Here is a 43882-nt window from a genome sequence, read left to right as displayed (position 1 = left end):
CAACATCCCCGCCCTCGCCGTTCGTATGCACAAACGGACAGCCTCAAACATGCCCAAGGGTGGGGTCAATTTTAGACGCCGATTACCCCTCAAACGGGGTCAATTTTGCACGCCGGTCTACACTCTTGAGCGATGACCGCATCAAGGAGGTTAACAGGCAAGCCATTTTCACAAGCTATGTCGGACATTGCCCCAAAGTACGCTGCACGGCGGCTCTCAATTTCCGGTGGCAGCCACCACGTCGGATAATAGTACCCATCCCCCAGGCATGATGCAGCCGCGGAAGGCCCTGACATTGCCGAGGGTTCCTGTTCAAACGGCCCTGAAGGCGGGTTTTGGCCAATAGCTAGATTTTTCACGCGGATGCCATATGCACTGGCGAGTTGGCCCAAGCCTTGGAAATGGGCGCGCAGCGCAACCCCGACAGCTCCATTCTCGTTTCCGGCGGTGGCAGCGGAAGGCTCAAAACGTGCTAGATCGACTTCTCTTGCCTTTGCGGGCGAGACGAAAATCATCGCCGCGGCTACGATCAATTTTGAGTTGGCTGAAATCACGACACGCCCTTCCAAGTGGCGTGTGGTCTCATGGGGTTTGCGCTAGGCTAGCCAATCAAAAACGTTCCTTGCTGTCAACTCCTGGAAATTGAGCATGCAGCAGCCAAGGATATCTAACCATCGAACCCTCCGGCAGGCTGTCAGCCTAATCTGCCAACTCTACTCACCCGACGAATGCTAGAATATCTCAGACATGCCGGGTATGTTGCAGACCAAAAGCACGATGCTCTAGGATACCAATCGACCTAATCGCGACATCATAACGGCCTCGCGATCATTAGTCCGCCCGGCAGCAGTCCTGATTCTGCCGCCGGGCGCACTTGATCAGTTGGCCTTGGCGATCTTCGTGATCGCTCCAGCCTTGCCGTCCCAGTCGATCTCGAAGTCGACCTGGTCGCCGACCTTTATGCCCGCGAGTTGTTCCAGCTTGGCGGTAAAGCCCATCGTCATGGCGGGCCAGTCGAGACCGCTCATCGCCCCGTGATCGAGTGTGATCGTGCCCTTGGCAGCGTCGATCGCGGTGACCTTGCCGGCCGCCATGCCGTGTTTCATCGCGCCGGCCATCGGCATCTCCGCCATGTTGCCGGACATCATACTGGAACTCGGCGCGGGCGCCGGGGCTTCAGCCTTCTTCTGGCAAGCCGCCAGCGTGGCTGCCAGCGCCAGGCTCGATGCGACAATCAGGGTCTTCTTCACTTCACTTCTCCTTCGGGTTGGACTTGGGATCGGGATCGGCGACGCATCAGCAGATAGGCCGCCGGGATGACGAGCATCGAGAGCAAGGGCGCGGTGAGCATGCCGCCGACCATCGGCGCGGCGATCCGGCTCATCACTTCCAAACCGGCGCCGCTCCCGGCCAGCACCGGGAGCAGACCAGCGAGGATAACCGCGACGGTCATCGCCTTGGGCCGCACCCGCAGCAGCGCGCCCTCGCGCACCGCGGCGGCAACATCGCCGTCGCCCCGCGTCTCAAGCGCCTGCTTGAGGTAGATCAGCATGACCACCCCGAACTCTGCGGCGACGCCGGCGAGCGCGATGAACCCGACCGCAGTTGCGACCGATTGGTTGTAGCCCAGCCACCAGAGCAGCCACAGCCCTCCGGTGAGCGCGAAGGGCAGCGTGCCCATGATCAGCAGCGCCTCGTCCCAGCGGCGGAAGGTGAGATAGAGCAGCGCGAAGATGATCGCGAGCGTCACCGGGATGACGAGCTTCATCCGTTCCTTGGCGCGGACCAGGAACTCGTACTGCCCGGTGTATGAGATGCTGACGCCGGGCGGCAGCGCGATCTTGCCGGTGATCGCCCGGTTGATGTCGCGGACCAGGCCAACCATGTCGCCGCCGCGCCCATCGACGTAGATCCAGGTGACCGGGCGCCCGTTTTCACTCCGCAGCATCGGCGGACCGTCGCTGATGCGCACGGTGGCGACCGTGCCGAGCGTGATTTGCTGGCGCGAAGGGGTCAGCACCGGCAGGTTTGCCAGCTTGTCCACGCTGTCGCGCAGTTCGCGCGGGTAGCGCACGCTGATCGGATAGCGCGCAAGCCCCTCGACGGTCTGGCCGATCGTCTCGCCGCCAATCGCGCCTGAGACCACCGCCTGTACGTCGGCGACATTGAGACCGTAGCGTCCGGCGGCGGCGCGGTTCACATCGACGTCGATATAGCGCCCACCGGTGAGCCGCTCGGCGATGGCCGAGGAAACGCCGGGGACGGCTTTGACCACTTCCTCGATGCGTTTCGCCGTCCGGTCGATCTCCCCAAGATTCGATCCCGCGACCTTGATGCCGATCGGGCTCTTGATCCCGGTCGCCAGCATGTCGATCCGGTTGCGGATCGGCGGAATCCAGAAGTTGGCAAGGCCGGGCACCTTGACCCGAGCATCGAGTTCCTCGACCAGCTTGGCGGGCGTCATTCCGGGCCGCCATTGATCACGGGGCTTGAACCGGATCGTCGTCTCGAACATTTCGAGCGGCGCGGGATCGGTCGCGCTGTCGGCGCGGCCGGCCTTGCCGAACACGCTCTCAACCTCCGGGACGGTCTTGATCATGCGGTCGGTCTGCTGGAGCAGGCGGCCTGCTTCGGCCGCCGACAGGCCCGGCAGCGCCGAGGGCATGTAGAGCAGGTCGCCCTCGTTCATCTGCGGCAGGAACTCGCCGCCGATCCGGCTGACCGGCCACAGGCTGGTGGCGAAGACCAGCAGGGCAACAAGCAATGTCTGTTTCGGGCGCGCCAGCACCCAGTCGATGACCGGGCGGTAGATGCGCGTGAGCCAGCGATTGAGCGGGTTGGCCTCCTCGCTCGGAATACGCCCCCTAATGAGGAGCCCCATCAGCACCGGGATCAGCGTGATCGAGAGGAAGGCGGCGGCCGCCATCGCGTAGGTCTTGGTGAAGGCCAGCGGGGCGAACAGGCGACCTTCCTGCCCTTGCAGCGTGAAGATCGGCAGGAACGAGAAGGTGATGATCAAGAGGCTGAGAAACAGCGCCGGGCCGACCTCTGCGGCAGCGATGGTGACGAGCTTCCAACGGGTGGGCGGATCGGGTTCACCGTCGCCATGATCGTGTCGCCAGCGTTCGAGGTGCTTGTGGGCGTTCTCGATCATGACGACGGCCGCATCGACCATCGCGCCGATGGCGATGGCGATGCCGCCCAATGACAGGATGTTGGCATTAAGCCCCTGCAGACGCATGACGATGAAGGCGATGAGGATGCCGAGCGGCAAGGTCAGGATCGCTACCAATGCCGAGCGCGCGTGCCACAGGAACAGCGCGCAGACGAGCGCGACGATGATGAACTCTTCGAAGAGCTTGCCGGTGAGGTTCTCGACCGCGCGGTCGATCAGGCCCGAACGGTCATAGGTGGTGACCAGTTCGACGCCGGGGGGCAGGCTTTTCCTGAGCTCGTCGAGCTTGCCGCGGACGCCCTCGATCACGGCTCGGGCGTTCTGGCCCTGCCGCATCACGATCACCCCGCCGGCGACTTCGCCCTCGCCGTTGAGCTCGGCGATCCCGCGCCGCATCTCGGGGCCGAGCTGGACCGTTGCGACATCGCCCAAGGTTACCGGCACACCGCCCGCCGCAGCGCGGATCGGCACGGCGCGGAAATCGTCCAGCGATTTGAGATAGCCGCTGGCGCGCACGGTATATTCCGCGCCGGCCATCTCGACGCTCGAACCGCCAGTCTCCTGATTGGCGCGCTTGAGTGCTTCGGCAACGTCTTCTCCGGACACGCCGTAGGCGGCGAGCTTCGCCGGATCGACGACGACCTGGTATTCCTTGACCATGCCGCCGATGCTGGCGACCTCGGCGACACCGGGGACGGTCTTGAGTTCATAACGCAGGAACCAGTCCTGCAAGCTGCGCAACTGGGCGAGGTCGTGCCGCCCGGTCTTGTCGATCAGCGCGTATTCGTAGATCCAGCCGACCCCCGTGGCATCGGGACCGAGCGAAGCGCGTGCCCCTTCGGGCAGGCGGCTCTGCACCTGGCTGAGGTATTCGAGCACCCGGCTGCGCGCCCAGTAGAGATCGGTGCCGTCGTCGAACAGCACATAGACGAAGCTGTCGCCGGTGAACGAATAGCCGCGCACCACGCGCGCGCCGGGGACCGAGAGCATGGTCGAGGCGACCGGGGTGGTGACCTGGTTCTCGACGATCTGCGGCGCCTGCCCTGGCCACGAAGTGCGGATGATGACCTGCACGTCGGAGAGGTCTGGCAAGGCATCGACCGGGGTGGTCCGCACCGCCGCGATACCGATTGCGGTCAACACCAGCGCGGCGGCGATGACCAGTTTACGCCCCTTGATCGAGGCGCGGATGATGCTTGCGATCACTGCCCACCTCCGATCGGGCGAGCGGCAATGCCGGTCAGGCTGGCTTCGGAATCGAGCAGAAACTGGCCCGAGGAAACGACCTTCTCACCCGCCGCCAATCCGGCGAGCACTTCGGTCCTGCCGCCGCCCTCGCGTCCGATGCGGACCTCGGCAGGGCGGTAGCGGCCATCGGGTAGCGCCAGCATGACCAGCGCACGCGCACCGGTGCGGATCACCGCCTCGCTCGGCACGAGCAGCGCAGGCTTGCCGTCTCCGGCAAAGATCACCTGCGCAAACATGCCAGGGCGCAGTCTGCCGCCGCGATTGACGAGCTCGATGCGGACGGTCAGCGTGTGGCTATCGGCCTGCGCGGCGGGCAGGATCGCGGCGACCCGTCCGGCGAAGGTCTCACCCGGGAACGCCGCCAGCGTCGCGCTTGCGCCTTGGCCAGTCCGCACCAGTCCGGCCTGCGCCTCCGGCACCGCGGCATTGAGCCAGACCGTGCCGATCCCGCTGACCTGCGCGAGGCTCTGTCCCGCCGCCAAGGTCATGCCCGGGCGCACGTCGAGCGTCTGGATCACGCCGCCGATGGGCGAACGGATCGTCACCGTGCCATTTGTCCGTCCCGTCCGCTCGACTTCGCCGATCAGCGTGTCGGACATGCCCATCAGCCTGAGGCGCTGGCGCGAGGCCGCGGTGAGGTCCGGTCGTCCGAGCCGCTTGACCGCAAGGAACTCGCCCTGCGCGCCGCCCCATTCGGGCAGTTGCAGGTCGGCAATCGGCGCCCCAGCGCCGATCACGTCGCCCGGTGCGCGAGCATAGACACGGGTGACAAAGCCGCCAGAACGCGCCTGGGCGATTCCCACGTCGCGCTGGTTGAAGTCGATGGTGCCGTTGACCGTAAGGCCCGAGGGCAAGGCGCCCATTTCCGCCGCGACAACCCGCATCCCGAGGTTCTGTTTTGCGGCTGCGTCCACGCTCACGCCCGGTCCGGTGTCCGGAGCAGCGTCGGCGTATTTCGGGATCGTCTTCATCCCCATCGACGAGAGGGAGTTGGGATTGTCGTAGTGCTCGGCCGGCACCATCGGATCGTACCAGTAGAGAATCTTGCGTTCCACTTGTGTCGATCCGGCCTCGGTCGCGGGCGATCCGCCACGTTGTCCCAGCCAGTATCCACCGCCGCCTGCAACCAGGGCCAATGCCATCACTCCCGCGCCCCAGCGCGCGGCATTCTTCCCATTCAGCATCATGGCCGAACCTCCCCGTTGGTAATTGGCCGATAGGTGTAATTGATCCGAACCGCGTCGCGCGCGACGTCTGCTTCACGAGACAGCGCATCGACTTCGGCTTCGGCCAAGGCGAGCGACGACAGCAGCGCGCTGCCGAGGTCGAGCTTGCCCGCCGCGTAGCTCGCCATGTCGAGTTCGGCCCGGCGCCTGGCGAGCGGCACCAGCACCTTCCGGGCATTGTCGAGCCGTTGCATGTGCATTTCGTGATCGGCGAGATCGCCGTCGAGTGTGGCCAGAATTTCGCGCTCGGCGGCGGCACGCAGCAGCCGCGCCTGCGTCTCGCCGCTCAGGCTGGCGGCGATCTTCGGATCCTGCCGCCGCTTGGCGAAGAACGGCAGGTCGATGCTAACGCCCACCGAAACCATGTCGCCATAGGCCGGGTCGCGGCGGCCATAACTGGCGCTCACTCGCCAGTCGGGGCGTTTGTCGGCGCGGGCAAGGCTAGTATCAGCCTCAGCCCCGATGATACCCGCGTCGAGTGCCTTAAGGCGCGGCAGCAGTGGAATGCCCGCGATCAGGCTGGCCCTGTCCACTTCCGGCATTGGCGGGTCGCCAATGACATCCGCATCGGGATCACCGGTGAAGCGAGCCAACCGGGCCTTCGCTCGCACGACCTCGGCAGCAAGTTCGCTGCGGCGGTCGTTGACCGCGCCGCGCAATTGCGTCGGCTCGAGTGCCTGACTCGGCCGCGCCGAGCCAGAGGCCAGTCGCGCCGAGACAGTCGATTGCAGATCATCGAGGCTCTCGATCAGCCGGTCCAGTTGGGCCAGTCGCCGCTTGGCATAGTAGAGATCGATCCAGGCAAGCGCGGTCTCAAGCCGGACATTCTGCGTCTCGACCGCAAGCTCGCCCTCGGCCATGCCGATGTCGGCCTGCGCACGCGTGCGCTGCGCGCTGCGCTTGGCGGGATTGGGGAATGGCTGTTCGACCCCGATCCGCGCCATCGTCATGCTCTCAGCCGTGAAGCTGAAGGCGGGCGGGCCGGAAACAGGGAAATTGTCGATGCCGACGTTGAGGGTGGGATCGGGCAGGCGGCCAGCGGCAACCGCAGCAGACCGTTTGGCTTCCACGCCAGCTGCGCCTGCCTGGATCGAGGGAGCGTCTTGTGACGCGCGCTCGATCGCCGCATCGAAGGGAAGCGGTTCGGCCAAGGCCACGCCCGGCACTGTCGCCAGCATTGGCGCAAGCAGCGGCACGAGAATAATCAATCGCATGGGAATCTCCCGTTCGGAGATCACCGGGCCGATACTGAATGAAGGCTTCCGATTGACGCGGCGCCGGCGAAGGGGGCTACTCCGACGGCGCCACGCGCCCGGCCAGTCAGTCTTGTCGTTATCGGCCAGGCAATCGCCTTAGCCGGCCGACGGCGCCCGGCCCTTGCCGGACATGTCCATCATGCAGCCGGACGCATCCGCCTTCATCATGGCGCAGTCGCAATTGGCCATCGTGGACGCACCGTCACTGACCCAGACACGCGTGCGCGAGGGCACGGTCGACTTGGGTCCGAACGAGGGCTGGGTGCGCCATTCCCAATGGCCGCTAGCGGCGTCATGGGCGGAAGCAACGGATGCGGTGGCGAGGGCCGCCACAGCGGCGGCGAGCGTGAGAATCGTTTTCATGTGCAAAATCCTTGGATGAACGGGAAGGAAGGCGTGCGCCGAACGCGAGCGTTCGGCAGCCGCCGTCAGAGTTCAGCCAAGGCGTGCGGGTGGTTCGGGTTCAGGACCGGTATCGCGGCCGATCAGCGCGGCGACAGGCATTTGCGATGGAGCCGCCGCGCGGAACTGCGGCGAGGCATCAAAGGCGAGCGGCGCCATCAGGGCCAGGGACACCGCGCAGCCCATCTTCGCCATGCAATCGGGGGTCCCGTCACATGGCTTCTCGCGCTGTTGCGGCGCCTGTTTGGTAAGGCCCATCATCTCAGCGCAATCGGGGCTCATCTGTCCGGCAGGCGTGGAGACCTGCTCGACCTTCTGGGCCGGCATCACATGCGCGAACGCGGCCTCCTGGCCGAGAAGGCCAAGCAGTACTCCAGCGAGCAGCAACAGGGAGAGCAAACGCTTCACACGCCCTCTTTCGGCTTGCCGGAAAATTCTGTCAATTGCCGCGCCGGGCGGCGCCGTGGTTCGGCAAGCCCCGCCAGGATCGGGCAATCGGGCCGCGCGTCACCGCTGCAGCCTTCGGCGAGTTCCAGCAGGGTGCGCCGCATGGCTTCCAGTGCTGCCGCCTTGCGGGCCAGATCCTCGGCATGTTCAAGGGCGATGGCCTTGACCTCGCTGCTGGCACGGGTCCGATCGTCCCACAGGCCGAGCAGCACCGATATTTCATCGACCTGAAAGCCGAGATCGCGGGCATTGGCGATGAACCGCAGGCGCTCGATCGATGCGGGTGAATAGTCCCGATAGCCATTATCGCGCCGATCCGGGCGCGGCATCAGGCCGATGCTCTCGTAGTGCCGGATCATCCGCTGCGATACGCCTGTCGCTTTCGACACCTGCCCGCTGTTCATAGCTCTTGTCCCGATGATTGGTGGCGGTGGCCATGGTGATGGCCGCCATGGAAGAAATGCAGCAGCGGGCAGGCGAACAGGAATGCGTAGGGGATCAGACCGAACAGATGCTGCCGGTGCTCCGGATAGACGAGGAAAATGCCGATGAGAGCGGCCGAGAACGCGGCCAACAGCCAGGCTCGCTTGTTGCGCAGATTCATAGCGTGATCCTCCTCAAACGCAGGGAGTTCGTGATGACGCTGACCGAAGACAGTGCCATCGCCGCTGCGGCAAAAATCGGCGAGAGCATCAGGCCAAACAGCGGATAGAGCGCGCCCGCCGCCAACGGGATGCCCGCGACGTTGTAGGCGAAGGCGAAGAACAGGTTCTGCCGAATGTTGGCCATGGTGGCATGGCTGAGGTGCCGGGCGCGGGCGATCCCGGTGAGATCGCCTTTGAGCAGCGTCACCCCCGCGCTCTCGATCGCGACATCGGTGCCGGAGCCCATGGCGATGCCGACGTCAGCGGCGGCCAGCGCAGGCGCGTCGTTCACCCCGTCGCCCGCCATGGCGACGACGCGGCCTTCGGCTCGCAGGCGCTTGACGATCTCGCTCTTGCGGTCGGGCAGGACATCGGCTTCGACATCGGCGATGCCGAGCCGCCGGGCGATGGCCTCGGCAGTCACACGGTTGTCGCCAGTGAGCATGATGACATGGATGCCAGCCGCATCGAGCGCCTTGAGTGCCTCTGGCGTGGTGGCCTTGACCGGGTCGGCGATGCCGATCGTGCCAGCCATGCTGCCGTCCACGCCGACAAAGATCGCGGTCGCGCCCTCGGACCGCAGACGGTCGGCCTGCGCCGCAAGAGATGTCGTCGCGATACCCTGCTCTTCGAGAAAGCGCGCATTTCCGGCAACGATCCGGTGGCCGTCGATTGTGCCGGTGATGCCTTTGCCAACCGGCTGATCGACGACGCCCGGTTGGCTAAGCGAAAGGCCCCTGGCTTCAACTCCCTTGACCATGGCCTGCGCCAAGGGGTGCTCACTGCTACGCTCGAGGCTGGCGGCGAGGCGCAGCACTTCGTCCTGATCGAACCCGTTGGCGGTCTCGACCGCAACTACGGCCGGCTTGCCTTCGGTCAGTGTCCCGGTCTTGTCGACGACCAGCGTATCGACCTTTTCCATGCGTTCGAGCGCTTCTGCATTCTTGATGAGAATGCCCGCCTGCGCGCCGCGCCCGACGCCGACCATGATCGACATCGGCGTGGCGAGGCCCAGCGCGCAGGGGCAGGCGATGATCAGAACCGCGACCGCAGCGATCAGGCCGTAGCCCATCGCGGGCACCGGGCCGACCAGCGACCATGTGACGAAGGCAATCGCGGCCACGGCTATCACAGCTGGCACGAACCAGCCCGACACGGTGTCGGCAAGGCGCTGGATCGGTGCGCGGCTGCGCTGCGCATCGGCGACCATCTGGACGATGCGGGCGAGCATCGTGTCGCGGCCGATCTTCTCGGCGCGCATCACGAGGCCGCCGGTCTGGTTGATCGTGCCGCCGATCAGCTTGGCGGCAGGCTCCTTGGTCACGGGCATGGATTCGCCCGTCACCATCGATTCATCGACCGTGCCGCGCCCTTCGATCACCTCGCCATCGACAGGCACTTTCTCGCCAGGACGTATGCGGAGCGTGTCGCCGACCTGGACGAGATCGAGTGCGACCTCCTCGTCGCTCCCGTCGGAGCGAACCCGGCGGGCAAGCTTGGGCGACAGGTCGAGCAACGCGCGGATTGCTCCGCTCGTCGTCTCTCTGGCACGCAGTTCGAGCAACTGGCCGAGCAGCACCAGCACGGTGATCACCGCTGCCGCCTCGAAATAGGCCGGGACCGCACCATGCATCGTGCGGAACGCCGCCGGGAACGCGCCGGGCGCGAGGGTCGCCACCATGCTGTAAGCCCAGGCCACGCCGGTCCCCATGGCAATCAGCGTGAACATGTTGAGATGGCGCGTCCTCAGCGAGGCCAAGCCACGCTCGAAGAAGGGCCAGCCTGCCCACAGCACCACTGGCGTCGCCAGCAACATCTGCGCCCAGTTCGACATCTGCTGGCCGATCAAGCGGTCGAGCTTGAGCAAGTGACCGCCCATTTCGAGCGCGACCACTGGCAGGCTCAGTATCAGGCCGATGACAAAGCGCCGCTTCATGTCGGCATATTCCGGCGATGGGCCGTCCGCGAGCGTCGGTGTCATCGGTTCGAGCGCCATGCCGCAGATCGGGCAGGAGCCAGGTCCGGGGCGCTGGATCTCCGGATGCATCGGGCAGGTCCAGATCACGCCTTCGGGCGTGGGTTCCGACCTGCGGGGTGCATCTCCCACATAGCGCGCCGGATCGGCCTCGAACTTGGCGAGGCAGCTCGCGCTGCAAAAATAGTGGTGCGTTCCGTCATGCGTCGCAACGTGCGGCGTGGTTTCGGGATCGATGCTCATCCCGCAGACGGGGTCCGTCGCCGTTTTCGCCTGCGACGTAAGACCTTCGCCCGAATGGGCGCATTTGGAATGATCATGATGCGACTCGGTCATGGTCGATGCTCCACTGTCGCTCTCTTCATCGACCTTGACATCATGTCAGGGTCAAGAGGCGATTTCAGACCGCAGTTCCGAGCGGTTCCAGCGTGCCGAGCCATGCGACCAGCGCAAGGATAGCGAGTGCGGCAAGTCCCTCGACAAGCAAGCTCCGCCGCAAGGCGCCGACCGCCGCTCCAGCATCGTCCGCTTGCGCCGCCGCGCCGAGCGTCGGCGTGAGCCGCCAGCGATTTATGGCTGCCAGGATCAGCATCGCCGCGAACAGGGCAAGTTTTGCGAGCAAAAGCTGGCCGTATGTCGAAACAATGAGACGTGCCGGATCGGGCCAGCCCAACAGGATCAGACCGTTGGCGACCCCGGTGGCAACGATCAGTCCGACAGCGAGTGTGCCCACCTGCGAGAACTGGGCTAGCGCGCGGGCGGCCATCGCCAATTGCGCCTCCGTCAGCAGGGCAAAGGGACGAAACAGCAGCAAGGCGAAGGCGGCAATTCCGCCAATCCACACCGCAGCCGCCAACATGTGTACCACATCGGCGCTTCGGTGCAGGGTTCCCTGCCAGCCCTCCGTGGCACCGGCATGTCCGGTCCAGACCAGTGTAGCGATGGCAAGTGCGGCGCACAGCAGGAGGCCCATCCTTGCGAAAAGGCGCCCTCTGTCCAGCATCAGGGCGAAGACCAGCGCCACAAACATCGCCGCCATGCGGACGATCCAGGCGGTACCAATGGCGGTTTCGCCGATGATGCTTCGCGCCGTTTCGCCATCGATCGCCAGCAGGCTCGTACCCGTCATCGACGCGATCAGAGCCGCCATGCCGAAGGCGGACAGCAGCAACCCAAGGAACGATAGCGGGATGGCTAGCCGCGTCAGCGGCAACATGCCGCTGGTACGCTCCTCAGCAGTCTGGCCGTAAAGCGTGAAGGCAACCAGTCCCGTCAGGACCATCAGGTCCGCATAGAGAGCGAACCGGATGACGATGACGGGAAGATCGGTCATTATGCCCTACCGCACGGTGAAGCTGAAATTGCCGCTCATCCGGTGGGTATCCGCACCGGCGGCGGTCCAGGTCACCTGATAGGTTCCGGCGCTGAGCGGGCGCCGAAGCAGCAAGGTCATCGACTTGCGATCCTTGCCGATCTGGGCGGTGAAACCGGTGATCGGCATCGGCGCGTGGCTACCCATTCCGGGCATGCCAGTCATCGCGATCTCGGCGCGTGCGGTGGCACCGATCACGGCTTCGTTGAAGCGCAGCTCGACTTTCGTCGGCGCCGCGACCGAGGCGTTGGCCGTCGGCGTCGAAGCGACAAGTGCGGTATGAGCACTGGCGAGTTGAGGCGCGGTAAGGCCGAGCGCGGTGATGGCGAGCAGGGTACGGGAAAGGCGCATTGCAAGGGGTCCTTCGACGGAAGTGTCATTGTTCAATACGCAGCTGCCGCAGTTGCCCCTCGAAAGTTTCTTGCCGCCTTTTCTTGAGGGATTGCGCGCGCGCCTGCGTATAAAGCGCAAAGACACTGGGAGTAATTTCGTGTTCGACCTTGACCAGACCCTTCGCCGGCTTGGCGATTTACCCGTTCCCACTGGCCTCGCCGGGATCGACGACGCTGTTTTCGTCGGTCTTGCTCAAAGGCGTCAGGAAGCGATGGGCGCAACACGAATGATGAGCCTGGCCGCCGCCTTGGCGCTCCTTCTGGGTGTGGCAGGGGGTGGGCTGTCCGGCGGCGATCCGGCCAGTGCCCGGCCGCTGTCTCCGTTCTCGCCCGATAATCCGCTTGCGCCATCGACCTTGCTGGATGTCCATCCGTGAGCTGGGGCAAGCGCCTCGCTCTTATCGCACTGGTTGCCTTTCTCGCGGCAATGGGCGGTGTCTATGCCGGGCGCGAACTCTTCCAGCAGACGCGACAGAGTGAGACAGAAATCCACGCACTGCTGCACAAGCAGTTGAGTCTCGATGACGCTCAGGAAGTCAAGATCGATGCCATTGAACGGCGCTTAGCCACCCGCCGCCAGGCGCTCGAACTGGAGATGCGCGCGGCCAACGCCCACCTTGCCGCGGCGATCGAGGCCGAGCACGGCTATGGGCCCGAAGTGACAGCAGCGATCGACCATACCCACCAAGTGATGGGCGACATGCAGAAGGTTACGCTCGAGCACCTCTTCGCCATGCGGGCCGTCCTGAAACCCGATCAGGCCGCCGTATTTGACCGGACCGTAGTCAAGGCGCTCACACCCGACGTTGCGGCCCCTGAAGCGCAGTGAGTCTGTCGCTCTCCGAAGCGAGCGACGCCGAACTCGTGGTGCTTGCGCACGGAAACCAGCAGGCTGCCTTTCGTGAACTGCTGGCGCGCTACCGCGAGCCGGTGTTCAGGCTGGTTCGCGCAAATATCGGCGATGCCGATGAGGCGCTCGACCTCACCCAGGAGGCCTTCATAGCTGCCTTCGCGGCATTGAATCGTTACGACCCTGAACGATCGCTTCTCACCTGGCTCAAACGCATCGCGCTCAACAAGTGCCGGGACTGGGCGCGGCGGCGCAGGGTCCGCTCGTTCTTCACACGCGCCGCGCCGCTCGAAGACGCATATTCGGTTTGCGACGGGTCTGCCCCGATCGATGCGCAGGTTGCCAACCGCAAGGAACTCGGCCGGACGGCCGACGCGATCGCCGCACTGCCGTCACGGCTGCGCGAAGTTCTAGTGCTGCGAACCGTCGAAGGCCTTGGTCAGGCAGAGGTGGCCGAAATCCTTGGTGTTAGCCAAAAGACCGTAGAAACCCGGCTGTATCGGTCCCGGACGAGGCTCAGGGAAATTCTGGGGCCAGAGTGAGGGGCGACGGCGCAGGCCGCGTATGGGCATCAGACAGTTCAGGTCAGATTGGTGCCGCATGCAAGCTTTCCCGATAGATCGACGTTCCCTGATCCGCACCGGTTTGTGGGGCGGAGGCGGGCTTGCGCTCGCGGCCGCGCTCCCCGCCTGGGCGCGGAGCGGGACTATGGGCCTTGGCGCACCGATGGCGACGGTGTCGGGCGAGGATATCCAGCTCGACATCGGTCATGTGATGATCAGTGTCGGCGGGCGCGAAGGGCACGCTGTTGGCATCAACGGCACGGTTCCGGGGCCTGTAATCCGGCTGAAGGAGGGGCAGAAGGTCCGCCTCGCGGTGAGCAATTCGCTGGGCGAGGAAAGCTCGATCCACTGGCATGGGCTGCTACTGCCGTTCCAGATGGACGGTGTGCCCGGGGTGAGCTTCCCCGGAATCGGTGCAGGGAAGACCTTCAACTACGAGTTCCCGGTGCGCCAGTCCGGCACATACTGGTATCACAGCCATTCGGGCATGCAGGAAGCGATGGGCATGTACGGTGCGATCGTTATCGATCCCGCCGGTCCCGATCCCGTTGCCTATGACCGCGAGCATGTGATCATTCTGGCCGACTGGAGCTTCCTCCATCCACACATGATCCTGCGCAAGCTGAAGGCGCAGGGCGGCTATTTCAACATGCAGAGGCAGACACTTTCGGGGTTGATTGCAGGCAAGGATCAGTCGGCCGCAGATCGACGGATGTGGGCGAAGATGCGAATGGATCCGACCGACATCTCCGATGTCACCGGATCGACCTATCACTACCTCGTCAACGGCCACGACAGCACTGCAAACTGGACCGGACTGTTCGCGCCGGGCGAGCGCGTGCGTCTCAGGATCATCAATGCCTCGGCGATGACCAATTTCAACGTGCGCATACCCGGCTTGCCGATGACGGTAGTGGCAGCTGACGGGCAGAATGTTCAGCCGGTGGAGATCGACGAATTCCAGATCGCCATCGCCGAGACCTACGACGTGATCGTCGAGCCCAAAGGCGACGAAGCCTATGGCCTGATTGCAGAGGCCATTGATCGCTCGGGCCAGGTGCGCGCAACCCTCGCGCCACGCCTCGGTATGGTCGCGCCAATCCCGCCGATCCGCGAGCGGCCGCTATTGACCATGAAGGACATGGGCATGGGCGACATGGACATGTCGGGCGGCGGCATGGCCGGAATGGACCACAGCAAGATGTCGGGTGGCGACACGGCGGGTATGGATATGTCCGGAAGCGCCATGCCAGCCATGGACATGTCGGGAGGGAGCATGAAGATGCGCGACCCTTCCGTCGCGCCGCAGGTCAAGCTGGGACCGGGGGTTGCGACGCTCTCCCCCATGCCGATCGACCGCACCGGCGAACGCCCGACCGGGCTCGAAAAGGTCGATCACCGGGTGCTGACCTACCATGACCTCAAGTCGCTCACGCCCAATTCGGACGCGAGGGTGCCCTCGCGCGAACTCGACATCCATCTGACCGCGAACATGGAGCGCTACATGTGGTCATTCGACGGCGAGAAGTTCAGCGACAACACCACGCCGATCCCTTTCCGCCTGGGCGAGCGGGTGCGAGTCAACCTGATCAACGACACGATGATGCCGCATCCGATCCACCTGCATGGGCATTTCTTCGAGGTGGTCACCGGCAACCCCGGTCATTATCCGATGAAACACACGGTCAACGTCCTGCCCGGCGGCAAGGTCTCATTTGACCTTACCGCCGACGGGCTCGGCGACTGGGCGTTCCACTGCCACATGCTGCTGCACATGATGGCGGGCATGTTCCGCGTCGTTACGGTGCGGCGCGAAGAGGATGCGGCATGAAAACGATCCTGCTCGCCGCCGTAACTGCTTTCGCGCTGCCGGTCCCGGCGATGGCCCAAAGTGATACCCAGTCCATGCCCGGAATGGACATGGGGCAAAAGCCAGTGCCACCGAAGGAGCAAGCGGCTCCTCCAATTCCAGCACCGACCGGTAAGACGGACGACGCCATGCCGGGCATGGATATGGGCCAGCCTGGTGATACTTCCATAGGGGCCGCGCCTGCTCCCGCACCACCAGACGATCATGCTGCAGATGCCCTATTCGATCCCGCGAAAATGGCCCGCGCCCGCGCAGCGCTGCGCCAGGAGAACGGCGCCTTCAGCGGCTCCATGGTGCGGTTCGACCTCGCCGAGTTGCAGGTCCGGAATGGGAGTGATGGCTATCGCTGGGAAGGCGAAGGCTGGTTCGGCGGCGATATCGACCGGTTGGTCATCCGGTCGAAGGGTGAAGGCTCGTTCGGACAGCGGATCGAGAAAGTCGAGGTCCAGGCGCTGTACTCACGGGCGATCTCACCCTTCTGGAACGTCCAGGTCGGCCTGCGCCATGACATCGTGCCGAACCCTTCGCGGACCTATGCCGTTGTAGGAATCGAAGGAATTGCGCCCTACTGGCTCCATTCCACCGGGCAGGTCTTTCTGTCCAACAAAGGCGAATTGCTGGCACGGATCGAAGGCAGTTACGACGAACGGATTACCCAGCGCTTGATCCTTCAGCCCCGTGCCGAACTCGATTTGTCAGCGCAGGACGTACCCGCAAGCGGCATCGGCTCGGGCCTGTCGAGTTTCGAACTGGGCGCTCGCCTGCGCTACGAAATCCGCAGGGAGTTCGCGCCCTACATCGGGGTCGAATGGTCGAGGAAAGCCAGTGGCACTGCTCGATACTCCCGCTTGCGCGGCGAGGATCCCAGCGCCGTCAATTTTGTCGGGGGCGTGAGATTCTGGTTCTGAGAACTCGATGCATTTATGTAAAAATGGCGATCTTGACTTTCGGTGTCCCGATGCCCTCCAACTATGGATAAAGGAGTAAAATGAGATGCGTAGATTGCTTCTGGCTTTGGCCCTGATCTCGACACCTGCTCTCGCCGCCAGCGACATCCTGATGCACCGCGATCCAGGCTGCGGATGTTGTGAGGAGTGGGCGGCGCGGGTCCGGCAAGCGTTCGGGCGCGACATGCGCATCGTCGATGATGCCAACCGCGCCGCGTTCCAGCGTCGGGTCGGCCTGCCTGAGGCGCTGGCATCGTGTCACACTGCCGTGGTCGATGGATTGGCCTTCGAAGGTCATGTACCCATCGCCGACATGCGCCGTGTTCTGGCGAGCCGCCCCAGGGGCGTGCGCGGACTGGCAGTTGCGGGAATGCCGCTGGGGTCGCCCGGGATGGAGGTTCCGGGCGGACGAACGCAACCTTACGCGGTCATGGCCTTCGGCACGGAGCGCCCAAGCGTGTTCGCTCGGCATTGATCCGGCCGGGCGTGGCGACGCCGTCTGCGCCGCTACGCCGGACTGGCTCGCCCGATCAGAATTTCGCCGTCACGCCAGCCTGGATCAGGCGCGGGCTGCCGGGCAGGATACCGCGCAGGAGATCGACGATATAGACCTTGTTCGCCACGTTCTTGACCGTCGTGAACAGGGTGAACCGGTCCGACACCTCGAAATTCACCGCGGCGTTCCAGATGCCGTAGGCCGGGATGCGGCCGCGCTGGCCATTGGCGGAGATCGCGACCGTGTTCAGGTTGTCGCCGAACTGGGAAGAAACGTGGACGTATTCCACCTCGGCATGGACCGTCCCCGCGGACAGGCCGAGCGTCGCCGAAAGGGTGTGTTCCGGCGCATAGGGCAGGCGACGTCCGCGCACGTTCACTTCGCCGGCATCGCACGGGGCAACCGCGACCGCTCCTGCGAGAGCCTCGCAGCGGTCGGCGGTGAACTTCGCGTCGGCAAGCCAGGTCCAGGCGACACGCCCCTCGATCGCCCAGCCGTCGGTCCATCCCGCGTCGCGGCTGTTGCCGGTCGCGAGAAGTTCGAGACCCTGATGCAGGCTCTTGCCGGCATTGACGGCGCCCGCCGGATTTCCGGCGGCGATGCTTCCCGGGATGACCTGGTTGTCGAAGTCGAGCCTGAAGGCGGTCGCCTCGACGAACAGGCCCCGGGCGGGACGGAAACGCGCGCCGATCTCGAAGTTCCAGCTGCGCTCGGCATCGAGATCGAGCGTGCCGCCGGTCGCGGTGATGATGTCTGCCACGCCCGGCGGTGAGAAACCGCGGTGGACACCGGCGAACAGGATGGCGTCTTCGCCCACTTTCCAGCTTGCACCGATACCCGGAATGACTTCGGTGATGGTTGTCTTGCCGGCCAGTCCGGTCAGACCGTCCTCGCGCTTGTAGCGGATATTCTCGACCCGGACACCGGGCGTAACGCTGACATCGCCCAAATCGACCCGTACCTGGACATAGCCTGACAGCGCCGTGATACGGCGGTCGCTGAGTTCCTTGATGCCGCTATTAGGGCCAGGTCCCGCCGTGCGCCCGCCCGGCGTGTCGGCGTTGAACTGGCGGCGATCCTGCGTTTCGTGCTGGATGCGAAGCCCGGCATCGACCTGACCCCAGGCCGGCGACCAGACCAGACGCGGCTCCAGTCCGTAAACATTGTAAGTGCGCAACCGCCCCTCGGTGCCGCAGCCCGTCGAAAGATTGGGCATGCTCGGTACACCGTTCGGCAGGATCACCGGCGCCCCGCAGGCCGGGTCGCTCGCATCGCTTGGCCGCTGCGACGAGTTCGAGGACTGGCGCCACCAGTTGCGATCGAAATAGCTGTAGAACGCGCTGGTCGACAGCTTGAGATCATCCGTCACCTGCCAGCCATGGGTGGCCGAAATGCCATAACGGCGGGTGTTGAACCGGTCGTTGACGAAGGGGTTGTAGCGTGGATCGAACTGGTACTCGGCCAGAGTCAGGCCGCTGTAGGTCTGCTTGCTGTTCTCGTCGTAAAGGCTCGCGCGGACAGTCAGGGAATGCGCCTCGCCGAGTTGCGCCTGGAACTTCAGATTGGCGTCGGTGACCGCGCTGTGCAGGTTGTCGCGCGCGCCGTCGCTTTCCTTGCGGTTGACGATCAGGTTGATACCCGCATCGGACCCGAGCGGGCCACCGATGCTTCCAGTCAGGTCATAGTAGCCGCGATTGCCGACTGCTGCCTTGAAGTGCCCGCCCAGCGTTTCGGGAACGTCCGGCGTGACATAATTGATGACCGCGCCCACCGTGTGCGGGCCATAGAGGATTTGTCCCGAGCCCTTGATTACCTCGATCGATGCAAAGCGGTCGATCGGCGGGTGGTAGTAGCTCGCGTTGTCGCCATAGGGGCTGTAGGTCAGCGGAATGCCATCCTCGAGCAGCAGAATTTTGGTCGATCGCGTCGGTTGAAGTCCGCGGACGCCGATATTGGGGCGCAGGCCGATGCCTTCCTCGTCGCGCACGACCAGGCCGGGCACCTTGCGCAGCGCCTCGTTGACGTTGAACACGCGCGCGTTCTCAAGTTCAGTCTGGGTGACCACGGCAGTCGATCCCGGTGCCGGATCCTCTTGCCGGCTGGCAATGACCAGAATGTGATCGGCCGAGCCGTCATCGGCGGTTTTGGATGATGCGGCCTCTTCGGCATGAGCCGGAAAAGCCAGGAACGCCGAGCACAGCAGGACGGCCCTGCGAGACAGGTGAAACAACAACGATATACCCCCTGATGCGAATCGCTCGCGCCCTAAGTTGCTAATGAGTTGCAATAACAATAGCGGTCTGTCAACATGGATGCGGGGCAAGACCTTCAGAGCGGGTCATCCAGGCTTTTGCGCCCATAGCGCGATGAATGCGGCTCCCGCGATACCGCGCCGGCCAAGCCAGCCGTCGATCGGTGCCATGAGCCGGGCGGCACGGGCGAACGGCGGATAGAAGATCGCACCTTCGATGCGCCGCAGCTCGAGCCGCTGACTTGCGACGAGCCGCCGCAGTTCGCGCGAAGTCCTGAACCGTGCCGCGCGCCATGTCCGCGAACCCGACCAGCCCTTGATTCTCCTGATCGCGGCCCAGATGCTCCACTTGCCCAGTTCACCAAGGACCAGCCGTCCTCCCGGCCTGAGGACGCGGTTCATCTCCGCCAGCGCGATCTCCGGTCTCTCGACGAAGCACAGGACCGCTATAGCGACGACGCAATCGAACGAGGCATCCGCAAAGGGGAGCGCTTCGGCCCGTCCCGCCAGAACCGTGTAGGAATGACCTTCGGTGTCCGCGCGGCGCCGTGCGGCGGTCACTGCGCGTGCATCGGGGTCCACCCCCGAAACTGTCGCGCCGCGACGAGATAGCTCCGCCATCAACGCGCCGTCGCCGCAACCGACATCAAGGACGTCAAGACCCTTCACGTCCCCCAAGAGGTCAAATATCAGGCCGACTTCCAGCCCATCGGTAATCCGGCCGAGCGTCGACGCACGCCAGCTTGCGTAAGACTCTTCGAATGAGCCGCCACCCATGTCGCGGGTCCGAGCCTCCGGGGCCTCGTCCGGCGTTCGCACCGCGACGGCTACTCCTCGAGAGTCTTGCGCCGTTCCTGGTACTCATCCTTGTCGATTTCGCCGCGTGCGTAGCGCTCCTTGAGGATGTCGAGGGCGTCTGGCCGACGGGGGCCTTGCGAACCCGATCCCAGCCACTTCACCGCCAGAACAACCGCGGCAATGAGCGCCGCAACGACAAGGATCATGAACAGTGGACCAAGTATCACGTGCCCCCAGCCTCCCGTGGTATCCATCATGTGCGGGCCGTATCCGTGGTTACGGTCCCAGGCCGATGATTGTGCCGCAGCGAGTGCCGGCCACAGCGCAAGCGTCGTGCCCGTTATTGCGGCGAATTGAATGGACCGTTTCATCGTAGCCTCCTTCCGCGGAATGCTCGAGCAGCGGTTCGCATGGGACAGTCCAACCCGCTCAATGCCCCGCATCGCTCTTGGGGGCGGCCTCGCCGCCGGGCGCGGCATGATGCTGCTCGCCAGCCTCGGGTTTGCCTTCGGTGCCTTCGTCTTCCTTGCCTTCCTGATGATGCGGCATTCCCGCAGGCATCATCTCTTCGGCGCATTTGTGCATGCGCTGGCTCATGCGCGCGCGTATTGCCTCACGGCCGGTTTCGCCGGTATTTCCTTCCTCGCTCATGCATTGCTGCATTTGCCGCATCATGCCGGCCATGGCCTGACGATGCACCGGTCCCATCGCCTGCGGTACCTGTTGGGCCGCTGGGTGCTCTCCAGCTTCTGCGGCGACCACAAGGCCGCTGATGGTCAGGCTTGCGAACCCAGCGAGAATGGCCAAGCCTGAACGGGACTGGGCAAACTTCGACATGCTTCTTCTCCTGCTTGCTAAATGGGTATGCGACTTACATTACTATTGATGTTGCGAACGACTTGCACATTGATCTGCGTCAGAATTGACGGATGAGGGCGGCAATTCTGCGCGAGGTGTGGTTTCGCGCATCGCGATCGCAGTGATGACGCCTGAAAGGAAAGTCAGTCCGCCGATGGACAAAATTGCGGCGGCAAACCCGAATGCGTCCGCGATCAGCCCGGCTGACAAGGCCCCGATGGCGTAACCCAGATCGCGCCAGAAGCGGTAGACACTGAGCGACCGTGCGCGCCAGCTGGGGTGCGACGCGTCCGAGACGGCGGCGATCAGGCTTGGATAGACCATGGCCGTGCCAATCCCGAGCATCAGGCTGCCAAGAACCCACCAGCCAAAATGGTTGCCCAGGCCGGTGACGACCAAGCCTGCGGCCTGAACCCACATGCCGCTGACAATCAGACCCTTGCGGCCCCATCGGTCGCTCAAGGGGCCGGTCGCCACCTGGAGCAAGCCCCAGCTTGCCGGATAGAGCGCCTTGAGCAGTCCGATGCGTTCGACGCCCAGGCCGAGCGACGCGAAGAACAGGGGAAAGATGCCCCAGCTCATGCCGTCGTTGAGGTTGTTGACGAGACCGGCCTGCGATGCCGCGAACAGATTGCGATTGCGGAACGAGGTCAGCGCGAAGACTTCCGAAAAGCTTACGGTCGATTCCTGGCGGGGATGGGCTTCAGTCTCGACCCGGACGTGTTCGCGCGTGTCCCGCACCAGCAGGATCGAGAACAGCAGACCCAGCGCCGCATAGGCAATACCAAGGTAAATGGGGACCGGGCGCAGGCCATAGCGGGAGGCAAGGTAGCCCGTCAGAAACGCGGTCACTCCGACCGCCAGGTAGCCCGCGAACTCGTTGAGGCCGACCGCAAGTCCGCGCGACTTCGGGCCGACCAGATCGACCTTCATGATCACCGTCATGGACCAGGCCAGCCCCTGATTGATCCCCAACAGCGCATTGGCGGCGACGATCCATTCCCAGCTTGGCGCCTCGATGATCATGAACGGAACCGGCAGGCCGAACAGCCAGCCCAGCACCAGCACGCGCTTGCGGCCCCAGGCGTCGGCAAGCTGGCCAGAGACCAGGTTGGCGAAGGCCTTGACCACGCCGAAGCTGACGATGAACGAGGTGATCAGCGTCGTCGAGGCGAGGTGGAACTGCTCGGCCCCGATCAGTGGCACCACCGTGCGCTCGATCCCGACCATGCCGCCGACGAAGGCGTTGACCAGCACCAGCAGCGCGAATTGCGGCCAGTTTTCCTTTAGGCCGAGCCGGACCGTGCGTCCAACCGTGGGGGCGACCGGCATGGTCACTCGGCCGGCACGGCAAGGCCGCCATTGATAGCCCTCAACCGGGCGGCCTCAGGTGGCGGCGGGGGAATCTCGATGAGCATTTCCCGCACGAATTCGTCTTCATCGGTGATGGCAAAGGCAGCGTTGTGACGCTTCTCGAAGCCGATTGTGGACCAAGGCTTGCCGCTAAGCCGCCGGCCGCAAACCGAGCCGGCATAGGCACCAGCCAGAACCTCGACATGGTCCGGCAATTCTCTGAGCCGTGCGGCGCTGCGGAACAGGTTGCGTGCGCCGTCTTCGGCGCTGGTCGCGAGTTCGGTGCGCCCCATGTCACCGACCATCAGTGTATGGCCGGTCAGCACGAACCAGGGTTCCTCGGTGCGCGTGTGATCGGTGACCAGAAGGCAGATGTGCTCGGGCGTGTGTCCGGGCGTGTGTAGAACCTGGGCTGTCACATTGCCGAGCGGCAGAACTTCTCCATCCGTAACCGCGCGGTGGGGAAAGCCGACATCGGCTTTGTCGCCCAGCACGCAGTCCGCACCTGTCGCTTCGGCGAGAACGCGCCCCGCCGAGACATGGTCGGCATGCACATGCGTGTCGATCACATAGGCAATCCGCATGCCGCCCTCCTCGGCGGCGCGCAGATAGGGCTCGATTGCGCCGACGGGATCGACCACCGCGCAGATTGCCTGTCCCCCGCAACCGAACAGGTAGGAAATGCCGATGGGCTCGCGATGGAGGAACTGGCGCAGGATCACGGGGTGGGACTCCTTGTTTGCTCTTCGCGAGCAATGGGCGGTCAGTATCCGAACTCGACCTGCAGCCAGACCTTGCGGGTGTCCGTGGCCATCTGTTCGGCATGGTAATCGGCATATTTGGCGAGGATCGTGGCTCGGCCGAGCTTGAAGCCGAGGCTCGCGTCCCATTCATCGCCGTAGTGAAGGCCGCCCGTGGCGCTGTCGAAGCGGTGATAGGCAAGGCTGGCATTGAGGCCGGGCAAGGCCTTCACACCGGAAAACCGGTAGGCAAGCGAACCATAATAATCCTTGAGCCCCGTATTGGGCGTCGTCAGGAACATATCGGCCCAACCATTGAAGGGGTGCAGCGAGGCCATCGGCGTCTGTACCGCCCGGCCATTGTCCGATCCCAGTAGTTCCCACCCTCCGGTTACGGTGAGATCCTTTACGACAAGTGCCGCTTGCAGCGCGGCGTAGTCGGCGGAGTAGCTGGCCGGATTGCCGCCATAGTCCGATTGGCGCGCACAGCTGCCAGCCAGGTTCGCCTTCACGATGCGCCCGACCGGCAGGGTGGCGGTGGCGCGCACACCGTAGGTTTGCGAGCTGTTGGCCGCGAACAGGGCATTGTCGTAGTCGAGCAGGTAGGCGAAGCCCTTGACCGCGACCGGCCCCGCCTTGGCTCCGGCGCCCAGCATAATGAAATCGCCGTCAAAGGACTGGCGCGGCCCAGCATCGATGCCGAACACCGTTCGCTGGCTCGAAGCGTAAGCGGCATCGAGGTTCAGCGGACCGATTCGTGCTTCGCCGCGAACGGCATCGAACGTCTGTTCGTTCTGCCGCCAGGCGGCCGCGCCGATCCAGCGCTGGTCGTCGAGCGCGATGCGCTGTCGGCCGACGGTCACCGTCGCCTTGGCGGACCTGTATTGCAATTGCAGCCGGTTGAGTTCGATGTTCATCGGATCGGCCACCGTGGCGAACTGTGGCCGCCGCTGGCTGTTGGCGATGGTAAAGGGAAAGGCGTTGTAATCGTTCACGATGCCGAGCGTGCCTTCGCTTTCGGCAAGGAACGAAAGACCGCTGCTGTGCTTCAGCTCGAAACCAGCGCGCAACCGCAAAGTCATGGCATCCGCTTTCGCCGTGGGCTGATCCACGCCTTCGTATCGCAGACGGCCTTCGACGATCGGATCGATTGTAACCCCGTCGCCGAGAGCGACCGGATCGCCAGGCGCCGCGTTGGCTGGCGCAGACCAAGCCAATGCCGCCAGAAACGTCGCCGGGACCGCTGCGAGTTGAAGGCGGGAGGAAGCGCGCCCAGGCAAGCGGCATCGAATGCGGCTGACGGAGCGAGGACGGCATGGAGCATGATGTTCGATCATCGCATTGCACTCTCGGCTCGACTGCCCTAGACTCATTCAATCATTCTGTGGAATGTTCTCCTGAATTGCGGTGATGTCAAGCATGGGACCAAAACAGGCAATCTATACGCAGCTCGCCGAAGTGGCGCAGGCGCTTGGCCACGCGAACCGCATCGAGTTGCTGGAGCACCTCGCCCAGGGCGAACGCAGCGTCGAGGATCTGTCGAAGCGTGCCGGGCTGACCTTCGCCAACACCTCGCGACATCTGCAGATCCTGCGACGCGCGCGGCTGGTGAGTGCAGAGCGGCGAGGCAAAAGGATCATCTACAGCCTGGCGGGTGAGAGCGAGGTTACCGGTCTTGTTCACGCGCTTGGCCGTGTAGGGGAACGCAATATCGCCGAGATCGACCGGGTGATGACGGACTATTTCCGTGCGCGGGATTCGCTCGAAGCGGTATCGCGCGAGGAGTTGATCGGGCGAATGAAGGACGGCTTGGTGACCGTGCTCGATGTTCGTCCTCGCGACGAGTTCGAAGCCGGGCATTTACCCGGCGCGCTGAATATTCCTCTGTCCGAACTCACCGACCGCCTCGCCGATCTGCCGGACGGACAGGAAGTTGTCGCCTATTGCAGAGGGCCATGGTGCGTCCTCTCGTTCGAAGCTGTCGCGGCATTGCGTGCCCGAGGGCTCCATTCACGCCGCCTCGTGGACGGGTTTCCGGAGTGGAAGGCCGCCGGACTTCAGGTGGAGGTCGCCCGTCGGCAGAGGCCAATGTAGCCGGCGGCAATCCGTTCATCGCTCGATTTGGCGTGGTGCTTGGGGATTGTGCAATTCATCGCCGCACCTACATTTCTTCTGCGCGCAACGGCAATCTGCCCATCTGGTCCGAAGGGAACGCGAACGTGAAATGTCCAGCCTGTGACAATGTCGACTTGGTGATGAGCGAACGGCAGAACGTCGAGATCGACTATTGCCCAAAATGCCGCGGCGTCTGGCTTGATCGCGGCGAACTGGACAAGATCATCGAAAAGAGCGCCGCGCAGCCTGTGCCCGATCAACCGGCACCCGATCCCTACGCTGGCTACGGCAAGCACGAACGCCATGGTGGCCATGGCAAGCACGGCTTCCGTCGCAAGTCTTGGCTCGAGGAAATCTTCGACTAACAGCGGCTGCAAGCCGAAGGGCTGGGAGGGCAGGCGACGCCGTCAGGACCTACCCGGACCCCACAGGATCAAGGCGGCGCCACTCAGGCAGATCGCGCCGCCCACGATGTCCCAGCGATCGGGGCGGACCTGTTCGACCACGCCCAGCCAGACCAGCGAGGCGACGATGTAGATGCCGCCATAGGCGGCAAAGGCGCGCCCCGCCGCTTCGGCTTCCACCCTGGTCAGGGCATAGGCGAAGGCGATCAGGGAGACGATGCCGACTGCCAGCCATGCGGGCGAACGATCGAGCCGCAGCACCGTCCAGAAGGCGAAGCAACCCGCAATCTCGGCCACGGCGGCGACGATGTACCACGCTACTGTTGAGAGCGCCGAGGTCATCGCGCCGGCCATTCGGGATGGAGTTCGTCGATGACGAAGCTGTGCGCGCGCGCGCCGTTCGCATGCATGGTGCTCAGGTGTTCGTGGCCGGGATCGAGATCGTCGTGGCTGTGCGCGAGCGCCTCGGGGTCTTGCCTGGGCCAGAACCGCAGCGCGGCCACGGCGCCCAGCGCCGCCAACACTGCCAGTCCGGCGAATGCCGCGGGCTGCCCGAGCCGCGCCCCCAGTTGCCCCGCGAGCGGATAGGCGATGATCCAGCAGCAATGGCTGAGCGCGAACTGTGCGGCGAAGAGCGCGGGCCGGTCGTCGGGTTGCGACGAGCGGCGAAGCAGGCGGCCCCCCGGCGTCACGGTCAGCGAATAGGCGGCTCCCATCGCCAGCCAGACACCGAGCAGCACGGGCCAGAGCGAACCGGCGGCGAGCAGCCCAGGCATGGCGAGCGCCATTGCGCCGAGCAGAACGGTGAGCACAAACCCGGCGCCGACCATGATACGGCGCTCGCCGAGGCGGTCGATGATCTTCGGCAGGGCGAAGGCCGCCAGCATCGATCCCCCGCCGAAGGCGCCGAGCGCCCAGGCGACGTGGCTCTGGTCGAGCCCGAGCGTATCGCGCACCAGCACGACGGTGTTGACAATCACCATCGCGCTGCCCGCCGCGGCTGCAAGCGTGATCGCCAGCAGGCCGCGCAGCCGTGGCGTCTTGAGGTAGATGCGCGTCCCGCGCGTGGTCCGGTCATAGATGCCGCCGGTCGGGGGCGGCGCCTTGACCACCGGCAGGATCACGCTGACGACCAGCAACGCCGATGCGACAAAGCCGATCGCGGTCCCGGCGAACAGCCAGTGGAAACCGATCACGGTGAGCAGGGCGGCGGCCAGCATCGGGCTGGCAAGGCTTTCCATGTCATAGGCCAGGCGCGAGAGTGAAAGCGCCGCCGTGTAGTCTTCTTCGTCGGGCAGCACATCGGGAATGGTCGCCTGGAAGGTCGGCGTGAAGGCGGCGGAAGCAGCCTGGAGGACGAAGATCAGGACATAGACCTGCCAGGTCGCCGTGACCCACGGCAGCGCCAGGGCTACGGCGGCGCGGATCAGATCGAGCGAAACCAGCATCGCCCGGCGCGGCATGCGGCCCGCGAAGGCGCCGGCGATCGGGGCGATGCCGATATAGGCCGCCATCTTGATCGTCAGCGCCGTGCCCAGCACCGCGCCGGCGTCGGCGCCGGCAAGATCGTAGGCGAGCAGGCCCAGCGCCACGGTAGCCAGACCCGTGCCGACGAGCGCGATGATCTGCGCCAGCAACAGGTGCCGGTAAGTGCGGTTGGCGAGGACGGCGAACATCAGGCTATGGACCTTTCTGGCTGTCGTGAGGCGAGGGTTTCGATGATGCGGCAGTCGGCGACGGTCCCCTTGCGGCAACTGCCTACCATCCGGGCAAGTTCGTCGCGCATCAGTTCGAGGTCGGCGATCTTGCGCTTCACTTCGACCAGATGGCTGCCGGCGATCACATCGACCGCTTCGCACGGGTGCTCGCTATCGCCGGCGAGCGCCATCAGCTCGCGGACATCGTCCAGGCTGAAGCCAAGGTTGCGCGCGCGGCGGATGAACGACAGGCGATCGAGGTGTTTCGTTCCATAACTGCGGTAATTGCCGCTGGTCCGCGCCGGCTCGGGAAGCAGGCCTTCCTTCTCGTACCAGCGAATCGTTTCTACCTTCGTATCGGTTGCTTTTGCCAGATCGCCGATTCTCATCGCTTGACCCTGTAGTTGCCACAGGGTGTATGTAGGCTACCGACTCGCATCCTGTCGAGGGAGTATTCGGATGTCGGACACCTGCTGTCAGAGCGCCTGCGGAAGCGCGACGGCGCAGAACGATAGGCGCTGGCGGCGCGCACTGTGGATCGCGCTCGCGCTCAACGCCGGAATGTTCGTGGTCGAGATGATCGCCGGCTCGGCCGCGGAAAGCCGCGCCCTGCAGGCCGACGCGCTCGATTTCCTGGGTGATGCGGCGAACTACGCCATCAGTCTACTCGTCGCCGGAATACTGCTAGTGTGCCGGGCGCGGACTGCCTTGCTGAAAGGGCTCGCGCTCCTCGGGATCGGCGGGTGGGTCATGGCCACGGCGATCATGGCGGCAGTGGGTGGCGCATCGCCGCAGCCGGTCACGATGGGCGTGGTCGGCTTCCTCGCGCTTGTGGTCAACGCTGGCGTGGCGCTGATGCTTTACCGCTTCCGCACGGGGGACGCCAACATGCGCTCGGTCTGGATCTGCTCGCGCAACGACGCGGTCGGCAACATCGCCGTCATGGCGGCGGCCTGGGGCGTGTTCGGCACAGGCAGTGCCTGGCCCGACCTCATGGTCGCGGCCATCCTCGCCGGGCTGGGCATCAGCGGCGGCGTGCAGATCGTGCGTCACGCGATGCAGGATTTGAAGGTAGCGGCGTGATGACGCGTGCCGACGCCCATGCCTTCGTTCAGGAGGAGATGATGGGGTTTCGTGCTGCCCGCGCGGTCGGCGACAGTGCCGGCGCATGGCGCGCGCTGGAGCGGGTGCATATCGTCTCGCAGCCATATGCACTGCTACATTTGGCAAGCCATTGGTCAATGCTTCGCTTAGCGGTGGGCACTCGCGACCCTGGCGAGGTCGCGGGTCAATTGTTCCGTTTGCTGCTTGTCCCACTTGGCGCGATTTCTGGACGATTGCCGATCGGTAATACCGGTCGGTCAAATGTCAGTGCATTTCGCGTAATGTCCATCCCGCCCGATTTGCTGGCAAAAATAAACGGGGAACGCTCTTGACTGCGTTCTTGTCGAATTTCGGTCAGGCTGCTAGTCGCATTCTCATGCGAGGCTCTCTCCTTTGCCTGATGATGACGCTGTCCATACTGTTGGGCAGCCTTGTCGCGCCGGAGACAGCCCACGCACAGGATCGTCCTGCTGGCCATCTTGTCGAATTTCTGGTTTCGGACGTTCATGCCGATGCAGACGATGACGGAAGCCGGAAGCAGCAGAGCGGCGCGCCATGTCACGCGGTGGTGCACCATCATTGCAACATGGCCATTTCGCCCGATGCCGAGGGCGCTGCACTCATTCCCCTGAGCCGGACCGTACTTGTCGGGCCTTTTTCCGTGGCGCCAATGGCCTCCCTTGCGCTCGCACCTCCCACGGAACCCCCCGCTGCTGCCTGAGATCACGAGCCGGTGCCATTCTGGCACCTGACCGAATGACCATCAGGATGCAGTTCCATGCAACAAATAATTCCGGGCGCCTTTGCGTCCAAAATACCTGACGGCGGCGAACCGGCCAACGGTTGCGTCCCGGTGGAGGCAAGCTGACATGCGCCGCCTCTTGATACTTGCGACCTTGCTGGCAACGACTGGGCAAAATGCCCTGGCACAGGAGAACGCGCCTGCGGACGGGCGTCCGGCAGCATCTGCGTCTCCGCCCTCTGAGAATGCTCAGCCAACAGCGGGTGCCCAGGCATTCACACTCGAACAGGCGCTTGCCGCCGCTGGAACCAGTTCGCCCGGTCTCAACGCGGCTGCGGCGGACGTCCGGGCAGCTGAAGCCGGCCGCCGGGTGGCTGGCCTGCGCCCAAACCCGGAGGTTCAGATCCAGGTCGAGAATGTCGGTGGAACCGGACAATTTCGCGGCACGCAAAGCGCGGAAACGACGACCGGCCTCGCCTTGCCGATCGAACTCGGCGGCAAGCGTTCCGCGCGGATAGCGGTCGCTGACGCACAGACCGACCGTGCGCGGATCGAGGCCGCGATTGCGGTGGCGGATCTGACGCTCAATGTTACCGAGGCCTATGTCCTGGCGATAGCAGCCGAACGCCGGGTCGAGATTTCAAAGCAGGAAGCCGACTTCGCAACAATTGGTTTTCGCGCCGCGAGTGCGCGCGTCACGGCCGGGGCAGCCTCGCCGATCGAACAACAGAGAGCGGATGTCTTGCGCATCAATGCCGATGTGGCCCTGGGCAAGGCCCAGCGCGATGCTATTGTGGCGAGGGCCAATCTCGGGCGACTGATCGGACAGCCGGTATCGGCGCCGTTGGATCGGGCCTGGTTTGAACGAATCGAAGGCTATGGTCCGGTCGAGCCAATTGCCGCACAAGGCACCCTGGCTCTGGCTGCCGCAGAGGCCGACCTGTCCATTGCCTCGGCGCAGGTCCGTCTCGCCCGGTCCCAGCGCGTACCAGACATTACTCTCACGGCGGGCGCTCGCCGCCTTTCCGCATCGAACGATACGGCGGCGATTTTCGGCGTTTCGATCCCGTTCCCGCTGTTCAACCGCGGAAGAGCCACGCTGGATCAGGCCAGCGCGCTTGAATCGGCGTCCGAAGCGCGGCGGCGCGTGGCGTTGATCGAGAGCGACCGGCAGATAGCGGCAGCGCAGGCTATTGTTGCAAATGCAGCTGCAACTGCCCGGGCTGCCGGCGGTCCCGGTCTGGAGGCTGCGTTCGAGGCAGCCCGCATTGCCGCCATCGGTTACGCGAACGGCAAGTTCAGCCAGTTGGACCTCATCGAGGCGCAACGCACCCTTGCGCAGACCCGCGCGGCCTATGTCGAGGCTCTGGCCACCTACCACACCGCACAAGCCGAACTGGCGCGCCTGATCACACCGGCGCCCGTCGCGCGCCAGGTGCCATGATGGCTCCGGCCCTTTTCAACCGATGCCAGCGCAGCGCCCCAAGCCCCGCTGGCCGTCTCCCGCTTCCGGAGAGTTCCCATGTACTTTGAAGACAAACGCATCCTCGCCGGCATTGCCGGCGCCATAATCGTGTCGGCGGGAGCCGGCTTTGAAATCGCCCGCTGGACTGCCGATCCCGCCGCTCCGGCCGAGCAGGCGGCGAACGCACAGGAAACCGCTCACGCCGATAGACTCGCACTTTCGGCTGACGCGATCCGGAATGCCGGTATCGGCGTCGAGGAGATCCGTGCCGGAGGCCTGGGCTCGGAGATCGTTGCACAGGCCATGGTCGCTCCCTCACCTTCCGGCGAGGCCGTGGTAACCGCGCGTGCCGGCGGGGCAGTGACCCGCGTGTTCAAGCGTCTCGGCGATCCGGTGCGGGCAGGCGAGGCATTGGCCATCGTCGAGAGCCGGGACGCGGCACAGATCGCGTCCGAACGGACAGCGGCCGCCGCCCGTGCAACCCTGGCGGAACGCAACCTTGCCCGTGAACGCTATCTCTATGAGCAAAAGGTGTCGGCGCGGGCCGAATACGAGTCGGCGCAGGCGGAAGCCGCGGCCGCAGCAGCGGAAGCCCGGCGTGCGCAGGCCGCTGCCGGCGCGGCCAACGTCACCAGCGATGGTCGCGGCACAGTCGTGGCGAGTCCGATATCCGGACGGGTCACCGCCGAATCCGTCATGCTCGGTGCCTTCGTTCAGCCCGAGGCGGAACTGTTTCGGGTAGCCGATCCGCGTCTGGTCCAGGTGGAAGCCTCGGTCGGTCCGGCCGACATGGCGCGACTGGCTGCCGGTGACCGGGCCGTCATCGAATTGCCCGATGGCAAGATGGTCGAAGGTCGCGTGCGCTCGGTCACTCCGACCCTCAGCGGCGACACGCGCGCCGCCACGGCCGTGATCGACGTTACCGGCGGGATGCTTCAGCCGGGTCTAGGTGTCCGGGTCCGCCTGTACCCCAGCGTCGGCGCGCCTTCCAGCGCCATCGTCGTACCCGAGGACGCACTCCAGTCGGTCGATGGCAAGGATGCGGTGTTTATCCGCACCAGCCAGGGCTTTCGCGCGCAGTTCGTGACGATCGGACAGCGCAGCGCCGGACGGGTCGAAATCCTGTCGGGGCTGAAGCCTGGACAGCTTGTCGCCACCAAGAACGCATTCCTGCTCAAGGCCGAACTCGGCAAGGGCGCGGGCGAGGAGGAATAAGCCATGATCGCAAGTCTCATGGCGCTGTCCGTCCGCATGCGCTGGGCGGTAGTGCTGTTCTTCCTCGCCATCGCCGGGATCGGCCTGTGGCAGCTTACCAAGCTGCCGATCGACGCCGTTCCCGACATCACCAACAACCAGGTGCAGATCAATACGATCGATCCGGGGCTTTCGCCGGTCGAGATGGAAAAGCTCGTCACCTATCCGATCGAGACGGCGCTGGCCGGCATTCCTGGCCTCGAGACGACACGTTCGCTCTCGCGCAACGGCTTCAGCCAGGTCACGGCGATTTTTACCGATTCAACGGACCTCTATTTTGCCCGGCAGCAGGTCGGCGAACGCCTCTCCCAGGCGGGTGAGAAACTGCCGGCAGGAGTCCAGCCCCAGATCGGCCCGGTCACGACCGGTCTTGGCGAAGTGGTCATGTACACCGTCGGTTATGCCAATCCCGACGGCAAGGGCGCGCGCCGCGTTGCCGGTCAGCCGGGCTGGCAACCTGACGGCAGCTATCTGACGCCCGAGGGGCAGGTGCTCACCGACGAGGTGGCAAAGGCCGGATACCTGCGCACCGTGCAGGACTGGATCATCGCGCCGCAGCTCAAGAGCGTGCGCGGCGTTGCCGGGGTCGATTCGATCGGCGGCTATGCCAAGACCTTCGTGGTCGAACCCGATCCGGTGAAGCTTACCGCCTTCGGCATTTCCTACAGTGAACTCGGCAAGGCGCTCGAAGCCGCCAATCTCGCGGTTGGCGCCAACTACTACAATCGCGGCGGCGAAGCCTACCTGGTGCGCGCCGATGCGCGCATCCGTTCGGTCGACGAGATTCGCAATGCCGTCGTCGCCACGCGCGGCGGCGTTCCGGTCATGGTCGGACAGATCGCTGATGTCCGGATCGGCGGCGATCTGCGCACCGGCGCCGCGAGCATGAACGGCCGCGAAGCCGTCGTCGGCACCGCCCTCATGCTGATCGGCGAGAACAGCCGTGTGGTCGCCCAGGGCGTTGGCGACAAGCTGGCGCAGGTTGCCAAGACCCTACCGCCCGGCGTCAAGGTGGATGTCGTGCTCGACCGCGCCAAGCTGGTCAACGCGACCGTCGCCACCGTCGAACGCAATCTGGCTGAAGGTGCATTGCTGGTCGCGGCGGCTCTGTTCCTGCTGCTCGGCAACTGGCGGGCGGCGATCATCGCCGTGCTCGTGATCCCGTTTTCCTTCCTGATGATGGCAACGGGCATGAATATCGTCGGTGTGCCAGGCAATCTGATGAGCCTTGGCGCGCTCGACTTCGGCCTGATCGTCGATGGCGCCGTCATCATCATCGAGAACTGTCTGGCGCGGCTCGCGCACCGGCAGGAGCATGAAGGGCGGCTGCTGAGTTTGCGCGAACGGCTTGAAGAGACGATGGCGGCGAGCCAGGAGATGATCAAGCCGACGGTGTACGGCCAGGCCATCATCCTGCTCGCCTTCGCGCCACTGCTCATGTTCACCGGCGTCGAGGGCAAGACCTTCTCGCCGATGGCGATCACCATCATGCTCGCGCTCGTCGCGGCCTTCGTGCTGGCGATCACGCTGGTTCCGGCGCTCGTCGCCCTGGTGATCCGCGGCAAGGTGGCTGAAAAGGAAGTCTGGCTGATCCGCAAGACCAAGGAACGCTACATTCCGTTGCTCGACCAGTCGCTGGAGCGCCCCTGGCGCTTCATCGGGGCGGGGCTTGCATTCTTCCTCGCGGCGATCCCCGCGTTCGGCTTTCTCGGCTCGGAGTTCATTCCCCAGCTCGACGAGAAGAACGTCGCGCTCGCCTCGACCAGAGTGCCGTCGGTCAGCCTCGAACAATCGCTGACCATGCAGCGCGGCGTTGAGCAGGCGATCAGCCGTCTGCCCGAGGTCCAGCTGATGTTCTCCAAAACCGGCACCGCCGAAGTCGCGACCGATCCGATGCCGCCCAATATCTCCGATGGGTTCGTGATCCTGAAACCGGAGGAGCAATGGTCCGCGGATGTTGATGGCAAGGCGGGCATTCTGGAAAAGGTCGAGAAAGCCGCAGGCTCGCAACTCGGTCAGCTCTATGAGGTCAGTCAGCCGATCCAGCTTCGCTTCAACGAGCTGATCGCGGGCGTACGGGGCGACGTGGCGATCAAGCTCTACGGCGACGACCTCGACAAGATGTCGCAATCGGCCGGTGACATCGTCCGCGTGTTGCAGTCGATTCCCGGCGCGGCCAGCGTCAAGGCCGACCAGACCGGCGGCGCGCCGACGCTCGATGTCCGCTTCGATCGTGCGGCAATCGCGCGCTATGGGCTGACGGTCGAGGAAGTGGCCGATACGGTCGCGGCAGCCATGGGCGGCCGAGAGTCCGGACTGCTCTTCGAGGGGGACCGGCGCTTCGAGATCGCAGTGCGCGTGCCGGAGACGACACGGGCCAGTCTCGACGACGTGATGGCGCTGCCGGTCATGCTGCCGGCGCAGGAGGGTCAGGCGCGCCGTTCGGTGCCGCTCAGCCAGGTGGCGCAGATCCGCTTCACCGAAGGGTTGAACCAGATCACCCGCGAGAACGGGAAGCGCCGCGTCGTGATCCAGGCGAACCTGCAAGGACGCGATGCCGGTTCGTTTGTCGCCGAGGCCCAGGCCAAGGTGGCTGAGATCAAGCTGCCCGCCGGCTACTACCTTGAATGGGGCGGGCAGTTCCAGAACCTTCAGGCCGCGTCGCAGCGCCTGTCGATCGTGGTGCCGCTCTGCTTCGCGGCGATCTTCGTGCTGCTATTCATGGCGCTCGGCACACTGCGGCGGGCTTCGGCCGTCTTCCTGGCCGTGCCGCTGGGCCTCGCGGGCGGGGTGTTCACCCTGGCGCTGACCGGCATCGCCTTCTCGGTTTCGGCTGCGGTGGGCTTCATCTGCCTTGCCGGCGTCGCCGTGCTCAATGGCCTCGTCGTGATGACTGCTATCCGCGAACGGATCGAGGACGGGATGCCGCTCGTCGAAGCGATCCGGGAAGGCATGGTCGAGAAGATGCGTGCGGTCGTCATGACCGGCTTTGTGCCCGCGATCGGCTTCGTCCCGATGGCGCTTGCGCATGGCACCGGCGCCGAGGTGCAGAAGCCGTTGGCGACGACGGTCATCGGCGGCCTGATCGCCGCGACCATCCTGACCCTGCTTGTGCTGCCGGCGATCGCCAAAGTGGTGCTCGGGCGCAAGGAAGGCGGCGAAGAGAGCGTCGAAGCCCAGCCTGTCGAAACACCCGCACAATGAAGGAGGCCGCCATGAACCAGTCCATCAAACTGCTCAGAATCTATACCGACGAGGGGGCCTATATCGGCGACCGCAAGGTCTTCGAATATGCCGCCTCCCTTGCCCGCGAGCGAAAGCTCGCGGGCGCAACGGTGATCGACGCGCTTATTGGCTTCGGGCACTCGGCGCATCTTCATCGGCGGCATGTGCTCGAAAGCGATCGGGCCGTCGTGGTCGAGATCGTCGATGAGGAAGGCAAGCTGCGTTCATTCGTCGAAGCGCTTGCCGACGTCCCGGGCATCGGCCTGATGACTCTCGAAACCGTGGAGGTGGTTGGCGGCAAGGCGAACGGCGTCATCTCGGGACAAGGCCAGTGACGGCAAAGAAACCGCCCTGCCCGACAAGGGGGGCATCGCGGCGCTTGTCCGCCGGACCAGGCGCTCCCTGATGATCGCCTGTCGTTCATCCCTGGTACTCGGCATGCCGGCGATCCGCGTCTGGAGGGTCATCGCGGATGTCGAGCGTTACCGGGAATGGCATCCGGTCTTTGCCTTGCATTCCGACACGCAAAATCCCGGCAAGCTCCTTTGCACGGCGCGTCGATGGGGGCGGGGAGAAGCCATGGTTACCGCCGACGCAAGGCTGACCCGATCAGACTCCAATCGCGAACTGTCCTTGCGGATTGGCATACCCGGGGTCCTTGAGTTCGAAGAAAGCTTTCAGGTCACCTGGACCCAGCATGAAACCCTGATCGCCCACGGCATGCGCTGTATCGGCCTCTTTTCGTTTCTGGGCCTGCTGGGGCTGAAGGGGATGTTCGCCCGGATGCTGGCTCGAACCGATGCCGCGCTCAAGGCGCATGTCCAGCGTGCAACTACGACGGCGCGTTATGTGCGCCGGCACAACAGGTAGATCCCCGATGCTGTTGCTCGATTCTGGTTCTGGCGGCGCGCATGACGCGAAATCGGGAAATGAGGTGATGGAGACTGTATGACCGAGAAGCTCCAGTTCGATATTCCCCTGCTCCTTCCCGAAGTGCCGGATGTCGCCGACCGTTGTGTCGAGAGGCTTCAATCCACCCTGAATGCGCGCGATGGCGTCGAGAACGCCCATGTCGTCGAGGCGGAGAACGGGCTACCGGCTCGGCTTTGCGTCCACTTTGATCCGGACAGACTTTCCCTGGTGCAGGTCCGGGCGGCGGTGGAGACCGCCGGCGCGGAAATCGCCTCGCGCTTCGGCCATGCGGTCTGGGAAGGGGGAACACTGCACGCCCGCAGGGCCCGGACGATCGAAGCGCGGCTCAGGGCCTTGCCTGGCGTGCTGGAAGCCGCCGTTGGCGGCGGCGGCGCTGTTCGCGTCGAGTTCGACCGCACGCTGATCGACGCCGCGCAAATTGCAAAAGTTCTCGAGGGCATGGGTGCCGGTCCGGAGGAGCCGATCGAGGAGGATCACGCACATCCTCCCGGCGATCACGACCACGAGGGCAAGCCTCATGACCATGCCCATGGCGGGATCCTCGGCGAATGGGCCGAACTGGCCTTCGCGCTGGGCTGTGGCGGCGCGGTGGGCATCGGCTACGCCATCGAACGCCTCGTGCCGGCCGCGCCGAGCTGGCTTCCACTCGCGCTCTATCTCCTGGCCTACGGCCTTGGCGGCTTCTTCACGCTGCGCGAGGCGATCGAAAACCTGCGGATGAAGCGTTTCGAGATCGATACGCTGATGCTGGTCGCGGCGGCAGGCGCGGCGGCTCTGGGGGCATGGGCGGAAGGCGCATTGCTGCTCTTTCTGTTCAGCCTGGGCCACGCGCTTGAACACTATGCGATGGGCCGGGCCAAGCGGGCGATCGAAGCGCTCGCTAAGCTCGCGCCGCGCACGGCGATGGTCAGGCATCGGGACGGGACCACCAGCGAAGTCCCCGTCGAGGAACTCGAAGTCGGCGATGTGGTGGTGGTAAAGCCGGACGAGCGGATCGCCGCCGACGGGTTCGTGCTCAAGGGCACGACAGCCGTCAATCAGGCTCCCGTGACCGGCGAAAGCATGCCCGTCGACAAGCGTGCGGTGATGGACGATTCCGCCGCGCGCGCCAATCCCGACGTGCTTGATGCCGCCTATCGCGTCTTTGCCGGGACGATCAACGGCAGCGGGGCGATCGAGATCGAGGTCACCCGGATATCGCGCGAAAGCACGTTGGCCAAGGTCATCAAGCTGGTCAGCGAAGCCGAAACCCAGAAGTCTCCGACCCAGCGGTTCACCGACCGGTTCGAGCGCGTCTTCGTACCTGCGGTGCTGGGCCTTGCCGGACTGCTGCTGTTCGCCTGGGTCGTGATCGACGAACCGTTCCGTGACAGCTTCTACCGGGCAATGGCGGTTCTTGTCGCGGCCAGCCCCTGCGCGCTCGCCATCGCAACGCCAAGCGCGGTGCTATCCGGCGTGGCGCGGGCCGCGCGGGGAGGCGTGCTGATCAAGGGCGGTGCACCGCTCGAACTGCTGGGGTCGCTGAACGCGATCGCCTTCGACAAGACGGGCACGCTCACCAGAGGCGAACCTCGCATCCAGGAAGTCATACCCGCCGAGGGAGTTACAAAAGAGGAACTGATGGCGGTTGCCGTCGCGGTGGAAAGCCTCAGCGATCATCCGCTGGCGCAGGCCATCGCGCGCGATGGCCGCGCTCTGACCGGCGACGCCGCCGTTCCCGTTGCCACCAGCCTGGAAAGCCTGACCGGCCGAGGCGTCTCGGCCGTGATCGACGGTGAAACAGTGCTGATTGGCAAGGCCGAGATGTTTGGCGTGGATGGTATCGCCCCGCTTTCTCTCGAAATGGGAAGCGCGATTTCTCGCCTTCGCATGACCGGCCACACGACAATGGTTGTTCGCCGCGGGAATCGCGATCTCGGTGCGATCGGCCTCCAGGATGCCCTCAGGGAAACGGCTCGGCCGACAATCGCACGTCTGCGCCAACTTGGCATCGAACGGATGATCATGCTGTCGGGCGATCACCACCGGATCGCGCAGGCCATGTCGCGTGAGGTTGGCCTCGACGAGGCTTGGGGCGATCTGATGCCCGAGGACAAGGTCGATCTGATCAAGTCGCTGCGTGAGAAGACCAAGGTTGCCATGGTCGGCGACGGGGTCAACGATGCGCCCGCCATGGCTAGCGCGACCGTCAGCATCGCGATGGGAGCGGCGGGCTCCGATGTGGCGCTCGAAACCGCCGACGTTGCGTTGATGGCGGACGATCTCTCCCATCTGCCGTTCGCGGTTGGCCTCAGTCGGAAGACCCGCTCGGTTATTCGGCAAAATGTCTTCGTCAGCCTCGGTGTCGTCGCGCTGCTGGTTCCGGCAACCATACTCGGGCTTGGCATCGGCCCCGCCGTCGCTGTGCATGAGGGGTCGACCCTTCTGGTCGTGATCAATGCACTGCGGTTGCTGGGCTATCGCGATCCGCGCGGCAGAGAATTCGAAGGGGGGCAGTGAAAGGGTGGCAAGCGAGTAGCTGGAGTTCGAATTGGTGACAGATCCCTCGGCAGCAAGAGAGCCTCACCGCAGGAGGACAGGCACCCAGGGATTCGCGTCGCCACGCCGGGGACATGGCTTCGCCCCTGCTGTGTCCCCGGCGACCTCTTGGTAACAAGAGGCAGCCCGGCGGTATGCACCGCTTCGGCATCGAGATATGATCGCAACCGGAGGTGTCTGAAATGCAGATCACGAATGTCGCCGTCGATGCTTGCCCAAAAAATGGCCTCGATCGGCTGTTCGCATGGTTGGGAAAGTTCAACGAAGCCGCCTCGGCGCGGCTGTCATGTATCTCCTACGCCTGGCCCAAGCCGGACTTCGGCGGGGCGGCGTTCCGCAATCAGATCGCTACCGAGGCGTTGGAAGCGCGTTTGCAGTCCAGAACGGCTGCGGTGCGGCGGATGTTTTCGGAGGATGCCATTTTTTCGCACGGTATGGTGGAATGGTGCAGCGGTGTCGGAACGCCTGAGGAGGCGATTCTGGAGCATCTTTATACCTCCGACTTGCTCGTAACGATCGCAGAGGTGGACGAGGAATGCGTCACGCCTGATCCGGTCGACCTTGCGATCCGCTCTGGAACGCCGGTGCTGCGCCTGAAGCGCGGGGTTGAGGCAAACCCGATCGGTGTTGCCGTGATCGCCTGGAAAGACTGCGCGTCGTCCCGGCGCGCCCTGCATTCGTCGCTGAATCTTCTGAGTTCCGCGGGCCGGATACACATTGTCGGTGCCGGTGACGAGATTTCCGCCGCGAGGCTGGAACAGGTCGTCGGCTATCTCGGGAGCCGCGGATTGACGGCCCAGGCCGTCCATCTCCCTGACCGCAATAACAAACCTGGCGCTGAAATAATCGTGCATGCGCTCGATTGCGGCGCGGATGTGCTCATCTCGGGGGTGAAAGGCGAGCGGGGCTTGCGTGATCGCCTGTTTGGCAATGCAACCCGGCAATTTGCCGAATGCTCCGAGTTTTCGTGGTATTTGTCTGGCTGAACCGAAACATTGCCGCGAGCCGATTGTCCCGCATTCTCTGATACTGCACAGCGATCCGGATTCACGCCATTGCGGTTAACTAAGCTGTCTGCTACGCGCCGCGGCATGAGGGGCGCCCTTCTTCCGTTTCTGGTGTTGTTTGCCGTGCTGTTCGGCGAAGCGCATTCGCCTGCGCTGGCGCATGGGGTGCAAGAGCATCATGGCACCATGGCGGTGATCGGCCATGCGGCAGCGGAAATCGCAGAAGAGCGCCACGAGCAGCGCGCTCCGGAATCGGGCCAGGAAACGCTTCAGCATCATCATTGCCCGGTCGCGATGGCTGCTGGCATGGGCATGGGCTCCGACCTGCTGCTCGCTCGACGCGAACTCCTGTCGCCAGGCAAGGCCCGGGTCCTTGCCTCTTACGCATTGGCGCCGCCGGTGGAGCCGCCGCTAGCCTGAATCGCCTTCCAGACTGCGGGAGAATCCTCCCGTTAAGCCTTGTTTGCGATTCAGGAGCATTCCATGTCATTGAAATTGCGCGCCGGCCTAATGGCCGGGCTGGCGCTGGCCTTGCCTACGATGGCAAGGGCCGAACCCATCAGCCTTGAGGAGGCCGTGCGGCGAGCTACGGCCGCATCACCGGCAATTGCGGCGCAAGCGGCCGGTATTGATGCTGCCCGGGCAGGACGGACGCAGGCCGGTGTGCGCCCCAATCCCGTGTTGTCCGTGGACAGCGAGAATATCGCCGGGACCGGCGCCTACAATGTGTTCCGGCAGGCCGAGACGACGGTCACCTATGCCCAGACCATCGAACGGGGCGGCAAGCGCGATGCGCGGATCGCCTATGCGGAACGCGACATCGGCGTGGCCGAAGCATCGTCGCGCATTTCACGCCTCAATCTCGCCCAGGCAGTGCAACGCGCCTTTCTCGATCTCCAGATTGCCGGGGAAGTGATCTGGCTGGCCGAGAAGCGTCTCGAGACCGAGCGGGCGATGCAGGTCGAGGCGCTCCGCCGTGTGCGGGGATACAGGGATCCGGTCTTCGTCGAGACGAGGGCGGCTGCGCGGATCTCGCAGGCCAGTCTCGCCCTCGAGGAGGCCCGCTCGCGCCGCAACGCTGCTCGCGCCAGGCTGGCTTCGTTCTGGGGCGGCAAGCCCGAAGACATCGAAGTCCCTCGCGGGATCGAGAAACCCGACGAGCATCAGCACGGTCTCGCTTCTGCCGACAACAATCTTGCGGCAGCCGAGGTGGAACGCGCCCAGGCTGCAGTGGCGGTTGAAAGGACACGCGGTGTCCAGGACTACACATTGAGCGGCGGCGTCCGGCACTTGCGCGAAACGGGCGATGTCGCCCTCGTCGCCGGGATATCGATCCCGCTCGGCCGCTTCGACCGTAACCAGGGCAATATCGCGCGGGCGCAAGCCGAACGGCAGCGGCTCGAGTTCACAGCCGAAGCATCCCGCCTTGAGCGCCTTCGCGAATTGGCGTCGCTGCGTGCCGAGGCGGAAGCTGCGCGAATGCGCGCCGACGGCATCATGCACGATGTCTATCCCAAGGCGCAACGAGCGCTGGCGCAAGTGCGCGAAGGATACGCGCGCGGCGGCTTCCGTTTCAGCGACGTGCAGGACGCCGCCGACGCCATCATCGAAGTCCAGTCGCAATGGGTCGAGGCCATGACCCGTTACCGCGATGTCCTTTCCCAGATTGACCGGCTGACCGGGCGCTTCGACGCCGCCGCCGGGGAGACCCAGCCATGAAGAAAATCACGATTTCCGCAGCGCTCGCGCTTGTCCTTGCCATCCCGCTTGCCGCCTGTGGCGGTGGTTCCGAACCGACCGCCAAAGAGGGCGGCCAGCATGGCGAAGGTGAGGAAGAGGCCAAGGGGCCGAACGGCGGCCGCCTGCTCAAGGATGGCGACTTTGCCGTCGAAGTAACGATCTTCGAGGACGGCCAGGAACCGCAGTTCCGCGTCTTTGCCTCGCGCGAAGGCAAGTCTGTCGATGCGAAGTCGGTACAGGTGACGATAACGCTCAAGCGGCTCGGCGGCGAGGTCAACACCTTCGCCTTCACGCCCGAGGGCAAGTATCTCGCCGGGCAGGGCGTGGTCGAGGAGCCGCACAGCTTCGATGTCGAGGTGGTCGCGGTCGAAAATGGCCAGCGCCACGTCTGGAAATACGCCAGCCCCGAGGGTCGCACCCGGATTACGACAGAGGCCGCAAAGGTTGGCGGCATCGCAATTCTGACCGCCGGACCCGCGACGATCGGTGAGGCGCGCGAGCTTTACGGCACGGTCCAGCTTGCCACCACGGCGCGCGCCGAAATCCGCGGGCAGTTTCCGGGCCGGGTCGTCAGCGTGACCAGGGCTGTCGGTGACTACGTCCAGCGTGGCCAGTTGCTCGCCCGGATCGAATCGAGCGAGAGCCTCCAGGTCTATCCGGTCTATGCGACGGTCAGCGGCGTGGTTGCCGAACGCAATGCCAATCCCGGTGACGTGACCGGAGACCGGGCGCTCTACGTCATCACCGATCCGGCACAGACCACGGTGGTGTTCAACGTCTTTCCGAAGGATCTGGGTGCCATCCGGCCTGGAATGCAGGTCGATGTCGAGACGCAGGACGGCAAGGCTATCGCATCGAGCCTTCTCGGCGAATACCTGCCGGAGGGCAACATGCAGGCCGGGACCGCGCTGGTCCGCGCCAATATTCCCAACCGCACCGGCGCGCTGCGCCCCGGCATGGCCTTGCGCGGCCGCGTGAGCATCAATGCCGCTGCCGTTCCGCTGGCCGTGCGGACCGAAGCGATCCAGTCGTTCCGCGACTTCAAGGTGGTCTTTGCCAACTACGGCCAGGATTATGAAGTGCGGATGCTCCAGCTGGGCCGCTCATCACCCGAATGGACCGAAGTGCTTGGCGGGCTGAAGCCCGGCACGCCTTATGTCGCCAAGGGTTCCTTCCTCGTTCGCGCCGACATCGAAAAGTCGGGCGCGAGCCACGACCATTGATCGGGGAGGACTGAATCATGCTGCCCCGCATCATCGGCTTTTCCATCCGCCAGCGCTGGCTTGTTCTGGCCGTGGTTGGCCTCCTCTGCGCCATCGGCGCGTGGAGCGCGACCAAACTGCCCATCGACGCCGTGCCGGACATCACCAATGTTCAGGTCCAGATCAACACCGAGGCCGAAGGTTACTCTCCGCTCGAGAGCGAGCAACGCATCACCTTCCCGATCGAGACCGCAATCGCAGGCATTCCCAACCTGTCCTACACCCGCTCGATCTCGCGCTACGGATTGTCGCAGGTCACCGTGGTGTTCGATGATGGGACCGACATCTATTTCGCCCGCCAGCAGGTCAATGAGCGCATCCAGGCGGTCAAGTCACAGCTCCCGCCGGGCATGGAACCCGAGATGGGGCCGATTTCGACCGGGCTTGGCGAAATTTTCATGTTCTCGATCGAGGCGAAGCCAGGTGCCAAAAAGCCCGACGGCAGCCCGTGGACGGCGGAAGACCTGCGCACCATGTCGGACTGGGTCATCCGGCCGCAAATCCGCACGGTTCGCGGTGTTGCTGAAGTCAACACCATTGGGGGGTATGAGCGGCAATATCACGTGACGCCGAACTCCTCCTATCTCGCCTCGCTAGGTCTTTCACTGGGCGATGTCGTCGAGGCATTGGAAAAGAACAACGCCAATCGCGGCGCGGGCTATGTCGAACGCAGCGGGGAGCAGATCCTGATCCGCGTTCCAGGTCAGGCCGCGAACGAGCAGGATCTTTCGCAAATCATCGTCGCGACGCGCGGCGGTGTGCCGCTCCGGATTGCCGACGTTGCCGACGTCACGATCGGATCGGGACTGCGGACCGGCGCTGCAACCAAGAATGGTCAGGAAGTGGTGCTGGCGACTGTCGCCATGCTGATCGGCGAAAATCCGCGCATCGTCGCTCAGGCGGCGGCGGAAAAGCTCGAGGAGTCGGCAAAGTCCTTGCCTGAAGGCATCATCGTACGTCCACTCTATGATCGCACGGCGCTCGTCGAACGCACGATCCAGACCGTGCAGAAGAACCTTGCCGAAGGCGCGCTGCTGGTCATCGTCATCCTGTTCTTGCTGCTCGGCAATTTCCGGGCCGCGCTTATGACGGCCGCTGTCATTCCGGTGGCCATGCTGATGACCCTGACCGGGATGCTCGCCACCCGGACGTCCGCCAACCTGATGAGCCTTGGCGCGCTCGATTTCGGCCTCATCGTCGATGGCGCCGTGATCATCGTCGAGAACTGCCTGAGGCGTCTGGGCGAAGCGCAGCACCGCATGGGCCGCCTGCTGGACAGGGACGAACGCTTCGGCCTCGTCGCCAAGGCCAGCGCCGAAGTCGTGAAGCCCAGCATTTTCGGCGTGATCATCATTACCGCCGTCTACCTGCCAATCTTCGCGCTCGAAGGAGTCGAGGGCAAGACCTTCCAGGGGTGACTACACGAAAGTGACGTATCTGCACGCTAAGGGCGAACAAATCCGGTACGATGCCAGCAGATGCTATTCGCAGGCTTTCCTGCCCCTTTTATGTGGTGCCGCCCTACGGGCGCCG

At 64.5% G+C, this 43882-nt stretch carries 44 protein-coding genes; 22 read left to right on the top strand and 22 right to left on the bottom strand.

What is annotated here, in order from left to right; all coding sequences use genetic code 11:
* Positions 1-89 precede the first annotated feature (89 nt).
* From POM99_RS19980 to copC, 12 genes are all read right to left on the bottom strand, one after another.
* Positions 90-515: a hypothetical protein gene (locus POM99_RS19980; protein WP_277280451.1), complete on the bottom strand. Its 426-nt coding sequence runs from the start codon at positions 513-515 to the stop codon at positions 90-92.
* A gap of 363 nt (positions 516-878) precedes the next feature.
* Entirely contained in the window at positions 879-1250 is a 372-nt protein-coding gene (locus POM99_RS19975; RefSeq protein ID WP_277280450.1) for a copper-binding protein, read from the bottom strand.
* Complete coding sequence (locus POM99_RS19970; RefSeq protein ID WP_277280449.1) at positions 1247-4381, bottom strand: efflux RND transporter permease subunit; 3135 nt, start codon at positions 4379-4381, stop codon at positions 1247-1249. Before POM99_RS19970 ends, POM99_RS19975 begins: the two co-directional genes overlap by 4 nt.
* Positions 4378-5610, bottom strand: a complete 1233-nt coding sequence (locus POM99_RS19965) for an efflux RND transporter periplasmic adaptor subunit (protein ID WP_277280448.1) — start codon at positions 5608-5610, stop codon at positions 4378-4380. The genes POM99_RS19970 and POM99_RS19965 overlap by 4 nt, the downstream gene beginning before the upstream one ends.
* On the bottom strand, positions 5607-6863 hold the full coding sequence (locus POM99_RS19960; RefSeq protein WP_438823035.1) for a TolC family protein: 1257 nt from the start codon (positions 6861-6863) through the stop codon (positions 5607-5609). Before POM99_RS19960 ends, POM99_RS19965 begins: the two co-directional genes overlap by 4 nt.
* A 138-nt stretch (positions 6864-7001) precedes the next feature.
* The gene (locus POM99_RS19955) at positions 7002-7268 is read right to left on the bottom strand and encodes a hypothetical protein (RefSeq protein ID WP_277280447.1); all 267 of its coding nucleotides are present in this window, start codon (positions 7266-7268) and stop codon (positions 7002-7004) included.
* A 72-nt stretch (positions 7269-7340) separates the two neighbouring features.
* The gene (locus POM99_RS19950) at positions 7341-7715 is read right to left on the bottom strand and encodes a hypothetical protein (RefSeq protein ID WP_277280446.1); all 375 of its coding nucleotides are present in this window, start codon (positions 7713-7715) and stop codon (positions 7341-7343) included.
* Entirely contained in the window at positions 7712-8158 is a 447-nt protein-coding gene (gene cueR, locus POM99_RS19945; RefSeq protein WP_277280445.1) for a Cu(I)-responsive transcriptional regulator, read from the bottom strand. Before cueR ends, POM99_RS19950 begins: the two co-directional genes overlap by 4 nt.
* Positions 8155-8358, bottom strand: coding sequence for a DUF2933 domain-containing protein (locus POM99_RS19940; RefSeq protein WP_277280444.1), 204 nt, complete (start codon positions 8356-8358; stop codon positions 8155-8157). The genes cueR and POM99_RS19940 overlap by 4 nt, the downstream gene beginning before the upstream one ends.
* The gene (locus tag POM99_RS19935) at positions 8355-10709 is read right to left on the bottom strand and encodes a heavy metal translocating P-type ATPase (RefSeq protein WP_277280443.1); all 2355 of its coding nucleotides are present in this window, start codon (positions 10707-10709) and stop codon (positions 8355-8357) included. The genes POM99_RS19940 and POM99_RS19935 overlap by 4 nt, the downstream gene beginning before the upstream one ends.
* A 64-nt stretch (positions 10710-10773) precedes the next feature.
* Positions 10774-11706, bottom strand: a complete 933-nt coding sequence (gene copD / locus POM99_RS19930) for a copper homeostasis membrane protein CopD (RefSeq protein ID WP_277280442.1) — start codon at positions 11704-11706, stop codon at positions 10774-10776.
* Between the two features lie 6 nt (positions 11707-11712).
* Positions 11713-12096, bottom strand: coding sequence for a copper homeostasis periplasmic binding protein CopC (copC, locus tag POM99_RS19925; protein ID WP_277280441.1), 384 nt, complete (start codon positions 12094-12096; stop codon positions 11713-11715).
* Positions 12097-12124: 28 nt separating this feature from the next.
* On the opposite strand from copC, the gene POM99_RS19920 reads away from it, so the two are divergent.
* The 6 genes from POM99_RS19920 (at position 12125) to POM99_RS19895 (ending at position 16842) form a co-directional block, all read left to right on the top strand.
* On the top strand, positions 12125-12514 hold the full coding sequence (locus POM99_RS19920; RefSeq protein ID WP_277280440.1) for a hypothetical protein: 390 nt from the start codon (positions 12125-12127) through the stop codon (positions 12512-12514).
* Entirely contained in the window at positions 12511-12966 is a 456-nt protein-coding gene (locus POM99_RS19915) for a periplasmic heavy metal sensor (RefSeq protein WP_277280439.1), read from the top strand. Before POM99_RS19920 ends, POM99_RS19915 begins: the two co-directional genes overlap by 4 nt.
* Positions 12963-13529, top strand: a complete 567-nt coding sequence (locus POM99_RS19910) for an RNA polymerase sigma factor (RefSeq protein ID WP_277280438.1) — start codon at positions 12963-12965, stop codon at positions 13527-13529. Before POM99_RS19915 ends, POM99_RS19910 begins: the two co-directional genes overlap by 4 nt.
* 58 nt (positions 13530-13587) lie before the next feature.
* Positions 13588-15381 (top strand): copper resistance system multicopper oxidase, encoded by a 1794-nt coding sequence (locus tag POM99_RS19905; RefSeq protein WP_277280437.1) that lies wholly within the window; start codon positions 13588-13590, stop codon positions 15379-15381.
* Positions 15378-16328, top strand: a complete 951-nt coding sequence (locus POM99_RS19900) for a copper resistance protein B (RefSeq protein WP_277280436.1) — start codon at positions 15378-15380, stop codon at positions 16326-16328. The genes POM99_RS19905 and POM99_RS19900 overlap by 4 nt, the downstream gene beginning before the upstream one ends.
* An 85-nt stretch (positions 16329-16413) precedes the next feature.
* On the top strand, positions 16414-16842 hold the full coding sequence (locus POM99_RS19895) for a DUF411 domain-containing protein (RefSeq protein WP_277280435.1): 429 nt from the start codon (positions 16414-16416) through the stop codon (positions 16840-16842).
* A 55-nt stretch (positions 16843-16897) separates the two neighbouring features.
* Here POM99_RS19895 and POM99_RS19890 read toward each other — a convergent pair whose 3' ends face one another.
* The 7 genes from POM99_RS19890 to POM99_RS19860 are packed head-to-tail and all read right to left on the bottom strand — an operon-like array spanning position 16898 to position 23945.
* Positions 16898-19186, bottom strand: coding sequence for a TonB-dependent receptor family protein (locus POM99_RS19890; protein WP_277280434.1), 2289 nt, complete (start codon positions 19184-19186; stop codon positions 16898-16900).
* Between the two features lie 15 nt (positions 19187-19201).
* The gene (locus POM99_RS19885) at positions 19202-19933 is read right to left on the bottom strand and encodes a class I SAM-dependent methyltransferase (RefSeq protein WP_277280433.1); all 732 of its coding nucleotides are present in this window, start codon (positions 19931-19933) and stop codon (positions 19202-19204) included.
* Positions 19934-19941: 8 nt separating this feature from the next.
* Positions 19942-20283, bottom strand: coding sequence for an SHOCT domain-containing protein (locus POM99_RS19880; protein WP_277280432.1), 342 nt, complete (start codon positions 20281-20283; stop codon positions 19942-19944).
* 58 nt (positions 20284-20341) lie between these two features.
* The gene (locus tag POM99_RS19875) at positions 20342-20749 is read right to left on the bottom strand and encodes a hypothetical protein (RefSeq protein WP_277280431.1); all 408 of its coding nucleotides are present in this window, start codon (positions 20747-20749) and stop codon (positions 20342-20344) included.
* Between the two features lie 42 nt (positions 20750-20791).
* Entirely contained in the window at positions 20792-22102 is a 1311-nt protein-coding gene (locus POM99_RS19870) for an MFS transporter (protein WP_277280453.1), read from the bottom strand.
* Between the two features lie 2 nt (positions 22103-22104).
* Positions 22105-22845: an MBL fold metallo-hydrolase gene (locus POM99_RS19865; RefSeq protein WP_277280430.1), complete on the bottom strand. Its 741-nt coding sequence runs from the start codon at positions 22843-22845 to the stop codon at positions 22105-22107.
* 41 nt (positions 22846-22886) lie between these two features.
* Positions 22887-23945, bottom strand: a complete 1059-nt coding sequence (locus tag POM99_RS19860; RefSeq protein ID WP_277280429.1) for an alginate export family protein — start codon at positions 23943-23945, stop codon at positions 22887-22889.
* A 337-nt stretch (positions 23946-24282) separates the two neighbouring features.
* Here POM99_RS19860 and POM99_RS19855 point away from each other — a divergent pair, with 337 nt between their 5' ends.
* Both POM99_RS19855 and POM99_RS19850 read left to right on the top strand, forming a co-directional pair.
* The gene (locus POM99_RS19855) at positions 24283-24957 is read left to right on the top strand and encodes an ArsR/SmtB family transcription factor (RefSeq protein WP_277280428.1); all 675 of its coding nucleotides are present in this window, start codon (positions 24283-24285) and stop codon (positions 24955-24957) included.
* Between the two features lie 161 nt (positions 24958-25118).
* Positions 25119-25343: a TFIIB-type zinc ribbon-containing protein gene (locus tag POM99_RS19850; protein ID WP_438823036.1), complete on the top strand. Its 225-nt coding sequence runs from the start codon at positions 25119-25121 to the stop codon at positions 25341-25343.
* 42 nt (positions 25344-25385) lie between these two features.
* Here the strand turns inward: POM99_RS19850 and POM99_RS19845 are convergent, their stop codons facing one another.
* The 3 genes from POM99_RS19845 to POM99_RS19835 are packed head-to-tail and all read right to left on the bottom strand — an operon-like array spanning position 25386 to position 27468.
* Positions 25386-25724 carry a YnfA family protein gene (locus POM99_RS19845; RefSeq protein ID WP_277280427.1) on the bottom strand — a complete coding sequence of 113 codons (339 nt, stop codon included), beginning with the start codon at positions 25722-25724 and terminating at the stop codon, positions 25386-25388.
* Complete coding sequence (locus tag POM99_RS19840; RefSeq protein ID WP_277280426.1) at positions 25721-27058, bottom strand: MFS transporter; 1338 nt, start codon at positions 27056-27058, stop codon at positions 25721-25723. Before POM99_RS19840 ends, POM99_RS19845 begins: the two co-directional genes overlap by 4 nt.
* Entirely contained in the window at positions 27058-27468 is a 411-nt protein-coding gene (locus POM99_RS19835) for a MerR family transcriptional regulator (RefSeq protein WP_277280425.1), read from the bottom strand. The genes POM99_RS19840 and POM99_RS19835 overlap by 1 nt, the downstream gene beginning before the upstream one ends.
* 70 nt (positions 27469-27538) lie before the next feature.
* Between POM99_RS19835 and POM99_RS19830 the strand changes: the two genes are divergently transcribed.
* The 14 genes from POM99_RS19830 (at position 27539) to POM99_RS19765 (ending at position 43767) form a co-directional block, all read left to right on the top strand.
* On the top strand, positions 27539-28162 hold the full coding sequence (locus tag POM99_RS19830) for a cation efflux transmembrane domain-containing protein (protein WP_277280424.1): 624 nt from the start codon (positions 27539-27541) through the stop codon (positions 28160-28162).
* Positions 28162-28515: a DUF3703 domain-containing protein gene (locus POM99_RS19825; RefSeq protein ID WP_277280423.1), complete on the top strand. Its 354-nt coding sequence runs from the start codon at positions 28162-28164 to the stop codon at positions 28513-28515. Before POM99_RS19830 ends, POM99_RS19825 begins: the two co-directional genes overlap by 1 nt.
* Positions 28516-28583: 68 nt before the next feature.
* On the top strand, positions 28584-28904 hold the full coding sequence (locus POM99_RS19820) for a hypothetical protein (RefSeq protein WP_277280422.1): 321 nt from the start codon (positions 28584-28586) through the stop codon (positions 28902-28904).
* Positions 28905-29052: 148 nt separating this feature from the next.
* Positions 29053-30369, top strand: a complete 1317-nt coding sequence (locus POM99_RS19815) for a TolC family protein (protein WP_277280421.1) — start codon at positions 29053-29055, stop codon at positions 30367-30369.
* Positions 30370-30447: 78 nt separating this feature from the next.
* Positions 30448-31605 (top strand): efflux RND transporter periplasmic adaptor subunit, encoded by a 1158-nt coding sequence (locus POM99_RS19810; protein WP_277280420.1) that lies wholly within the window; start codon positions 30448-30450, stop codon positions 31603-31605.
* 3 nt (positions 31606-31608) lie between these two features.
* Entirely contained in the window at positions 31609-34848 is a 3240-nt protein-coding gene (locus POM99_RS19805; protein WP_277280419.1) for an efflux RND transporter permease subunit, read from the top strand.
* A gap of 11 nt (positions 34849-34859) precedes the next feature.
* Positions 34860-35204 (top strand): DUF190 domain-containing protein, encoded by a 345-nt coding sequence (locus tag POM99_RS19800; RefSeq protein ID WP_277280418.1) that lies wholly within the window; start codon positions 34860-34862, stop codon positions 35202-35204.
* Between the two features lie 70 nt (positions 35205-35274).
* Positions 35275-35739 carry an SRPBCC family protein gene (locus POM99_RS19795; RefSeq protein ID WP_277280417.1) on the top strand — a complete coding sequence of 155 codons (465 nt, stop codon included), beginning with the start codon at positions 35275-35277 and terminating at the stop codon, positions 35737-35739.
* Between the two features lie 78 nt (positions 35740-35817).
* Positions 35818-38301, top strand: coding sequence for a heavy metal translocating P-type ATPase (locus POM99_RS19790; protein WP_277280416.1), 2484 nt, complete (start codon positions 35818-35820; stop codon positions 38299-38301).
* A 221-nt stretch (positions 38302-38522) separates the two neighbouring features.
* Positions 38523-39326: a hypothetical protein gene (locus POM99_RS19785; RefSeq protein WP_277280415.1), complete on the top strand. Its 804-nt coding sequence runs from the start codon at positions 38523-38525 to the stop codon at positions 39324-39326.
* A gap of 105 nt (positions 39327-39431) precedes the next feature.
* The gene (locus tag POM99_RS19780; protein ID WP_277280414.1) at positions 39432-39767 is read left to right on the top strand and encodes a hypothetical protein; all 336 of its coding nucleotides are present in this window, start codon (positions 39432-39434) and stop codon (positions 39765-39767) included.
* Between the two features lie 63 nt (positions 39768-39830).
* Positions 39831-41066 (top strand): TolC family protein, encoded by a 1236-nt coding sequence (locus tag POM99_RS19775; RefSeq protein WP_277280413.1) that lies wholly within the window; start codon positions 39831-39833, stop codon positions 41064-41066.
* Positions 41063-42310: an efflux RND transporter periplasmic adaptor subunit gene (locus POM99_RS19770; RefSeq protein ID WP_277280412.1), complete on the top strand. Its 1248-nt coding sequence runs from the start codon at positions 41063-41065 to the stop codon at positions 42308-42310. The genes POM99_RS19775 and POM99_RS19770 overlap by 4 nt, the downstream gene beginning before the upstream one ends.
* A gap of 17 nt (positions 42311-42327) precedes the next feature.
* On the top strand, positions 42328-43767 hold the full coding sequence (locus POM99_RS19765) for an efflux RND transporter permease subunit (protein ID WP_438823034.1): 1440 nt from the start codon (positions 42328-42330) through the stop codon (positions 43765-43767).
* Positions 43768-43882: the final 115 nt, after the last annotated feature.

Origin of the sequence: Novosphingobium cyanobacteriorum (assembly GCF_029436685.1) — a bacterium.
Lineage (GTDB): Bacteria > Pseudomonadota > Alphaproteobacteria > Sphingomonadales > Sphingomonadaceae > Novosphingobium > Novosphingobium cyanobacteriorum.
The sequence above is the reverse complement of the archived record's forward strand: the minus strand, read 5'-3'. Positions and strand labels throughout refer to the sequence as shown.

What these genes read in the sequence shown, in the direction of transcription:
- POM99_RS19980 (WP_277280451.1), bottom strand. Translation starts at nt 515, where the DNA reads ATGATTTTCGTCTCGCCCGCAAAGGCAAGAGAAGTCGATCTAGCACGT.
- POM99_RS19965 (WP_277280448.1), bottom strand. Translation starts at nt 5,610, where the DNA reads ATGATGCTGAATGGGAAGAATGCCGCGCGCTGGGGCGCGGGAGTGATG.
- POM99_RS19960 (WP_438823035.1), bottom strand. Translation starts at nt 6,863, where the DNA reads ATGCGATTGATTATTCTCGTGCCGCTGCTTGCGCCAATGCTGGCGACA.
- POM99_RS19955 (WP_277280447.1), bottom strand. Translation starts at nt 7,268, where the DNA reads ATGAAAACGATTCTCACGCTCGCCGCCGCTGTGGCGGCCCTCGCCACC.
- cueR (WP_277280445.1), bottom strand. Translation starts at nt 8,158, where the DNA reads ATGAACAGCGGGCAGGTGTCGAAAGCGACAGGCGTATCGCAGCGGATG.
- POM99_RS19940 (WP_277280444.1), bottom strand. Translation starts at nt 8,358, where the DNA reads ATGAATCTGCGCAACAAGCGAGCCTGGCTGTTGGCCGCGTTCTCGGCC.
- POM99_RS19935 (WP_277280443.1), bottom strand. Translation starts at nt 10,709, where the DNA reads ATGACCGAGTCGCATCATGATCATTCCAAATGCGCCCATTCGGGCGAA.
- copD (WP_277280442.1), bottom strand. Translation starts at nt 11,706, where the DNA reads ATGACCGATCTTCCCGTCATCGTCATCCGGTTCGCTCTCTATGCGGAC.
- copC (WP_277280441.1), bottom strand. Translation starts at nt 12,096, where the DNA reads ATGCGCCTTTCCCGTACCCTGCTCGCCATCACCGCGCTCGGCCTTACC.
- POM99_RS19905 (WP_277280437.1), top strand. Translation starts at nt 13,588, where the DNA reads ATGCAAGCTTTCCCGATAGATCGACGTTCCCTGATCCGCACCGGTTTG.
- POM99_RS19900 (WP_277280436.1), top strand. Translation starts at nt 15,378, where the DNA reads ATGAAAACGATCCTGCTCGCCGCCGTAACTGCTTTCGCGCTGCCGGTC.
- POM99_RS19895 (WP_277280435.1), top strand. Translation starts at nt 16,414, where the DNA reads ATGCGTAGATTGCTTCTGGCTTTGGCCCTGATCTCGACACCTGCTCTC.
- POM99_RS19880 (WP_277280432.1), bottom strand. Translation starts at nt 20,283, where the DNA reads ATGAAACGGTCCATTCAATTCGCCGCAATAACGGGCACGACGCTTGCG.
- POM99_RS19875 (WP_277280431.1), bottom strand. Translation starts at nt 20,749, where the DNA reads ATGTCGAAGTTTGCCCAGTCCCGTTCAGGCTTGGCCATTCTCGCTGGG.
- POM99_RS19870 (WP_277280453.1), bottom strand. Translation starts at nt 22,102, where the DNA reads ATGCCGGTCGCCCCCACGGTTGGACGCACGGTCCGGCTCGGCCTAAAG.
- POM99_RS19860 (WP_277280429.1), bottom strand. Translation starts at nt 23,945, where the DNA reads ATGACTTTGCGGTTGCGCGCTGGTTTCGAGCTGAAGCACAGCAGCGGT.
- POM99_RS19855 (WP_277280428.1), top strand. Translation starts at nt 24,283, where the DNA reads ATGGGACCAAAACAGGCAATCTATACGCAGCTCGCCGAAGTGGCGCAG.
- POM99_RS19850 (WP_438823036.1), top strand. Translation starts at nt 25,119, where the DNA reads ATGAGCGAACGGCAGAACGTCGAGATCGACTATTGCCCAAAATGCCGC.
- POM99_RS19845 (WP_277280427.1), bottom strand. Translation starts at nt 25,724, where the DNA reads ATGACCTCGGCGCTCTCAACAGTAGCGTGGTACATCGTCGCCGCCGTG.
- POM99_RS19840 (WP_277280426.1), bottom strand. Translation starts at nt 27,058, where the DNA reads ATGTTCGCCGTCCTCGCCAACCGCACTTACCGGCACCTGTTGCTGGCG.
- POM99_RS19835 (WP_277280425.1), bottom strand. Translation starts at nt 27,468, where the DNA reads ATGAGAATCGGCGATCTGGCAAAAGCAACCGATACGAAGGTAGAAACG.
- POM99_RS19830 (WP_277280424.1), top strand. Translation starts at nt 27,539, where the DNA reads ATGTCGGACACCTGCTGTCAGAGCGCCTGCGGAAGCGCGACGGCGCAG.
- POM99_RS19825 (WP_277280423.1), top strand. Translation starts at nt 28,162, where the DNA reads ATGACGCGTGCCGACGCCCATGCCTTCGTTCAGGAGGAGATGATGGGG.
- POM99_RS19820 (WP_277280422.1), top strand. Translation starts at nt 28,584, where the DNA reads ATGATGACGCTGTCCATACTGTTGGGCAGCCTTGTCGCGCCGGAGACA.
- POM99_RS19815 (WP_277280421.1), top strand. Translation starts at nt 29,053, where the DNA reads ATGCGCCGCCTCTTGATACTTGCGACCTTGCTGGCAACGACTGGGCAA.
- POM99_RS19810 (WP_277280420.1), top strand. Translation starts at nt 30,448, where the DNA reads ATGTACTTTGAAGACAAACGCATCCTCGCCGGCATTGCCGGCGCCATA.
- POM99_RS19805 (WP_277280419.1), top strand. Translation starts at nt 31,609, where the DNA reads ATGATCGCAAGTCTCATGGCGCTGTCCGTCCGCATGCGCTGGGCGGTA.
- POM99_RS19800 (WP_277280418.1), top strand. Translation starts at nt 34,860, where the DNA reads ATGAACCAGTCCATCAAACTGCTCAGAATCTATACCGACGAGGGGGCC.
- POM99_RS19795 (WP_277280417.1), top strand. Translation starts at nt 35,275, where the DNA reads ATGATCGCCTGTCGTTCATCCCTGGTACTCGGCATGCCGGCGATCCGC.
- POM99_RS19790 (WP_277280416.1), top strand. Translation starts at nt 35,818, where the DNA reads ATGACCGAGAAGCTCCAGTTCGATATTCCCCTGCTCCTTCCCGAAGTG.
- POM99_RS19785 (WP_277280415.1), top strand. Translation starts at nt 38,523, where the DNA reads ATGCAGATCACGAATGTCGCCGTCGATGCTTGCCCAAAAAATGGCCTC.
- POM99_RS19780 (WP_277280414.1), top strand. Translation starts at nt 39,432, where the DNA reads ATGAGGGGCGCCCTTCTTCCGTTTCTGGTGTTGTTTGCCGTGCTGTTC.
- POM99_RS19775 (WP_277280413.1), top strand. Translation starts at nt 39,831, where the DNA reads ATGTCATTGAAATTGCGCGCCGGCCTAATGGCCGGGCTGGCGCTGGCC.
- POM99_RS19770 (WP_277280412.1), top strand. Translation starts at nt 41,063, where the DNA reads ATGAAGAAAATCACGATTTCCGCAGCGCTCGCGCTTGTCCTTGCCATC.
- POM99_RS19765 (WP_438823034.1), top strand. Translation starts at nt 42,328, where the DNA reads ATGCTGCCCCGCATCATCGGCTTTTCCATCCGCCAGCGCTGGCTTGTT.